The sequence below is a fragment of the Gracilibacillus sp. D59 genome (assembly GCF_052246695.1).
Taxonomy (GTDB): Bacteria; Bacillota; Bacilli; order Bacillales; family Amphibacillaceae; genus Gracilibacillus.
In genome coordinates this window covers 230,685-288,355 of the sequence record NZ_JBQQCK010000002.1, presented here as the reverse complement: position 1 = coordinate 288,355, position 57,671 = coordinate 230,685, and the positions used below count along the sequence as shown (strand labels likewise).

At 36.5% G+C, this 57,671-nt stretch carries 49 protein-coding genes (2 of these 49 cut by a window edge); 15 read left to right on the top strand and 34 right to left on the bottom strand.

The genetic code is table 11. The features are described 5' to 3' along the window. The 4 genes from ACTWP4_RS04615 to ACTWP4_RS04600 all read right to left on the bottom strand — a co-directional run. A protein-coding gene (locus ACTWP4_RS04615; protein WP_443127588.1) for a carbohydrate ABC transporter permease crosses the window boundary here: on the bottom strand, positions 1 to 241 show its beginning. The gene continues 659 nt to the left of window position 1, outside the view; the window shows 241 of its 900 coding nt (coding positions 1–241); its start codon is at positions 239 to 241; its stop codon lies beyond the left edge, outside the window. A gap of 31 nt (positions 242 to 272) precedes the next feature. Continuing rightward, the gene (locus ACTWP4_RS04610) at positions 273 to 1,238 is read right to left on the bottom strand and encodes an ABC transporter permease (protein WP_443127587.1); all 966 of its coding nucleotides are present in this window, start codon (positions 1,236 to 1,238) and stop codon (positions 273 to 275) included. A 69-nt stretch (positions 1,239 to 1,307) separates the two neighbouring features. Continuing rightward, entirely contained in the window at positions 1,308 to 2,915 is a 1,608-nt protein-coding gene (locus ACTWP4_RS04605; protein WP_443127586.1) for an extracellular solute-binding protein, read from the bottom strand. Positions 2,916 to 3,270: 355 nt separating this feature from the next. Beyond that, a complete protein-coding gene (locus ACTWP4_RS04600) occupies positions 3,271 to 6,948 on the bottom strand; it encodes a glycosyl hydrolase 115 family protein (protein WP_443127585.1) in 3,678 nt (1,225 codons plus the stop codon). Between the two features lie 205 nt (positions 6,949 to 7,153). On the opposite strand from ACTWP4_RS04600, the gene ACTWP4_RS04595 reads away from it, so the two are divergent. Continuing rightward, entirely contained in the window at positions 7,154 to 7,987 is an 834-nt protein-coding gene (locus tag ACTWP4_RS04595) for a helix-turn-helix domain-containing protein (RefSeq protein ID WP_443127584.1), read from the top strand. 514 nt (positions 7,988 to 8,501) lie between these two features. On the opposite strand, the gene ACTWP4_RS04590 is transcribed toward ACTWP4_RS04595, so the two are convergent. From ACTWP4_RS04590 to ACTWP4_RS04570, 5 genes are all read right to left on the bottom strand, one after another. Then, positions 8,502 to 9,647: an MFS transporter gene (locus tag ACTWP4_RS04590; RefSeq protein ID WP_443127583.1), complete on the bottom strand. Its 1,146-nt coding sequence runs from the start codon at positions 9,645 to 9,647 to the stop codon at positions 8,502 to 8,504. A gap of 235 nt (positions 9,648 to 9,882) precedes the next feature. Beyond that, the gene (locus ACTWP4_RS04585) at positions 9,883 to 10,224 is read right to left on the bottom strand and encodes a cyclic nucleotide-binding domain-containing protein (RefSeq protein WP_443127582.1); all 342 of its coding nucleotides are present in this window, start codon (positions 10,222 to 10,224) and stop codon (positions 9,883 to 9,885) included. Positions 10,225 to 10,498: 274 nt separating this feature from the next. Continuing rightward, positions 10,499 to 11,011 (bottom strand): acyl-CoA thioesterase, encoded by a 513-nt coding sequence (locus ACTWP4_RS04580; RefSeq protein WP_443127581.1) that lies wholly within the window; start codon positions 11,009 to 11,011, stop codon positions 10,499 to 10,501. A gap of 50 nt (positions 11,012 to 11,061) precedes the next feature. Then, positions 11,062 to 12,246: an aminotransferase-like domain-containing protein gene (locus tag ACTWP4_RS04575; protein ID WP_443127580.1), complete on the bottom strand. Its 1,185-nt coding sequence runs from the start codon at positions 12,244 to 12,246 to the stop codon at positions 11,062 to 11,064. Positions 12,247 to 12,454: 208 nt separating this feature from the next. Continuing rightward, entirely contained in the window at positions 12,455 to 13,813 is a 1,359-nt protein-coding gene (locus ACTWP4_RS04570) for a YjiH family protein (RefSeq protein WP_443127579.1), read from the bottom strand. A 283-nt stretch (positions 13,814 to 14,096) separates the two neighbouring features. Between ACTWP4_RS04570 and ACTWP4_RS04565 the strand changes: the two genes are divergently transcribed. Both ACTWP4_RS04565 and ACTWP4_RS04560 read left to right on the top strand, forming a co-directional pair. Continuing rightward, on the top strand, positions 14,097 to 14,372 hold the full coding sequence (locus ACTWP4_RS04565) for an ArsR/SmtB family transcription factor (RefSeq protein ID WP_443127578.1): 276 nt from the start codon (positions 14,097 to 14,099) through the stop codon (positions 14,370 to 14,372). A gap of 106 nt (positions 14,373 to 14,478) precedes the next feature. Further along, positions 14,479 to 14,862, top strand: a complete 384-nt coding sequence (locus tag ACTWP4_RS04560) for a VOC family protein (protein ID WP_443127577.1) — start codon at positions 14,479 to 14,481, stop codon at positions 14,860 to 14,862. Positions 14,863 to 15,231: 369 nt separating this feature from the next. Here the strand turns inward: ACTWP4_RS04560 and ACTWP4_RS04555 are convergent, their stop codons facing one another. The 6 genes from ACTWP4_RS04555 to ACTWP4_RS04530 form a co-directional block, all read right to left on the bottom strand. Further along, complete coding sequence (locus ACTWP4_RS04555) at positions 15,232 to 15,600, bottom strand: small nuclear ribonucleoprotein (RefSeq protein WP_443127576.1); 369 nt, start codon at positions 15,598 to 15,600, stop codon at positions 15,232 to 15,234. Between the two features lie 556 nt (positions 15,601 to 16,156). Next, the gene (locus ACTWP4_RS04550; protein WP_153792960.1) at positions 16,157 to 16,261 is read right to left on the bottom strand and encodes a YjcZ family sporulation protein; all 105 of its coding nucleotides are present in this window, start codon (positions 16,259 to 16,261) and stop codon (positions 16,157 to 16,159) included. An 839-nt stretch (positions 16,262 to 17,100) separates the two neighbouring features. After that, entirely contained in the window at positions 17,101 to 18,837 is a 1,737-nt protein-coding gene (locus ACTWP4_RS04545) for an ABC transporter ATP-binding protein (protein WP_443127575.1), read from the bottom strand. Continuing rightward, the gene (locus tag ACTWP4_RS04540; protein WP_443127574.1) at positions 18,838 to 20,583 is read right to left on the bottom strand and encodes an ABC transporter ATP-binding protein; all 1,746 of its coding nucleotides are present in this window, start codon (positions 20,581 to 20,583) and stop codon (positions 18,838 to 18,840) included. 148 nt (positions 20,584 to 20,731) lie between these two features. Then, entirely contained in the window at positions 20,732 to 21,757 is a 1,026-nt protein-coding gene (locus ACTWP4_RS04535; protein ID WP_443127573.1) for a sensor histidine kinase, read from the bottom strand. After that, positions 21,754 to 22,425 (bottom strand): response regulator transcription factor, encoded by a 672-nt coding sequence (locus tag ACTWP4_RS04530; RefSeq protein ID WP_443127572.1) that lies wholly within the window; start codon positions 22,423 to 22,425, stop codon positions 21,754 to 21,756. The genes ACTWP4_RS04535 and ACTWP4_RS04530 overlap by 4 nt, the downstream gene beginning before the upstream one ends. 227 nt (positions 22,426 to 22,652) lie before the next feature. Here ACTWP4_RS04530 and ACTWP4_RS04525 point away from each other — a divergent pair, with 227 nt between their 5' ends. Together ACTWP4_RS04525 and ACTWP4_RS04520 are read left to right on the top strand one after the other, a co-directional pair. Further along, complete coding sequence (locus ACTWP4_RS04525) at positions 22,653 to 23,420, top strand: ABC transporter ATP-binding protein (RefSeq protein ID WP_443127571.1); 768 nt, start codon at positions 22,653 to 22,655, stop codon at positions 23,418 to 23,420. Then, the gene (locus tag ACTWP4_RS04520; RefSeq protein ID WP_443127570.1) at positions 23,407 to 25,323 is read left to right on the top strand and encodes an ABC transporter permease; all 1,917 of its coding nucleotides are present in this window, start codon (positions 23,407 to 23,409) and stop codon (positions 25,321 to 25,323) included. The genes ACTWP4_RS04525 and ACTWP4_RS04520 overlap by 14 nt, the downstream gene beginning before the upstream one ends. Positions 25,324 to 25,420: 97 nt before the next feature. Here the strand turns inward: ACTWP4_RS04520 and ACTWP4_RS04515 are convergent, their stop codons facing one another. The 5 genes from ACTWP4_RS04515 to ACTWP4_RS04495 all read right to left on the bottom strand — a co-directional run bounded on the left by ACTWP4_RS04515 (position 25,421) and on the right by ACTWP4_RS04495 (position 33,349). Beyond that, the gene (locus ACTWP4_RS04515) at positions 25,421 to 26,014 is read right to left on the bottom strand and encodes a hypothetical protein (RefSeq protein WP_443127569.1); all 594 of its coding nucleotides are present in this window, start codon (positions 26,012 to 26,014) and stop codon (positions 25,421 to 25,423) included. Positions 26,015 to 26,023: 9 nt separating this feature from the next. Continuing rightward, a complete protein-coding gene (locus ACTWP4_RS04510; protein WP_443127568.1) occupies positions 26,024 to 27,187 on the bottom strand; it encodes an Alp7A family actin-like protein in 1,164 nt (387 codons plus the stop codon). Positions 27,188 to 27,221: 34 nt separating this feature from the next. Continuing rightward, positions 27,222 to 27,398, bottom strand: coding sequence for a hypothetical protein (locus tag ACTWP4_RS04505; protein WP_443127567.1), 177 nt, complete (start codon positions 27,396 to 27,398; stop codon positions 27,222 to 27,224). 396 nt (positions 27,399 to 27,794) lie between these two features. Next, positions 27,795 to 28,088: a hypothetical protein gene (locus ACTWP4_RS04500; RefSeq protein WP_443127566.1), complete on the bottom strand. Its 294-nt coding sequence runs from the start codon at positions 28,086 to 28,088 to the stop codon at positions 27,795 to 27,797. Positions 28,089 to 28,147: 59 nt separating this feature from the next. After that, complete coding sequence (locus ACTWP4_RS04495; protein ID WP_443127565.1) at positions 28,148 to 33,349, bottom strand: AAA family ATPase; 5,202 nt, start codon at positions 33,347 to 33,349, stop codon at positions 28,148 to 28,150. A 110-nt stretch (positions 33,350 to 33,459) separates the two neighbouring features. Here ACTWP4_RS04495 and ACTWP4_RS04490 point away from each other — a divergent pair, with 110 nt between their 5' ends. Then, a complete protein-coding gene (locus ACTWP4_RS04490; protein ID WP_443127564.1) occupies positions 33,460 to 33,603 on the top strand; it encodes a hypothetical protein in 144 nt (47 codons plus the stop codon). Here ACTWP4_RS04490 and ACTWP4_RS04485 read toward each other — a convergent pair. From ACTWP4_RS04485 to gvpQ, 11 genes are all read right to left on the bottom strand, one after another. Continuing rightward, on the bottom strand, positions 33,593 to 34,345 hold the full coding sequence (locus ACTWP4_RS04485; RefSeq protein WP_443127563.1) for a response regulator transcription factor: 753 nt from the start codon (positions 34,343 to 34,345) through the stop codon (positions 33,593 to 33,595). The two genes, ACTWP4_RS04490 and ACTWP4_RS04485, sit on opposite strands and share 11 nt — an antisense overlap. A gap of 413 nt (positions 34,346 to 34,758) precedes the next feature. Next, positions 34,759 to 35,070, bottom strand: coding sequence for a gas vesicle protein GvpJ (gene gvpJ / locus ACTWP4_RS04480; protein ID WP_443127562.1), 312 nt, complete (start codon positions 35,068 to 35,070; stop codon positions 34,759 to 34,761). Between the two features lie 26 nt (positions 35,071 to 35,096). After that, positions 35,097 to 35,420 carry a gas vesicle protein K gene (locus ACTWP4_RS04475; protein ID WP_443127561.1) on the bottom strand — a complete coding sequence of 108 codons (324 nt, stop codon included), beginning with the start codon at positions 35,418 to 35,420 and terminating at the stop codon, positions 35,097 to 35,099. After that, positions 35,401 to 35,661, bottom strand: coding sequence for a gas vesicle protein (locus tag ACTWP4_RS04470; RefSeq protein ID WP_443127560.1), 261 nt, complete (start codon positions 35,659 to 35,661; stop codon positions 35,401 to 35,403). The genes ACTWP4_RS04475 and ACTWP4_RS04470 overlap by 20 nt, the downstream gene beginning before the upstream one ends. Positions 35,662 to 35,674: 13 nt before the next feature. Continuing rightward, a complete protein-coding gene (locus tag ACTWP4_RS04465) occupies positions 35,675 to 36,478 on the bottom strand; it encodes a GvpL/GvpF family gas vesicle protein (RefSeq protein WP_443127559.1) in 804 nt (267 codons plus the stop codon). 16 nt (positions 36,479 to 36,494) lie between these two features. Continuing rightward, on the bottom strand, positions 36,495 to 36,752 hold the full coding sequence (locus ACTWP4_RS04460; protein WP_443127558.1) for a gas vesicle protein GvpG: 258 nt from the start codon (positions 36,750 to 36,752) through the stop codon (positions 36,495 to 36,497). Beyond that, the gene (locus ACTWP4_RS04455) at positions 36,749 to 37,525 is read right to left on the bottom strand and encodes a GvpL/GvpF family gas vesicle protein (RefSeq protein ID WP_443127927.1); all 777 of its coding nucleotides are present in this window, start codon (positions 37,523 to 37,525) and stop codon (positions 36,749 to 36,751) included. The genes ACTWP4_RS04460 and ACTWP4_RS04455 overlap by 4 nt, the downstream gene beginning before the upstream one ends. Next, positions 37,525 to 38,442 carry a gas vesicle protein GvpN gene (gene gvpN, locus ACTWP4_RS04450; RefSeq protein WP_443127557.1) on the bottom strand — a complete coding sequence of 306 codons (918 nt, stop codon included), beginning with the start codon at positions 38,440 to 38,442 and terminating at the stop codon, positions 37,525 to 37,527. The genes ACTWP4_RS04455 and gvpN overlap by 1 nt, the downstream gene beginning before the upstream one ends. 14 nt (positions 38,443 to 38,456) lie before the next feature. Further along, positions 38,457 to 38,723: a gas vesicle protein GvpO gene (gvpO, locus tag ACTWP4_RS04445; protein ID WP_443127556.1), complete on the bottom strand. Its 267-nt coding sequence runs from the start codon at positions 38,721 to 38,723 to the stop codon at positions 38,457 to 38,459. A 77-nt stretch (positions 38,724 to 38,800) separates the two neighbouring features. Next, positions 38,801 to 39,076 carry a gas vesicle structural protein GvpA gene (gene gvpA / locus ACTWP4_RS04440; protein WP_443127555.1) on the bottom strand — a complete coding sequence of 92 codons (276 nt, stop codon included), beginning with the start codon at positions 39,074 to 39,076 and terminating at the stop codon, positions 38,801 to 38,803. 38 nt (positions 39,077 to 39,114) lie between these two features. Then, on the bottom strand, positions 39,115 to 39,687 hold the full coding sequence (gvpQ, locus tag ACTWP4_RS04435) for a gas vesicle protein GvpQ (RefSeq protein WP_443127554.1): 573 nt from the start codon (positions 39,685 to 39,687) through the stop codon (positions 39,115 to 39,117). A gap of 484 nt (positions 39,688 to 40,171) precedes the next feature. Here gvpQ and ACTWP4_RS04430 point away from each other — a divergent pair, with 484 nt between their 5' ends. Further along, a complete protein-coding gene (locus ACTWP4_RS04430; RefSeq protein ID WP_443127553.1) occupies positions 40,172 to 44,326 on the top strand; it encodes an endo-1,4-beta-xylanase in 4,155 nt (1,384 codons plus the stop codon). A 369-nt stretch (positions 44,327 to 44,695) separates the two neighbouring features. Then, positions 44,696 to 46,297 (top strand): glycoside hydrolase, encoded by a 1,602-nt coding sequence (locus ACTWP4_RS04425; protein ID WP_443127552.1) that lies wholly within the window; start codon positions 44,696 to 44,698, stop codon positions 46,295 to 46,297. Positions 46,298 to 46,356: 59 nt separating this feature from the next. Here the strand turns inward: ACTWP4_RS04425 and ACTWP4_RS04420 are convergent, their stop codons facing one another. After that, positions 46,357 to 47,874: a malate:quinone oxidoreductase gene (locus ACTWP4_RS04420; protein WP_443127551.1), complete on the bottom strand. Its 1,518-nt coding sequence runs from the start codon at positions 47,872 to 47,874 to the stop codon at positions 46,357 to 46,359. Positions 47,875 to 48,323: 449 nt separating this feature from the next. On the opposite strand from ACTWP4_RS04420, the gene ACTWP4_RS04415 reads away from it, so the two are divergent. Further along, complete coding sequence (locus tag ACTWP4_RS04415) at positions 48,324 to 48,974, top strand: SDR family oxidoreductase (RefSeq protein WP_443127550.1); 651 nt, start codon at positions 48,324 to 48,326, stop codon at positions 48,972 to 48,974. Between the two features lie 96 nt (positions 48,975 to 49,070). Here the strand turns inward: ACTWP4_RS04415 and ACTWP4_RS04410 are convergent, their stop codons facing one another. Then, the gene (locus ACTWP4_RS04410) at positions 49,071 to 49,793 is read right to left on the bottom strand and encodes a sulfite exporter TauE/SafE family protein (protein ID WP_443127926.1); all 723 of its coding nucleotides are present in this window, start codon (positions 49,791 to 49,793) and stop codon (positions 49,071 to 49,073) included. A 512-nt stretch (positions 49,794 to 50,305) separates the two neighbouring features. On the opposite strand from ACTWP4_RS04410, the gene ACTWP4_RS04405 reads away from it, so the two are divergent. The 4 genes from ACTWP4_RS04405 to ACTWP4_RS04390 all read left to right on the top strand — a co-directional run bounded on the left by ACTWP4_RS04405 (position 50,306) and on the right by ACTWP4_RS04390 (position 53,767). Further along, positions 50,306 to 51,580, top strand: coding sequence for a phytoene desaturase family protein (locus ACTWP4_RS04405; RefSeq protein ID WP_443127549.1), 1,275 nt, complete (start codon positions 50,306 to 50,308; stop codon positions 51,578 to 51,580). Continuing rightward, positions 51,580 to 52,437 (top strand): RNA polymerase sigma-70 factor, encoded by an 858-nt coding sequence (locus ACTWP4_RS04400; protein WP_443127548.1) that lies wholly within the window; start codon positions 51,580 to 51,582, stop codon positions 52,435 to 52,437. The genes ACTWP4_RS04405 and ACTWP4_RS04400 overlap by 1 nt, the downstream gene beginning before the upstream one ends. Before the next feature lie 71 nt (positions 52,438 to 52,508). Further along, positions 52,509 to 52,865, top strand: a complete 357-nt coding sequence (locus ACTWP4_RS04395; protein WP_443127547.1) for a DoxX family protein — start codon at positions 52,509 to 52,511, stop codon at positions 52,863 to 52,865. Positions 52,866 to 53,296: 431 nt separating this feature from the next. After that, positions 53,297 to 53,767 (top strand): hypothetical protein, encoded by a 471-nt coding sequence (locus tag ACTWP4_RS04390; RefSeq protein WP_443127546.1) that lies wholly within the window; start codon positions 53,297 to 53,299, stop codon positions 53,765 to 53,767. A 190-nt stretch (positions 53,768 to 53,957) separates the two neighbouring features. On the opposite strand, the gene ACTWP4_RS04385 is transcribed toward ACTWP4_RS04390, so the two are convergent. Then, on the bottom strand, positions 53,958 to 54,902 hold the full coding sequence (locus ACTWP4_RS04385) for an NADP-dependent oxidoreductase (RefSeq protein WP_443127545.1): 945 nt from the start codon (positions 54,900 to 54,902) through the stop codon (positions 53,958 to 53,960). A gap of 297 nt (positions 54,903 to 55,199) precedes the next feature. Between ACTWP4_RS04385 and ACTWP4_RS04380 the strand changes: the two genes are divergently transcribed. Next, positions 55,200 to 56,597, top strand: coding sequence for a sodium:solute symporter family protein (locus ACTWP4_RS04380; RefSeq protein WP_443127544.1), 1,398 nt, complete (start codon positions 55,200 to 55,202; stop codon positions 56,595 to 56,597). A gap of 14 nt (positions 56,598 to 56,611) precedes the next feature. Next, positions 56,612 to 57,671 carry the 5' portion of a M24 family metallopeptidase gene (locus ACTWP4_RS04375; protein WP_443127543.1) on the top strand. 41 nt of this gene lie beyond the right edge of the window, so only the first 1,060 of its 1,101 coding nucleotides appear in the window; it begins with the start codon at positions 56,612 to 56,614; the stop codon falls past the right edge of the window.

Sequence of the window (57,671 nt, the reverse complement as noted above, 5' to 3'; positions counted from 1 at the left end):
TTTTGTATCCTGTCCATATTCTGCTATCTTGAAATATTTGCTCATATCCAAATAAACTAACCCCCTTTGGAAAGAATATTACTTCTCCGTTCGCTACAAGTGTAGAATCACTAACAGATGCGATAACAACAAAGTAAAGTGGATAAACTACTGCTAAAAAAACAAGTGCTAGTAATACATAGGTGAAAAGACTAAATAATCTGTCATTTAAACCTCTGTATTTTAAAGAATCAGTACTCATTTCCATCCCCCTAAATATTTATAATAATGAATCACCATAAGCTGATCCGAGCAACTTTCTTTGCAATCTGATTAACAATGACTAATAAAGCAAAATTAATTAATGTATTGAATAACCCAATTGCTGCAGCATAGCTAAATTGATTAGACTCTATACCAATCTTATAAACATAAGTCTCTATTACTTCGGATACAGGAATATTTAAGGTGTTTTGCATTAGGAAAATCTTCTCAAAACCTGTACTTATAATAGTACCCATATTTAATATGAAAAGGATAATAATTGTTGGTATAATGGCAGGAATCTCTATGTTACGAATTATCTGCCATTTACTTGCTCCATCAACCTTAGCAGAGTCGTAGAGCTGAGGATCTACGCTTGCCAATGCCGCTAAGTAAATAATACTGTTCCATCCGCAGTGCTGCCATACATCAGATAGTACATAGACTGGTACGAACGTTCTTGTATCCGCTAACAAATTAATATCTACATCAAAAACGCCAAGAAAATGCCCGATCATACCTGAGTTGGGTGATAACAGCACGTTTAGTAAACCAACTAATACAACTGTAGAAATAAAATGTGGTAGATAAACAGTTGTTTGAATAACTTTTTTAGTTCTCTTAAACGTCAATTGATTTATTAACAATGCTAAGATGATAGGTGCGGGAAAACCTACTAGAAGAGTAACTACACTAAGAACAAGTGTGTTTCTAATTAAATCAGTAAACAAGTTACTTTCTATAAATTGTATAAAATATTTTAACCCTACCCATTCGCCGCCAGTAATTCCGGCGGTGAAGCTGTATTCACGGAAGGCTAATTGTATCCCATACATTGGTATATAATTGAAAATCAGAACTGTGACAATAGCTGGTAATATTAAAAGCCATAGCTGATAGTCTCTTTTAAAAGTATTAAGAATAGTAGGCTTCTTTTTTAAATTTGTATTGGTTAGAGTGGTACTTTTATTAACCTGAGAATTAACAGATGCCATTTCATACTCTCCTTTATATTGTGTAAAGATGCCACCTAAAATTTAGGTAGCATCTTTTTTCTATAAGTTTTACTGATTACTTTTGTAATCATCATAATATTTTTGGTAAATACCAATAACTTCTTCGATACCCATTCCTTTCATGTCATCTACATATTCATCCCACTCTTGTTCAATTCCACCTTTAGTAACCCATGTTGAAAATTTAGACATTGCTAGATTCATATATTCTGTTCTATTCAGTGATATTGTACTAAGTGCTTCGTCGTCAAACTTTAAAAACACACGAGGTAATACTTCTGATTCTATATCAATGTTGTCATATGCTTCTTGCAAAGGTGCGGTTTGTTCGTCTATGGATTGCATATCTGTTCCTAATGTCACATCAAGTGAATCAGAAATATACATTGGTCCAAAGTCAGCCCATGTGGATGTCCACTTCCATGTACCTGGGTCCATTTCTTCATTCTTTGGTGGTAGTATTTCAAATGAACCATCATCATGTTTTGCAATATTTTCTCCTAAAGTACCATACAGCACTTGTAAGCTTACTTCAGGATTATATAATTCGTTAATAAATCGCATAGCAGCCTCTTTATTTTCTGTTGCTGCTGATAATTGAATCATATTAACGTTGTAGTTCATGGAATCATAGCTGTAAGACCACTTAACGTCTACATTTGAATTTGCAGATTCCTTTAGTACTCCCAAGGATTTATATTGTGGTGCTAATTCATTCCCAACTCGGTCAGTTATTTCCCAACCATAGGTATAACCAACAATGGCATTTTCTCCATCACTACGGGCAAGAGATTGGAATTTTGAGTAATCTTGAGTAAATACTTCTGGGTTTATTAATTCATCTTTCCATAGTTCGCGTAGGAACATGACTACTTTTTTATAACGTTCGTCAATTAAGAAATTCTTTACTTCCTTGTCTTCTAAAAACATTCCATCTCCACTTGTGTCAGTCAATGTCATTCCTAGACTACCTAATAATAGGGTAGGTTGGTATGACCCAAAACCTGTTGTAGCGATTGGTGACCAATCCATAGGAACTTCATCATTAGGATCCCCATTGCCATTTGCGTCTTGCTCTTTAAAAGCTAAAAGTACTTCATGTAATTCGTCCCAATTTGTCGGTGTTTCTAGACCAAGATTGTCTATCCACTCTTGATTAATATACTGTCTTCGTGTCCATGGGAAGAACCTTTTATATTGCGGTAATCCGTAAATTTCTCCAGATAACTGTGTAGCTAATACTTTTGTTTCCGGGCGTTCGTCAAACATCTTTTGAACATTTGGGGCATGTTCCTCTATAAGTGGACTTAGATCAGCAAATAAGCCCTTATATTTGTTAAATTCAGCATCCGTAATAGCATTTGCTCCTATAATTAAATCAGGAATATCACCAGCAGGAAGCATAGCTCCTTTTTTCTGATCCCAGTCTGCTGTCACTTCTTCCCATTCAATTTCAACACCTGCACGCTCTTCTACTTCCTCTAACCATTTGATTTCTTCGGTTGGTTTTGTAAGAGGGTGTTTTACAAGTAAGGCTGTTAATTTTACTTTTCCATCCTTACTTTCTTCTTCTTTACTTGCCTGATCCGAGCAACCAACTAACAGACACGTGACTAAAAAGGATAACGTTAAAATTAATAAAGATATTTTTCTCATTTAATTGAGCCTCCAGTTTTCTTATATATAACTTTTCTTATAATACAGTATCTTAAAAGGCTTGATGTAATCACCACGTCACATGATAACGGTTACATATAACTGACTATGAGTAAATTTTATTCCTATTTTTATAGTAAATATAAATGGTGAAGTGAGAACTTTGATGCTTACAAAGCTTTTAAAGATCATGTAATAACTAAGCTGAAGCAAAACAGTATTATGAAGACATGTCTGCTAAAAGGAGCCTCGCTGCACGTAAAAGTTGCCAATAAGGCTACTCCCAGACATGCACATCCATAGTATAATAATTCATTTTGTACATTGCTTTTCTGATTACAGTGGACCTATTAAACTAATAATTTTTAATTGACCTCTCTGAATCCACCCATGTTGCATCATCTGGTGCATTTTCATCACCTTTTGTCAGATACACTCGATCAATTCTTAGACCAGACTCACCACCATAGATGGCAAAATCATGTATTCCTTCATTAATATCAATTTCAGACAAAAGTGTCCAAAACCAGATTTGTTTTGTACTGTAGGTATATAAATTCCCCTTTGAAAACTGTTGGTCATAAGGTTGCACTTTCCCATCTAAGCCAATACTACAAGTGTCCGAAAAGCCATCATCAAATTTGATTAACATCCATACACGGTATGTTCCTGGGTTTTCAACCTTTATCTTATAGTGAAGGGAAGGAGCATCCAGAGGGTTCGACCAGCGTAATCCTCTAGTTCTTATATGCATAGCCATTCCACTAGCCCCATTTGTCTCAGCTTGTGTATGTGTCCATTCAACCTTTTCATTATCAGAGCTTTTTCGTGTATATGCATATTCAGACTGTTCAAGAGCATATTCTGTTTCCAATGCGATAACACCGTTATTTTCAACAAAATATCCAGAACCAAATTCTGCAATAACATCTTTATAACCAAATCGATCAGGATTATACCTAGAAGCACCCTTTTTAAACTGCGGGTATTCTTCGTTCAACATATATAACCTGTCATAATTCCAAAAGTCAATTCCTGCATATACAAGGTTTGGTAATGGTGCAGTACCAGCTTTCATACGATAGATATTCGTACATAGCTTTTCCATCTCTGTTAAGTCACAATCTGGAATCGTTTTCAAGTTAGACCTTCTTGCTATTAAGCTATTACCTATAAAATAACTTTCTTCCGGTCCAAGATTACATACCTTTGGCTGTATAAATGAGCTATTATCATCAAGTAACTGTGGAGATAAATTCGGCATATCCTTATCTGTATAAACAACAAGCTTGCTGATTGTTACATATCTGTCAATCATATAAACAGTTAAGTTATGAACACCACTATTCATATATGGTAATGACAGATAAAGCTTTTCACCATTATTTAATACAGCATCTCGCCAGTTGCCACGCCACTCATCATTCGTTTTCGTTTCAATGATTATAGGTTCCGAATCATCGATTGATACAGCAAAACGAATCTTACCTGTTGAATCCAAAGTCAAAAAGCGATGAATTTCCAGTAAAAAATGTCCCTCGTCCTTTAGTAGAAATTGATACGTTACAGAAGCATTATGCTGCACACTGTTCCCGTCAGGATAACCATCTCCTGCTGCTTCTATCACATTTCCATCCATTCTTCCCATATCCTCAATCAATTCCCACTGATTACCGCTTGAAGTACGATCAGAAATAAAACGGTCCGCCTTCATGGAAACAAAACCATCCGCTTCAATGTACCCTTTAAAATTCTTTGGAATATCCACACTACTTTGAGCAAATACACCAATCTGATATTCCTTTTCGTCAAGTGATGTTTTTATCACAATTTTGCCCTTTTTATCTTCGGTTGTTGACTTATCTTTCAATCCCACTAAAATTCTTTTTTCATCGATTACCGTTCCCGCAACCTCTGAAACTTCAATCCATTCCTTACATGAACTTATATCTACAGTAAAGTCAAAACTTTCTGCTCCTGTATTAAAAAGCTCAAACCATTTTTCATCTATACCATAGGAATCGAAAATAATCTTTTGGTTCTCTCCAGGTGTACGTTCCCCCCATATCACAATATTTGATCCGGGTTGTTTAATCTTTAATGCAGGAGTACCTGCTGGATACATTGCAGTTGGTGGTGGTGAAAAACTTTCTGGTGTAAGAATTCTATCCCACTTTCCGCCGGACATGATCTTATTATAGTAATGAAGCATAGATCTTCTATAATCCATCATTTTGCTGGATTTCGCTAAATAAGTGTCTGCTGACCGCATTTTGCCTTGTTCATAACTCAGATTGCTGCGGTCCGCAAAATAAAATTCTGCATTTGCATAATAAGACGCATGAATCTTCATCAGAAATAGTTGAAAGAAAGATTCTCGCTCAAATTGAGGTAACTGAAAGTAAATGTTATTCGCTTCGTCGTATATTTCTTTTAACTTATTTACTCTTTCTCCAGCTTCATCTCCATAAATAGTTTGGGAGAATTTATCTCCACTCAAATGTTCAACCTTACATACGTTTGTTATCTGGGTAAAACGGTTATATAAATCCGCCGCTTTTCTACCATGGTTACCTGAAAAATTGCGATTAATCCATTTTTCAGTAAATCGTAACGTATCTTTTGTTAGAGCATCTTCTCTTCCCGCTTCCCAAGCGTAGCTCAAAAAGTATTCCATATCCTGTTCAAGCGGCTTAAGCGCACCAACATTAAGAACCCATATTTTTCTAATCCCATTGTCATAGCATTTCTTCATTTCATTTCCGGTATGTGCCAATGGGATGGAGTTGATGTACAAGTAACTCATGCCAGGATGTGCCCAGTAGGAGTTGTGAAAATATACGCCATGTCCACCTTGACGTCTCTGTTCATTTGCATCAGGGTATCTTCGCATATAACCAAAATTATCATCCACCCACATAACCGTAATATCTTCCGGTAATTCTAAACCTGCGTCATATAAAGGAAGAACCTCCTTATAGGGAATAAACGTCTGTAACGCTTTTTCGCCATTCTCTTTCCCCAATACTTCCTTTAATATATTTCTTTGATCTTTTATGATATTACCTAAAAGGTTTACCTTTTCCTGTTTCTTCTCTTCCACACTGAGATTTGTATTTTGATCTATCTCATCCGTCTTGAAACCAAAATCGTGTACACCTCTCATTCCGACTGTATAACATACTTCATAATCTTGGTTCTGTTCCACACTTTCACGCCAGTATTCTTTTAATATCTCACGGTTTCTGCCTGGAATTGAATAATCGTAACTTACTCCTTCATAGCCTTTCTTCTTAAGCCATGGTTCCCATTCATTCTGATTACTGCGAAGAAGCATATCACAGTGGGATGTCCCGACAACAACCCCCATTTCTTCTGCTAAACGTCCATTTTCCGGATTCTCATTAAAATAATTTACATGCATTGCCGGCCATATATAATTTGCTTTTAATCTTAGTAGTAGTTCAAATACATGCACATATGTTTCAGGGCCGATAGTATCATCATTTGTATGCGCTTTCGCCCAAGCTTCAAGTTGCTCCTCATCGTTCAGGAATATTCCCCTGTATTGTACAGATGGATAGGATGATGTTTTGAAATCCTTCTCTATTACGATGGAATCACGCTTTTTAACAGGAACATCTGCAAAGAAGTACCAGGGTGAAACCCCTATCATTTTTGAGAATTCATATATACCAAATACTGTGCCTCTTCTATCTGTTCCTATAATGTATAAAATCTCATCCTTTTCCTGAAGCAGGTATCCTTCCCACCTGTAGTTTCCTTCAAGATCTCGTAAACATTCCGTATTTATTTCGTTATCTTCGATTATTCTTTCAATATCTTTATTATTTGTAAGTGTGCCTATAACAATTTTTCCTTCTCCATCTGTAACTTCTGCTTTACCACCACATACTTGATAGATATCTTTTGTAAGATTATTTGCAGCAGCTCTAACAGCTGGAAGTTCTTGTTGTGATAAAAATATGTTTATCTTTTGTTTGTGACTGCAGATAAATGTTTTGTCTTCCATACTTTTAAATCCTCCTAAAAAATAAACCTAACTATCTTTTTTGTTCACCTACCTTTACAACGAATTTAGAGATAATTTTTCTATACCAGGATTATATCCCAACACCAATCGCAATGAAATTGCAAATTATCTAAAATGTATTGCATTTAGATTCACATTGTCATAGACTAAATATAATAAATGACTTTATAAAAAGAGGGATTTTATGGATTTTCAAGATTATTATAAAGATCATCAACTATTTTTCACTAAAAGCTGTGACATGCCAACACACCCAGCAAAATATGGACCGCATGCTCATGAAATTTATGAGTTTTATTATCTAATATCGGGGAAAGGGAGTTTTTCAGTAGAAGGAAATGAATATAAACTGAAGCCTAATAGTATTATGATTTTACGTTCCAATGAGGCACATTTTGCAGAAATGAAAAGTGACCTTCCATATGAAAGAATAGTACTTCATTTTTTTCCGGAATTTTTAGATCAAATTGATCCTAATAGAATATTACTCGAACCTTTTGATAACCGAGCTTTAGGAGTTGATAACTATTATCCACCTGGATCATTTTCTGATCAATTAGTCCGTTCTTGCCTTGATAATATAATGGAAATTAAAGAAAATGATTATCAAAAAAGAGTAGCTATTATAACTAATCTTTTTACTATTTTAAATGAGCTGAATAAAAGTTTTCATAACGAAGATTTCAAATTATTATTTACTGCATATGATTCTCAACTGACTGAAGTAATTAGCTACATAAATGAACACCTTTATGAAAATATAAGCACCGAAAGCATTTGTAAGCAATTCTATATGAGCAAATCTAAATTAAATATCTTATTCAAAAAGGCGACTAATACAACTGTATGGAAATACATAACAACTAAACGTTTAATAAGTGCTAGACATATGCTTTACGCTGGGGTACCTGCTATTGAGGCAAGTTTACAATGTGGGTTTAAGGATTATTCGACATTTTACCGGAGATATAAAGATTTTTTTGGTACATCTCCGCAAGATGATATTCGGAAGGTATGATTGAACCTTTTATATTCTATAATTGTTTTTAAAACATACCAAAAAGTCAGTAATAGCAAGGCTGAAGCTATTACTGACCTATGACATTTTTATATTAGAATTCTATGACAAATTATGTTCGAAGTTGTGACATTTTATATTAGAATTCACACAATTTATGAATTTTAATATAATCTGTCACAAAACAACTATAAAAATACGGCTTTTTCTAACATAAAAATGTCCTATATTTTAATATATAATGTCATTTATCGTATTATATCTAACTTAATATGTCATATGTCGTGGTTTAGAATTTTAGTTAACCCTATTGCTAAATCATTATAAGAAAAGCAAATCTAATGAGAAAGGTTTGCTCTTCAAACTTTCTTATATAATAATCACAGTATGCAATACTAGTCCTATTGTTCAATATTCTTATCTATTGAATAGTATCGTTGTATTGTGCAGCAAATGACTTTTCTTTGTTAGTTGTTCTTCTTCAAAATAGTCCACCAGTTAGCGAAAAAAGGAATTAACTTTTGGTATCTTGTATCTTTTGGGTACTGAGTACAAAACTAACAATTGCTGCGACACTACTAACATAAGGGAGTAGTGAATATCCCCAATTAGATATGACATAACTTCCAATTAATGAACCAATCGTAATACCCATATATAAAGCCGTATTATTCCATGCCATAACAATTCCTCGATCATTTGGATATTCCAATGCTAATCTTGCTTGGTATGATGTAAACCCTGCATACCCAACTAAAGCCCATATAAACAATAAGAAATAAATCCAATCGCCTGATTTGAAAAATATCCCTAAACCAATCAGGGTTACTATCAAGAAAATTAGCGTAGCCTTCGAAATTTTCCTTTCTCCAAATTTATCAGTTAATTGACCGCTTGTTAAACTTCCTATTACAGCGCCGACACCATAAAAGGTAACAGCTAGAGCGATTTCTGAAGAGGAGAAATCATTTTCTAAATGAAGAGCAGCTCCCAAATAAACATAAAGAGCATACATCGAAATCGCCCAAATGGTGGTAACACTTACAGAGCCAAGTGTTCTTAGCAGATTTACTCCTAGTAGATTTCTGGTTGTATTGCTATCAGAAACTTTTTTCCATATTCTGAAATTTACTACCGCCAGTATAGCTCCTACAATTGCCATTACAACAAATACTGAACGCCATCCAAGAAAGTGCTCTAACACAGTTCCGACTGGTGCACCAGCCCAAAGAGCAGTTAAATGTCCTGAAACAACAATCGAAAGCCATGTTCCTCTTCGGTTTGATGGTGCAATATCACCAATGATTGCGTATATTAAAGGAGTTATGGAAGCAACGGACAAACCTGCTAAAATGCGGCTAACAATTAGCCATACAAATGATGGAGCAAATGCGGTAAGTGTATTAGAAATAGCGAATAGAATTAAGCCGAAAATAATAAACCTTCTCCGTCCTTTTCTATCTGAAACCCACCCAAGTAAAGGAGCCGAAAAAGCATATGTAACTGCAAAAACAGTTACCATCCATCCAGTGGTCGCTGAACTAACTTTATATTCTTCTGAAATGAACGGTAACAACGGTGACACCACAAATAAGTCAGTACCCATCAGAAACAAGGTTATCCAACCGACACTTAACCTTATCCTCCCTTGTAACTCCATTAAATCCCTCCCATTTGTTAACATGTATATTCTCAAAGGGACATAAAAAGAAATGTACATTGGAGGATCTTATATTGTTTCTTTATACTGTTTCGTTAGCTTTATTAGAATTCTTTCTCAAAGTCACCTGAGATTAAAGACATTTATTGCTCAGAAAGCGTCTACGATGTAATAAAAGAATTGCTCCACAATCTAGCCCAAAACTAAAGAAATGAAAAAGAAGCTTCCCAAAAATTCAGTGAACTGATGAGAACCCTCTGTTAAAATCCTCAATTGTCATTTTGCGTATCATCGATTCCAATTGTGAATATTGATCATACATGTTATTCTCCGTTTCTGCAGCACATACTACCAATACAGCGTTTTCTAAACACGAATAAGTATATCGTGATAAGTTTTCATGATGTGATTGATGGAACATGATAATCGCTTGTTCTTCTATATAAAAATTGGAGGTGACCTCTTTTCCATTCTCATTGACTGAGAATTGTCTAATGCATCCTTTTAACACAAAATAACACTTACTAGGAACATCACCTTGTCTAAGTAACAGTACCTTTTTTGTATTCTTTAACACATATATCTTCTAAAATAGCTTGTTGTTCTTCCTGTGTAAGGTTTGTAAACTTACTCATATACTTGAACAACACATCTTTCCCTTACGTCACTTCCTCCCTTATACTAGTTCCTACTTAAATTATATTACATGCCAGCTATTACCAAAATATATATCAAAAAAAGAAAAATGACCATTGGCTAACAAGTCGGTTATTAGCCAATGGTCTCAGGTTTTAGTTGAAAGGCGAAGTGTCCCTTCACTTATGGTTTAGAAAGTTCCCGCACAATTCTTGCTATTTCCACGGTTTGCCCTTTTGAATAACATTTGCTAATTCTTTGCTAGAGTGCCTTCGTTTCTTTCTTGCTTCCACTCGTTCTTTTGCTGTTTCATGCAAATATTTCTCTTCTTCTGTCTCAGGAATAACATTGGGAACGGGAACTGGTTTACCTTCTTCATTCACGGCAACAAATGTTAAAAAGGCAGTTGCGGCCATCTTTCGTTTCCCTGTAATCAAATTTTCTGCTAAAACTTTCACAAACACTTCCATTGAACTTGTTCCCGTATAAGTTACAATGGATTCTAAACAAACAGACTCACCTGTCTGAATAGGCGCCAAAAAGTCGACAGAGTCTGTTGAAGCAGTTACAACAGGACTCCTCGAATGCCTCATTGCAGAAATGGATGCAATATCATCAATGTAACTCATTAATTTCCCGCCAAAAAGTGTTCCGTGATTATTCGTATCAGGTGGAAATACATGACCGACTTTCACAGCAAGGGTTTCATTAATATAAGTATCTTTCATACTATCACCTTTTTCGTATTATTTATTGAGTATTGTTTCTCCACAGCAGGCTATTTATTAATAACTTCACCCAATTTCTCAACCCCTTTAATTATTTCCTTCTTATCACTAAAGCTAAAGGAAAGACGCAGCCACTCTTTGCCATTTTGTTCATTTAAGAAAAAATATTTTCCCGGTAAAAAGGACACACCTTGATCTAGTGCTTGTTGTAATAATGCCGAGGTGTCCGCCCCAGCCACTTTTATCCAAACAAAATAGCCTCCCTCCGGAACATACCAAGTGACGGACTTTGGCATATTTTTTGCTAAAGCATCAAGTAACGTAGCACACCTCTCTTGATAGGATATTCGTAACGTGTTAAGTCTATTATCAAAATTATTATTCCCCAGATATGTAGCCATAATCGCTTGTGCAAAAGGATGATCTAGATCTTTTTTAAACCAATATAGTGAAGTGATTATTTCCTCTGTTGCAGCTACCCAGCCAATTCGTAATCCAGGTGCTATCACCTTGGATAAAGAACCGACATGTAGGACACGATTTTCATGATCCTTTGCCTTTAACGTTACTGGCGGTTTATCGAAATATAATTCACCATATGCATCGTCTTCTAAAATAAGGAAGTCGTACTGAGAAGCTAGCTCCAAGATATGCTTCCGACGTTCTTCTGTCATCGTTGTTCCGGTTGGATTTTGAAAAGTTGGGATCGTATATACTATTTTCGGTAGTGGGAGACCTTGCTCTTTTCTTTCTGCCAATACTCTTGCTAATTCTTTTGTCTGGAGTCCCTGTTCATCGATTGGGATACTAATAAATTGACTCGTATAATTTTGGAATACTTCTAGTGCTTCCATATACGTTGGCGCCTCTACCGCCACAACGGTTTGTTCATCTACAAAAACTCGAGCAATTAAATCAATTGCCTGACATGCACCAGCTGTAACCAGAAGTGCTTCATCTGCAACTCGCATACCACGCTCGGACAACCTAGTTTGAATTTGCTCCTTTAGTGTATCCATTTTCGGCGTACCAAGATAATGCAGGGGCAAATCTTGTTCTTCATTGAGCAATTGAACAACCGCTTCTTTCACCTCGTCAACCGGTACAAGGTCAGGTGCCGGAAACCCTGAACTAAGACGAATACAATTGTCCGGCATGGTCGGCATCCATTCACCAGGGGGATCGTTTTTTAATGCATTCTTTATGTTTTCTGAATAAAAATTTTCTATACGCATGATAATTATTCACCTTTCCTTAAGATAAAGAAAATTCGGCGATTGCCGAGCCTTTAGACGAGAGTAGAGCCATAGTTGCCCTTACCTATACACCTAAAATGCTTGACTACTCTGACAGTTCTTCTACGCTAACCATTTATACTTTCCTATAGGCAATAAAAAGCATTGGTAAGCACCAATGCTTCTTGTTTATATTATGACCGATTATTTAAAAGAATAAAAGGTGTGCCATTAATGCAGCTACTGGCAACGTTATAATCGTTCTTTGTAAAAAGATAATAAACAGTTGTAAAAACGAAATCGGAATTTTTGATTTTAATAACAGAATACCAATTTCCGACATGTAAATTAATTGAGCCAGTGACATAACCCCTATCACAAAACGGGTTAATTCAGATTCAATGCCACTACCGACTACAGCAGGTAAAAACATGTCCGCAAAACCAACAATCATTGCGGGAGCCGCAGCTTGTGCCTCTGGAATCTGCAATAATTGCAAGAACGGGATAAATGGATAAGATAAATAATTAAAAATAGGCGTCTTCTCTGCAATAATAAGCGCGATCGTACCAAGTGCCATGACTAGTGGAATTAATGCAAACCAAATATCCATCACATTAAGTACACCACTCTTGATAACACCACGATAGCTTTTTACTTGGTCGGCTTTTTCTACTGCTTTTTGCACACCCCATTTAAAACTGGATACACCTTCTGGCACGTCTTCATTTATTTGTTTACCTGTAGCTTCATAGTAAGTATCCTTTTTTAAAGATAAAGGTGGAATTCGCGGTACAATAATCGCCGCAACAACACCTGCAACAACGACGGTAATATAAAATTGGACAAACATATGATCAATACTTAAAAATCGTGCAATTACCAAACTAAACGCGATTGATGCAATAGAGAAGTTAGTCGCTACTACCGCTGCTTCTCGTTTCGTATAATATCCAGATTGATATTGCTGTGTCGTTAATAATACGCCTACTGTCCCGCTTCCCATCCACGATGCTAAAGCATCAATCGAAGAACGGCCTGGGAGCTTAAATAATGGTTGCATGATTTTCCGTACGATGGTACCGATAAAATCCATTAAACCAAACTGTAACAACAGTGGCATAAAGAGACATGCAAAAAGGAACCATACCATTAAAACAGGAATGAGATCATATAATACCGTTCCACCTGTCGCCATAGACCAGATAAATTCAGGACCGATTTTAGTCAATGTCAAAATGGCAAATACCGCTCCGATCAATCGTAAGATTATCCATAGCGGTGGTATGTTAAATAAACTTTCTAAAAAAGGGCTATTTTTCACCATTTGCAAATCTATCAATTTCACTATTAAACTGCCAATCGCAGATAAACATAAAATGATTGTCATAATGAGCGGGATATAATCAGCTAAAATAGCTTGTAACCCATCTGCTAACAGACCTAACCCTATCGTAACCTTCCCACCTACTGATATTGGGACGAGGAATAACAATACTCCAATAAGAGATGGTAACCAAAATTTTGTATATTGATTTGCTGTAAATTTATTTTGTTCTGAGTTCATGATGTTCTCTCCAATTTTCTTTGTTGTTTCTATTATTTTTTGAGTAAGTATAATATATCATTTTTGTGTATATTTATGCAACAACTTTTTGTATTGATCAAGTCTTATATTCTATTCTCTATAAATGATCTTTTTCGTATATATACATATTTTTGAATCCACGCTGCTATTTTAACTATATCTAGCTTTTTATTGAATTAAGATTGCATAATACGACCTTTAATAAGCAACCAAAAAGTTACTTATAGTTGACAGCAACTTTTTGGTTGCTTATACTTGCTATATGAATTGGGACAAAGACGCTATATTCAAAGCACTTGGCGACTCGACTCGCCGCCTTATATTAGACGAACTATCCGAACGCAATGAGCTGACGTTGTATGAACTTACGGCACGTCTCATTATGAAGCACGACCTATCCATTTCGCGACAGGCAATTGCTAAACATCTTACTACATTGGAAGATGCAGGGCTCGTAAAATCAAAGCGAAAGGGAAAATATCGAGTACTTATGTTTAACAACGAACCACTTAAAAACTTATTGAAAGGATGGGTATAGTAATTTCATAAAATTGGAACAGGACTGTGTGGGTTGTTTTTGCTTGCAGCCAGATTATTAGCACAGCACCATGAATCACAACTATCGAAGGAGGAAAAATAACAGTATGAAAATCATTGTTACCAGTATATTTGTAGATAACCAAGATAAGGCACTAGAATTTTATTCAGAAACGCTTGGATTTGTAAAAAAACATGACGTTCCCACAGGAGAATTTAGATGGCTAACACTAGTTTCTCCTGAGGAGCAAAAAGGTACCGAGCTTTTACTTGAACCGAATAACCATCCTGCCGCTAAAGAGTATCAAGAGAAGTTATTTGCTGAAGGCATCCCAGTCACAATGTTTGGGGTTGAAGATATTCACGCAGAATACAAACGATTAATGGATAAAGGCGTGAAGTTTACTATGGAACCGACAAAAATGGGCGAAGTCACAATAGCTGTCTTCGACGATACATGTGGAAACCTTATTCAGATAATGCAACAGTAACTTCATGTTAACCCTGTCCTATTTTTAGGATGGGGTTATGCAATTATAAGATCAAAATTAATTCTGAGTGTAGTCACTCTACAAGCGAATTGCATCACTGAATATATTCATTTATAAAAATAAAGAATTCTTGTAATGGAATTCTCTATTATTGTTGTGTTCATGCTAAGAGCAACATTTACATATACTTAAATCAGCTAACTTTAAACACTTTCACATGTGGGTAAATATTTAATTTTGAATTTCTATTTCTGTAAACACCTCATTTTAAATTTCCCCATTCTATATTTTTCTTAATTATACATAAAAAACCCTATAGGTGGACTTTTTTTTGTCTACTTTATAGGGTTCTTTTTATTGGATAGCTCTTTAATAATAAGGATATGGTGGGTACGGATAGTATGGTGGAAATAGATACGGAAAAAGAGCTAAACTAGCAAGTGTACCTAATGGGTAACGATACGGGCGATAACGTCTATATCTTCGACGCGGGCGACCATATCCGCCACCGTAACCACCATAGTCACCATATCGATCATCCTCTTCTTCGCGATTCGTCATAATATCTTCACCGACTAATACGGTAACGTTATCTACATCAACATTCACGATAATCCCGTCAAAACTACTACCATCTGTTCTAGTAAGTAATACATGATGGTGCATGTAACGATGGCAGTGATCATGCAAATGTCTTGTTAAATCCTCTGCATTATGGAATTGATTATCTATACTCATATTCCTCTTCATCTCCTTTCTCAAAAATAGGTTATTCATCTAGGGATTATTCGTGACATGTCTATAGTGAAAATTATAAATTTTTAAATTTCTTATGAAGGAGAAGGGTTGGATAAAGAGAAACTTTGTCTAAGGGTATCGTTGAATTGGATTTAGATGGGTTTATTTCGGATAGACTTACGACAAATTCAATCATTTACTGCTATAAACAAGTAGTGTTTGAAGAAACCTATATTAGTTGGTCAGAAATATGTTAATATTACACAATAATCTAATTTCAACTAACAAGTGCAATACTTAAAGTTAAGGAATTGTTACAGCTCCTATACTTAATCAAGGAATTATGCAACTAATAAAAAATGGTAGGCGTGATCCTGGAGGATCAATCGCTGTTCTCGCTAAAGTAAAGGGCAGTAAAACTAGTACATTATATTTATTTAGTAGTAGACACCAACTGTATAGTAGAAATGAGTTTCAAATTTAAGTAGTAAAAAAAAGCGTCCGTTTTGGACGCTTTTAAAGAGATGGGTTATGAGTGCAAGTTCAGTTTTAAAGATTAGTACATTCCACCAACAAATGCTGCTCCAACAATAATTAGTAAAATAAATAGAACAACAATCAAGGCAAAGTTATTATCTCTTTTATGTCCATAATCACTCATAATGTGTCACCTCCCATTTTAAGATTCACTACATTTTATGCTTTGTTGGTTAGGATGTTTGGACGAACACCATTTGTTAAATACACATTCAAAGCTAAATATTATCATTCGTTTTATAAAAATATATTGAGCTATGGTACCAACTTTAATTTGTCGCCTGATATATTAAGTCGTATTACGATGAAAAAGCGCAATAAATATAACTTTTAATGAAAATCAATGTATCTGGTTATTATATATCTTCTTAACCAATAACTGGGACTATTAATTAATATTTTAAAGTATTATCTAAGAGGGATTAACGTTCTTTTTTTGGAGGTTATTTTGGAGTTTCTTGAACACCTTTTACAATGGTTATAAGATTTTCTGAAAAGTAAAATTATGTATAGCCAGGGAGAGATACCATGGCTGTAACGTTTAATAAATAATAATAGGACAGATGCCTTACCCTTTCGTCTTCCTTTTTAAAAACTTGGCTAGTTGATGGAGAAATCCGAGGGCAAATTAGCCCGGAGGTAGTCTACATTTACCAATGAAGAGGCAAAGTCATTTACTGCGTAGTACAAATATACTACGCATTCAAACGATAGTTTTGTTTGCTAACTTTGTGAAAGAATGTGCGTAAAGTAACGGGGGCGTTTCTTCAATAACGAAGAAGAGCTTTTTATTCTGAATATAATTAATTGTATTCATGTGAATTTGAACAGAACACTTGGATTTAATTTTTGAACTACACCCCAATTGTTGGAAAAATCAACAATTGAGGAGCAGTTTTTTATAAGTTAATTGTACTGTTATTTGTGGTGCTACCAGTCTTTTTATTAAATAATCCAACATTCTTATACCGAAACCTTTATCTTTTCCTGTTCCTCTGATTGCACTAACCCATTGTATACTTTTCCTTTTTCCAGTAGTTCTATGTGGGTCCCTTGCTCTACTAACTGTCCATGATCTAATACAAAAATACAATCGGCATTCTTAATCGTGGATAACCGATGTGCAATGATAATCGTTGATTTACCTTTCCGATATTGATCGATATTGTCTTGGATTTCTTTTTCAGTTATCAAGTCAAGCGCAGATGTTGCCTCATCGAGAATCAACATTTCTGGATCTCTAATTAAAGCTCTTGCTATGGCAATCCTTTGTCTTTGTCCACCAGATAAAGTGATCCCTCTTTCACCAATAACAGTCTCATATCCATCAGGAAGTGAGAGAATATAGTCATGAATAGAAGCAATTTGACATACTCGAAATACTTCTTCATCGCTAACATTTTCCATCCCCATTAAAATATTGCTCTTCACTGTATCAGGGTATAGATAAGGCTCTTGAAAAACAATAGCTACTCGGCTGTCCCAGTCTGCACGATCTATATCAGAAAGGGAGCTTCCATTGACCATAATATCTCCTGTTGACGAATCATTAAAGCGAATGAGAAGTTGCGCAATCGTAGACTTGCCACCGCCACTGGCACCTACTATCGCTACTTTATTACCAATTGGTATATCCATACTCAAATTGCGGAGAATATCGTTGCTCTCCCTGTCATATCTAAAATGTACGTTATGTAATCGAAGTGTTTCTATCTTTTCGCTGATCCTCTTTGTTCCATTTTTCCATGTTGGCCCGTCCATCACACCACGTACACGGTCAAGACTTGCCATTTTACCGGAAAACTCCATTACCATATTAAATAAATTTTGGAATGTAGACACAAGCTGATTACTAAACTGATACAAAATGACAAATACACCAATCGACATTTGACCTTGTAACACCAAATATCCTCCATAACCCAATATAAAAATCGTAATTCCCCATCTAATCGGTTCACTGCTTATTAATTGCAGATTGACGAGTTTGCCTTCCTTCATTACAGCATCAAAATATTTTTCGAAAAACTTCTCATATATACGAGTCTCCCACTGCATTCGATGATAAGCAATAACTTCTCTCGTTGATGAAATACCTTCTTCGATATGAACTATTAAGTCAGAGCGAGTTTCCTGTACCTGTTTAGCACCGAGCTTTAATTTATGAGAAAAATAACGTCCTAACCAGACATAAACACCACAGCAAAAGAGACTAAATAATAGAATAATAGGGCTATTCATACCGACTATTCCAAATAACACTAGAGCTGCTGCTAACTGCTGAAATCCTCTAGGTACATCATTTGCAACCATCCCTCCTACTTTATCAATATCATTAACGACATAATGTACATAGGAACCTGTACGTTCCTTTTGGAGGGATGCAGTAGGGATTTTATACATATAGCGCATAAAATCTTGCACAATATGCTCAGTGAGCGCTGCTTTCGTTTTATGTATCGTATGGGGGCCAAATGTAAACAAAAAGGAATAAGCAATAAAAGCTAAAATCATTAGCACTAACACATTGTATAACTCGTCATAATTATTTGCTATCAGCACATCATCAATTAAACGTTGTTGCAATCCAATTGTTGCTAAACTTGCATAGGATTCGGCAATCATCAAGATGGTTGCCATAACCAGTAATCCCTTGTTAGGTCGTATATAGGTTGTTAACCATTGTAGGTTATTTCTCATTTAAGCACCCTCTAACTTTTGTCCAAGTGATAAGTGATAAAAGGCTCCTTTTTGTGCGATTAATTCATCATAGTTGCCACTTTCCAGTACTCTACCTTTTTCGATTAACACGATATGGTCATAGTCTTGAATAGTCGATAAACGATGCGCTACTGTAATCGTTGTTCTACCATACATTAGTTGTTGAAGAGCTGCTTGCACTTCTTTTTCACTAATTGTATCTAAAGAAGCTGTTGCCTCATCTAGTAATATAATAGGCGGGTTTTTAATAAACATTCTGGCAATAGAAATTCGTTGCTTTTGACCACCAGATAACTTCACACCACGTTCTCCAAGCAATGTATCGTAACCGCTTGGTAATTCGAGAATAAAATCATGAGCAAAAGCGGCCTTTGCTGCTTCTACTACCTCCGCTTTAGAAGCATCAGGTTTTCCAAATAAAATATTATCTCGAACACTAGCACCAAAAAGATATGTTTCTTGGAAAACAAAGCCGAGGTTTTCTCTTAAATCTCGGAAGTTTAGTTTGTGAATTGGTTGACTATCTAATAGAATCCTTCCTTTTGTTGGATCATAGAATCGGCCTACTAGCTTTAATATCGTAGATTTTCCGTTACCGCTTGCTCCGACTAAAGCAACTTTTTGTCCAGGTCTTATAGACAAACTGAAATCGCTTAGCACACTTGGACCATCTGGATAGTGAAATGACACATCTTGAAATACAATATTACCCTGCACCTTATCAACGGTGGCTGTATGTTCTTCTTCTTGAACTACAGATGGAATGTTTATAAATTTGTATAGCTTCTCTGCTTGATCCATTAAAACTCTTTGCTCTGTAATCGTAGTCACAACCGAAGTAAGGATGTGCATGGTTTGAAAATAATAGAGAAGAAACGCCACAAAAGCTCCTGTAGACATTTCCCCAGTTAATGAAAGATGAGAACCAACAATAATAATGGCGACTCCACCTATATAGTAGGACATCCGGCGATTGGTACCTCTCCAAAAAGCAAACCAATATGTTTTGATCATCATTTTATTCAATTGTTTATATCTGCTTTTTATATTAGACAGATCCCATACCTCAGCTGCATTTGCACGGATGTCATTAATGGAAGCAATACTCTCATAAACTTTTTGATTAAAACGAACACGATCATTTGCCATTATTTTCCCGTACGTAGATGCTTTTTTCTCAAGGTAAGGACCAAATATGTAATATAGAAGTAAACTTGGGATCAGGATTAAGCTTAATTTCCAACTAATTGAAACCATCAAGGTGATAGAGATAATAGAAAAAATAAAATTATTAATCATCCATGGCAACAGTTGTCTGTAGAGATTTTGTAAGGAGGCAACCTCTGTATTCATGAGAGCCAGGCTTTCTCCTACTGGATGCTTCTCAAAATAAGCAAACCCTAGTTTTCTTAAGTGTGAATAGATGGAAAATTGCATATCTCGTGAGGCTTTTTCTTGTAGAGAACGTTGGGCGATGTTTCGTATTGCTGAAAAAGTAATAATTAGGACAACTAGCATAACGACTAAGCCGATCAACCAAAGAAACGGATTTGTCTGTTGGCTTTCAAGAATGGTATCAATGAAATATTGAATCAGTTTAGGGATAACTAATTGAGATCCGGTGATAACTAATCCACACAATATGAGTAAGATTAATTTCCACTTATAAGGCTTTAAAAAAGATAGTGTCCAGAAATAGACACGTAGTAAAGAATCTGATTTCATTTTGACCTCCTTACATCACTTTTAAAGATATCGCTTACAAAAATATACCAAGAAGATGGAACAATTACAATATATTTTATGTTGAAGATTAGTGTTAAAAAGACAAAAAAGCTTGGTACTCTCACCAAGCTCTACATTCTCTCCACTACTATAATCGATAATAATTTCTTATCTTAGGAAAATGAATGATAACCTTTGTATACTTGCCTTCTTCTGATTCAATCGTTATGTCATGTCCTAGTTTATTTGCTAATTGCTTGGCAAGATACAATCCCATTCCCGTAGATTGTGCATGACTTCTACCGATCGATCCGGTAAAACCTTTTTCAAAAACCCGATTGATATCCTCTTGTTTTATGCCAATCCCATCGTCCTCTACGATAACACGCTTTTCCTTCGTGTCTTCCTCCAGCAACACAGTTATATTACCACCATCACCGGTGTACTTTAACGCATTAACAATAATTTGATCAAAGACAAAACCCAGCCATTTACTATCCGTATGCACCAGTTTCTCTTCATTTTCGATTGTAAAGTTAATCTTTTTGGTAATAAATAATTTCGCGTATTTTTTGGCACTGTTTTTGGCAATCTGATTTATATTGATCTCTTTGATAAAATAGTCTTTCGAAAATGAATCCACCCGTGAATAATAAAGGGCCTGTTCAACATAATAATCGATTTTTTCGATTTCATCTTCAAATTTGTCAACAAGCATAGATACTGATTTATCTTCACTATTTTCAATCAAAAGACGACTTGCTGCGATAGGTAGCTTCACCTCATGAATCCATGACATAATGAACTCCTGTTGATCCCTTTTCTCCTCGAATAATTGATCAAGTTGCTCTTGATAATCAGTCAAAATGTTTTGAAAATGCTGGAGAAAAAGTTTCTGTTCATTAGTTTGTGCCTCAGCGACAATTGCCCTCAGGTCTTCATGCCTTCCTTTAATATATTCATTGTAATTTCGGTAAAACCTGATCCGATATAAATAACCGAAGAATATATAGATGCTAGTAAACACCGCACAACTAATATTAACATAAATAATAACACTCAAGATCCCTGATTGATCGGTGCTCACCGCCATAATCAATGATATAAACGTCATTAAACACAGGTAAAAAAGCAAGAAGAAACGTCTATCTTTTATGTATTCTAAAAAAGTCATTGGATCAGGTATCCCTCACCTTTTTTCGTTTTGATAAAATCAGTCTTACCAAGTGTGGCAAGTTTTTTTCTTAAACGAGTAATATTAACCGTCAACGTGTTATCATCAACAAAACTTTCATCTTGCCAGAGACTGCGCATAATTTTAGTTCGGCTAACTACCGCCCCCTTCTTCTCCATTAACAGTTTTAAAATAAGAAACTCCGTCTTAGTCAGCTCCATTGTGTCTTCTCCAGTAGACAAGTCCCATTCTTTATAGTTTAGGACAACTCCGTTATGCTCCATAACGTTTGTTTCAGTGTCTGTATAAGAATAAGACCTTCGCAATAAGGCGTTGATTTTAGCTAGGAGCACATCAGTATCGAATGGTTTTTGAATAAAGTCATCACCGCCCATATTCATCGCCATTACCATATCCATTGATGTATTGCGAGAGGATATAAAGATAATCGGTACTTGAGACACTTCTCTAATCTTACTGCACCAGTAAAAACCATCATAAACAGGAAGATTAATATCTAGCAAAATCAGTTCTGGTTTTTCCTGAATAAAATCCTGTAATATATCATCAAACTTCTCCGACCCAACTACCTCGAAATTCCACCTTTTGATGATTTCAGAAAGCATTTCTCGTATTGTTTGATCGTCCTCAATAATCATAATTTTCATCGTTTATATACTCCTCTATTCCTAAATATATCCAGAAGTAACCTATCATACTCTTAATGTATCACAAAAATCCTTACACAAGGGTTACAAAATTGTAAGGTTACCATTATCACCTGTAAGATTTTATAAAGGTAAGATCGTGTACAATATAAAGTGAGACTTCCATCAGCGGGGGCTAAACGATTACTACCGTGATAAATATCACGAGATAACAGGAGGAATAAGAAATGAACTCGATCGTTGATGCAAAACGAATGAAAAAAGTATATGGCTCAAAAGGAAATGTATTTCATGCATTGGATAACATAGATCTAACGATTAATGAAGGGGAATTTGTCGGCATTATGGGACCTTCAGGTGCGGGAAAATCGACATTGCTAAACTTGCTAGCAACCATCGACGAACCTACATCTGGTGACATTGTCATTGATGGGACAAGCTTAAAAGATATGAATGAAGAGAAATTATCTGCTTTCAGACGAGATAAACTCGGATTCATTTTTCAGGATTACAATTTACTGGATACATTAACAGTAAAGGATAATATTATCCTGCCATTGGCATTAGCAAAAATGGACGTCAAAGAATTGGAGAGAAGAGTGGATATTGTAGCCGAAAAGTTTGGTATACAACCTATTTTGAACAAATATCCATATCAAATTTCCGGCGGGCAAAAACAGCGTACGGCCGCTTCCCGTGCAATTATCGCAAAACCAAGTCTTATCCTGGCCGATGAACCAACCGGTGCGCTAGATTCAAAATCCGCAACTGATTTATTAGAAAGCCTCAGAGACCTGAGTGAACAAGACCGGGCTACGATTCTGATGGTAACACATGATGCATATGCAGCAAGTTATTGTCAGCGAGTTCTTTTTATTAATGATGGTAAATTATTCACAGAACTCGTCAAAGGTGACGAAAGCCGCAAAGACTACTTTAACAAGGTGTTAGATGTTTTATCTGCGCTCGGAGGTGGGACAGATGTCGTTATTTAGTCTGGCAAAGAAAAATATTAAGGGGAATTTTAGTAATTATTTCGTATATTTTATATCCCTGGTTTTCAGTATGGTGATATACTACACATTTACTTCCTTGCAGTACAGTCAGGAAATCCAGGACAGTATCCAGTTATCTGACACGATGAAATTTATGTTTATGGCTTCCTCCGTGGTCTTAATACTTTTTGTAGCCATATTTATTTTATATTCCAACTCCTTTTTTACGAGAAAACGAAAAAAAGAAGTTGGTTTGTATTCGATGCTCGGATTACGAAAAAAAACCATTGCTAAAATGCTGTTGTATGAAAACTTAATCATGGGAATCACTGCGTTAATCGTTGGGATTGTGCTGGGAACTTTATTATCACAACTTTTTTCTATGATTTTAATCAAATTAATGGGCACTAGTGTTGAAATCAATTTTGGTATTTCATTCATGGCAATTCTCCAAACCGCGATTGTTTTTATGGTGATAAATCTATTTACTTCGTTTCAAGGATACCGGTTAATATACCGTTTTAAACTTATTGATTTATTCCATGCGGAAAAACAAGGAGAAACAATCCCGAATGCATCTATCATTTCGACAGTTGTAGGAATCATCCTGCTTATCATTAGTTACTGGTTAATTTTAAGGCCATTCCCTGAAGAATTGAACATGGCTTATTTTTTAAAAAACTATGGTGTAGCTCTAATTCTGCTAGTAGTTGGTACCTATCTCTTTTTCCGTTCAGTTACGGTATATATTTTAAAACTTTTGCAGCGAAATAAGCGTCACTATTACCGAGGAACGAACCTTATACAAACCTCTCAATTACTGTACCGTATCAGAGGGAATTCACGCACATTTACAATGATTGCGCTACTCAGTGCAGCAACAATTAGCTTTCTATGTACAACATACAGCGGATACTATAGTAATGAAGTGAACTCACGTAAAGATGTGCCTTTCAGCTATACCCACCTGTCTCAGAATGAGGAATTCGATCAGAAAATTGAAACGATCATACAAAACGATCAAGAGCATCCCATTTTGGCAGAGCTTGAAATCCCTGTAATCGAGACAAATGGTGATTTTTCATTCGAAATGGATTATGATAGAAACCCAACCAAGTTCATTGCCGAGTCAACATTTAATCAAGCATCTGAAGCGCTAAACTATGGAGTTGAAGTTACATTAGAAGATAATCAAGCTACCGTTATTAAGCCGAGATTAACAAAATATACTTCGGAAGACTTTGTAGATGAACATGTTACAATTGACGACAACGCAGATTTGACATTTACGGGTATGGTGGAAGGTAGTGTGTTGCCTTTTGATTTTCCAGATTTCTTTGTGGTGATAAGTGATGACATGTTTCAGAGTCTTGCCAATGAGTTTTCTCCGCTAGTTTACAAGGCATATGAAGTGGAGGATGAATTAACAACAGAGGCAACCGCAGTACAGGTTAACGAGCTAATTAAAGGTGATTTCCAGGTTCACTCTTCATTTTACAGTGAGTACAAGATAGGAAAAGAGGGAAATGCATTGAACCTGTTTATATTCGGATTTTTAGGTCTAGTGTTTTTGGCAGCAACAGGCAGCATTATCTATTTCAAACAGTTAACGGAAGCGAATGAATCAAAAGATAATTATGACATTCTAAACAAAGTTGGCGTCAGCAAAAAAGATATCCGCAGATCAGTTAGTAAACAGATGCGTTTTGTGTTTGGTATTCCTTTGATCGTCGGGTTAATTCATAGTATTATTATGTTGAATTTCATTACTAACTTCATCTCAGGTTTAATCGGTGCAAATTTATTTACTCCAATTGTAACGGCGATGGCTGCTTTTATTGTGATTTATCTGGGTTACTATATTTTGACCGTTAAGACGTATAATAATATTGTGATGAAGTGATTTTACAAAAGGGTGACCAAAATGGTGTCACCCTTTTGTGGTTAATATGGTTTTGGGGTAGCCTCTAGATGATTCAGCTACAACTAATGTTACCGAATTATTTATTCATCTTACTTAAGAAATCTCCAAGTATGTCATCTAGATCTGCTTCTTCGGGATCTGTTTCCTCTTCTTCTTGACGATTCTCTTTTACGGCTTCTTCCCAGTTAAATGAATCTAGATCATCATCGAATGTATCGTTTTCGTTTTCTAATTCATTTGAATCCCTTAATTCTCCTTCAGAGTCTTCTTCATTGTTCGTTTCTTCCGGTAATTCTTCTTGTAAATATAGAGCTTCATCAATATCTGTAGAACTACTATTAAGTGAGGCTAATAAAGCCGTTGCTCTCACCGGATCATTTAAGAGCTGATAAACAATACTGCCTAACAGTGCTTCTGAATGTTCATGTTTAAGCCAATTTCGTTGCGCCTTGTTCAAACTGCTCGGAAGAGGAATTGTAATAGTTTCTCTTTCCTTGGAGCTTGTTTCATTGATACCTTTTAACACCAATTCAGCCATTTTACTTGAAAAATTGCGTCGTTCCGTTTCCTTCAGTTGTTGGATTTCCTTTAAAAGATAATCAGGTGTATCTGAGGGTATCCTAAACGAAATGGTCTGGCCTCTTTTGATTTGGTTTGCTGATTTTTTCATATCATCACCTTAAGACTTTTTCGCTGGCTTTTTCTCTTCCTTCGACTTCTCAGCTTTTTTTGTGAATTCAGAAATAAGCTTATAGTATGCATTGGCCATCATCCAGATACTTTCCTTCTCATCCTCAAAAAATTCAATATTGTATCCATCTAAATTATTGTTCAGTGTTTTGATATAATCTTTTAAAACATTGGAACCTCCGCCAACGAAATAACAAATTTCTGTTTGGGAATTTTTTTGCCAGACGTTTCTTAATAAACGATATTGTTTTTTCGCTAATTCCAATAAAATTCGGTCGGTAATATCGTGAACACTTGTCCGACTTCCTTTAACCATTATGTGATTGCGGTCATTGTTTCGCGTAATAATTTCGACAACGTCACGACGACTATCCAGTTCAACAGCATGATTACTAAATATTTCTTCTCGAATGTTTTCAAGTGATTCGGAGACTCCCAAATTAAAGCCTTGTGCCTTATCATCGTCAACGGTACGATTTTTAATCACTGCAATATCAGTAGACAAACCTCCGATATCTTGAATTAGAATTCGCTTATCGATTAAATCCTTATTAATAATTTTCAAATCATGATCCATTACTAAGTTAATATAAGCGGCAAAACCTTCTGGATATACTTTCACTTCATCAAATTTGATATTTACTTTAATTCCTTGATATTTCGGGGTCACTAAGAACTCTACCTGATGGACGGAACCGAGAAGCTTCGAACGGTAGCCCGCATCTTTTCCTTCCTTTACTTCACGAAGAGGTAATCCTGTTCCTAATGTGTAATTCGCGTCAATTACTTTATTGGAACCTGCTTTATTTCCTTTAGCCGCATCTAATGCTATAGAGGCAAAAAGCATGATCAACGTCTGATCCTCTTGTGATTTACTGCTTCCTGGATCAAGCTCTGTCGAATTGCTTGATTTTGATGCTAAGTGCCCCACTCGATAGATTGCATTATTTTCTTGCAAAGCGGGTGAGTGCACGCGGATATGTATGCCTTCCAAAGGATCTTTTTGATCTAATTCCTCAATGCCGATGACCGGACGATCTTCAATATCTTGGGCAATGATATTCGGTATGTTGAATTCCTGATCCAACTCACCAAATATCGCCTTCACTGAATCATTTCCTACATCAACTGCTGCAATTCTTGATTGGCTCATTTTTTATCATCCTTTTTTTAATAAATCTATTCTTTTAAAAAGGATATTGCAGATGATCGGCTTCATCAATGGGATGATGCAAAAAGATATATAACTGTAATTTCATCGAAATAAGCCGTAATGTGTATACAAAATTGTTTACAATGTTTACGATTACGTGTACACCCTTTGCCAACAACATGTGTACGTATTTGTATACAAGTAAACTCATTTGTAAACTCCATGTATGCATTTTGTAAACTTGTATACTGTAATGTTTATGTAAAAGAAAAATGATGAGGACATGCCACCACTTTTTTTAGTGGGCGGACATTTGATTCGTTATTTGTATTAATAAAGCTATTTTTCAGGGGGTAAGTGGACATCTAGTTCGTTATTTCCTTAATTTCTTAAAAAAACAGCTTTTATTTTGCTGAATAACGGAACAGATGTCCATGACCATCCCCATATCACTGTTTTCACTAGATATAGCGGAATAAATGTCCGCATTAAAGCTCTCTGTGCAATTAACTAAGATGAAGGCATCATGGGTGAGCTTTGCAAACCCATAAGGGCTGCCCAGTCTCAGGGCAATCCGAGTATGCTTTCTTTACCTACAAGAAAAAACTTAAGGCGAGACATTATCCTCCCAAGCATCGAGATTCGTAATGGCTCTCTTTAATTCGTGCTGACATTCCTCTACACGAAGCTGTGCATTAAATAGTGGTTCCGTCGAAGTACCACTGCCATTGATCGCTTTTCCACGAGCATCCTGTATTTGTTCTTGAACATCTCGCAGTTGCTGTTGCAGTTCTCGAATTACCTTGGGATCCGCAGAATTTCTAGCTTTGCGTGTTGCTTCCTCCAATTCATAAGAAGTAATGGAAAGTTGTTCAATTTCATGACCGTTTTGAATCGGCATTTTCAGTTCCTCCCTATTGTTAGTACACATCTTATCTTTTGCAAAAAGCTGAGAACTAGTCACAAGTTAGTGGGATTTACCTTTTTTGTCTCTTCCTTCTCTAAATGATCAGCAAAAATCGGTAAAGAAAAATAAAAGGTCGTACCAATCTGCTCTTTACTTTCCACCCATAACCGGCCTTTATGGCAGAGAATGATTTCTTCACTAATGGCAAGACCAAGACCATTTCCTTTCACCCTACTCTTCGTATAATGACGATCAAACACATAAGGGATATCTGATGTGGCAATACCGCTTCCTTCATCCTGAACAGAAAAAATAACTTGATCTGAAATGGTTAAAGCTATTTCAATCGAACCTTTATCTGTATTTTTGATGGCATTGGACACTAAATTCGTCATGACCTGTTCCAATCGCATCACATCTACTTCTACTAGAGGATATTCATTTATTGAATCACTCTCAAGCCGTTGCTTAAAATGAAGTCCAGCCTGCTTGATCTCTAATGCGAACATATTACATAAGTGCTCATACAACTGATTGACGGGGATGGCTTCCATCGAAAAATTCATGTTGCCTGATTCCAGTTTTGATAAGTCAAATAAATCCGTGATCAGCTTATTCAAACCGCCCAGTCTATTCTTAATAATGTTTAAATATTCCTCTTGTTTGATAGAATCGTCCACTAACCCATCTAGTAATGCACTGACATACCCCTGAACTACGGCAACTGGTGACTGAAGATCATGTGATACATTGGATAGCAAGTGTTTCATTTTCTCTTTGGAATTGGTTAGTTGTTGATTGACCTCAGATAATTGGTGATTCGTTTCATTTAATAACGCTGTACGTTTACTAACCTTTTCTTCCAAATCAGCATAAAGATAAGCATTTGCAATCGATACTGCTGCCTGTGACGCAATTAATGTTAAGAAATTTAAGCGCTCACGAGTAAAAACGTGTGTGGACTTATTGTTTTCCATATACAAAACTGCAACAAGCCTATCTTGGTTTACTATAGGTAGACACAAGATAGATTTTGCTTGTGTTTCTTGTATATAGCTATTTTCGGTAAATGGACCTTGTTCTGCTGCATGATCTAACACAACCGCTTCCCTGCTATTCACTACATAATGAACGATCGACGTAGATACACGAGAATGATTCTTTAATGATTGTGGGTGCTCATATATTTCAACATTCCGATCAACATGATTAAAGGATGCCAATTCAAGTGCATTTTCAGCGGGTAACAGGAAGGATGCATGCTCTGCACCAGCATAAGTTAAGCATATATCCATTAATCTGCTAATTAAATTTTTAAGTACTACTTCACTTGAAATAACTCGAGCCGCTTCAAAAATTGCTTTGGTATCTAAATTCTCTTTCAGATTAAAATCGTTACTTTGGTTAATTTCCAGCAATGAGTCTGGATATGTTTGCCTTACTTGTTCGGCGATATGAACTGCTCCCCAATTCATATAACCGTTATATGCTTCTGTCACATAGGATTTCGCTGTTTTAGAAAGCTGTTTTGATAAATAAAACCTAGCCGCACAATGATTGGCAATTGCAAAGTCTTGGAGAAATCCATTTTCTTCTGCATATTCTATCGCTTGATGATAATTGCTTACCGCCTTATTATCATCTCCAATCAGTTTTTGTTGCTCAGCACGAATCAGTAAATACTTATGAAGATAGTTAGTCGGAGCGTGTTTAGCCCACTTTTTAAGTTTTTTTAAGTTATTCTTTAACTTTCTCTTCCCGCTTTTTTCCGTTAACTCTCCCTCTTCTATTAATCTTACCAACCATAACGAATGGTAAAAAAAGTATTCAGGCGCAACGATTAGCACTAGTGTGTTATCCACTAATGGTTCCAGTTCCTCCATTAGTGACATTGCCATCGAACGATGATTAAACAAAAACGCCATTTGTAATCGAATAGTCTTATGCATAATTGCCGCGGACTTGTCATCGGTAAACTCGGAAAATTCCCATGTAGGTTGTTTGTCTGGTAAAGAAAGCGCAGCAATCCAATCTAACAACTCACTTAAAAAATCATTGGAAATGGCATATTCATTTTTCTTAGCAAAAGTTAACTGTCTTTCAATACCTTCTTTTACCTCTTCCAAGTTATCTCCCTTAATGAGCTGCGTCAAAGCAATAAATGCACCAGTGGCACCAGCTAAGTGTAAATTCCCTGTTTCGATACAGATCTGCTGGGATCGCTCTAAATATTCTAAACTATAGCGGATATGCTTCTTCCAATGGTTGACAAAACTTCCATATACGAAGTAAACACGTGCTTGTAATGCCGTATCTCCAGATTGCTTTACATGTTGAATGGCAAGCCTTCCAAATTGATAGCTACTTTGATAATCACCAAAGCCAGCACTAAGTGTCAATGCATAATTGTTATAAACGAGAGCAGATACATCCATATCACCAAACTTCAATATTAAACGTAGTGCTCTGAGCATCAGAATCGTTGCTAAATTTTGATCGACGTGATAGGTCGGAGCATTTGAATTAATGAGTGTTCGCATAATCAGTCTTTGATTTTCATCCGTTACCGGTGGAAGCTTTAATAAATCTTCTCCACGTTTGCTTCCTAATGCGAGCTTTGTTAAAAGATATTCTTTCGCTACCATCGATTTACTCGGATTATCTTTTATTTCGATACCAAATAACCGTAAGCCCGTGAGTCCCGAATAGGTTGCTTGCTTTACTTCATGAATATGGGTGTACAACGTTATTTTCAGATTGTAAATATAGAGCTTATCTTGCCTAGTTTTGGCACGTGTTAATGTTTCTTCAAAAATGCCCTCTGCTTCCTCGAAATGTTGGTTAAGGTATAATGATTCTCCATATCCTACCATCACTTTATATGTCTCCTCATAATCTGTTTGCCATTTATCCTGTGGTAACAATTGAAAGGCATTCTTATAAAATGTCAATCCAGACTTAAAGGCTGCTGCACTCTTGGCTTTCTCCCCTGCCATTCGATTCCATTTGATTAAATCCTGTTGTAGACCTTGTGTTAGCCGAGATTGACAGATATTCAAATGGTTCACAATCGAGAAAATGTGTTCTTCTATTTCATTCTTTGTATAATGACTAATTAATTGCTCTGCTATCGTTAAATGATTTTGCTCTCGTTCTTCTGTAGACATCGACGTATAAAATGCCTGTTGAATCTTATCATGTAAAAACCGATAGCTTGGAGGGTTTTCGTGTAAAAGCTGTTCATTCTCATTGGGATAGACCCATTTATATCGGGCATCCATTGGCAGAATAACCCCTTCTTCTAATCCATCCCATAGTCTATTTGCTGTTGTTACATAGTCTTCGCCAGCAATGGTTGCGATTAATTGAAGGTTAAACTGACTTCCAATACAAGCAGCTAATTGTAACAGTTTGATCGTTTCTGCTGATAGCTGATTGATCTGCTTCATAATAAAATCAATCATGGAATCCGTCATTGGTATTTGTTTCAGTGCAGTTAGACTTATTTTCCATGTCGCTGTATTTAAATCAAAGTCTATTATTTGTTCTTGATTTAATAATTGTAATAATTGAATAATGAAAAAAGGATTCCCTTTCGTAATTCGGTACATTAATTCTACTAGCGGTTCAGCAATCCCCGCTTCAATACCAAGAATTTCCTCCACCCATTGTTCGATATGCGCCTTGACTAAGGGGTGGATAGGAATTGTGGATATTTGTACATCATTATTTTTTATTTGGTTTAAAAATAACTCAAAAGGATGGCCAACCGATACCTCATTATCACGATAAGCACCGATAATTAATAAATTTCTTTTGTCTGGATTTGTAAGGAGATGTCTCATTAAATCAAGCGTGGCATTATCTGCCCACTGTAAATCGTCAATAAACATTACAAGTGGGTGATCCTCAGTAGCAAACACATCAACAAATTTTCTGACCGCTAACATGAAACGGTTATGTACACCTTGCGGCGGTATGTCAGGTCCCTCTTGCTGCTTGCCAATCAGCCATTCGATTTCAGGGATAAAATTAGCAATTATCCAAGCATTATTAGACAAATGTATGTTAAGTTTATCTTTCCACAGTTGAATACTGTCTGTATCTTCCGTTAAGATTTGTCTTATTAACGACCGAAATGCTGCAATAATGGGTGCATAAGGGCGATGTTTTTGATATTGCACAAACTTACCTGTAATGAAATATCCTTTTTTATTGAGTAATGGTTTATGGAGTTTATTAACAAGAGCGGTCTTACCAATTCCTGATGGTCCTGGGAGAAGCACAAGTGCGGGTTCACCGTCCTGTACAAGCTCAAACTTACTAATAAGCTGCTCCAGTTCAGCGTCTCTCCCATAAAGTTTATTTGGCTTTTCAAGCATAGGACTTACATCATATTCCCCTAAAGAAAATAATTCTAGGCTATTATTTGAATAAAAAGCATGGGAACATTTTTCTAAATCTTTCTTTAATCCGTAAGTACTTTGATACCTTTGCTCTGGCATTTTAGCAAGTAACTTCATAATGATGTTTGATATTATGTTAGGTACGGTTAGATTCACATGATGAGGGAGACTCGCCGTTTGAGCAAGGTGAGCATGAATAACTTCCGCCGGATCCTTCATTTCAAATGGAACACGACCTGTAGCCATTTGGTAAAACAGAACACCTAATGAATATAAATCGGTTCGATAATCGATTGGACGATTCATTCTCCCTGTTTGCTCAGGTGATACATAGGACACATCATCTATCTGATAAGGCGTTATATCTGCTTGTGGCATTTCTCTAGAGAGCATTGTTGATTGATGGAAACCTGTTAATTTTATTTGATCAGTACTTGGATCATACAAAATATGATCTGGCTGAATCGATTTATGAATAATATTTTTTTGATGAACAGAAGCAAGAATCGATGTTAACTTAATAGCGATTTTTAAAAATGTGCTAATATCAAAGACCTTATTATTGTTTAACGAGTCTGTTAAACGTTGACCCTGGAAAAATTCCATTTCTAAATAAGGTTGTTCCTTGTTTTTTTTCAAGTCCATCGGCTTCAGAACACCATCAAGTTCTACCTCGGATAACGTATAATACTCATGAATTAATTCAGCTTTTGATTGAGGATTTACTTTATTATGGATAGTTTTTATCAAAGCTTGTTCATTGTTAAGATTGGAAACAGCTTTATATAGTATCCATGAGTTGGAAGTAATAATCGTACTAGTTAGTTGATAATTCGACAATTTTTTCATCATCTATCATCCTAATTTTCAAAATTTTAAGATAAATTTAACCAAATTTAAGCTCATTTTTAAACTCGTTCCTTATACTGAACATACGAGCAAAAAGAGGGGGTTTACGTATGTTAGACTCAATGAAGGAAAAATACAGTGAAAAACAAGAACTAGACAGAGAATGGTTAATCTTACTTACTATCGCAAAACAAAAAGGGTTAAGTGTACAACAAGTGAGAACATTTCTAAAGCAAAAGGTGGTTATGGATTAAGACGACTATGTTCAGCGTTTTGTTCTTCGATTCGATTAAATTTATATCCAATACCGCGCACCGTTTCGATATACTTAAGTTGATCCGTATCCGTTTCTAGTTTTTTTCTTAAATTGCTGATATGTACCATGACAGTTCGATAATCTCCTAAACTATTTTCATCCCAGATTAACTCAAACAATTTCTCTACGCTAAAGATTTTTTCAGGATTTTGAGCTAACAAACATAAGATTTGAAACTCCTTTGCTGATAAATGCAATACTTTGTTATTCAGTTTTACAACAGCGCTGTCAAGGTTAATCACTAATCCAGGGTATTCAATCAAATTTGTTTTCTTTTCAGAGATTTCATTTCTTTTGGTTTGATGGGACAGTTTCCTATACCGGCGCAAATGTGCTTTTATTTTAGCCATTAATACTGGTGAGCTGGTCGTTTTTTCAATAAAATCATCTCCACCAACACCCAACCCTAAAATTTTATCCATATCATCTTGTTTGGAACTCAGGAAAATAACAGGAATATCTGTCATTTTTTTAATTTCCTGACAAAGCTCATAACCATCTAATCTTGGCATCATGACGTCTAAAATAATTAAATCCGGTGATTCCTGCTCCACCATTGTTAAGGCGTCTACTCCGTCTTCTGCCTCTAACACTTGATAGCCATTTTCTTTCATATATAATTCTAGTATTGTACGCATATCCGCATCATCATCGACAATTAAAATTTTTTCACTAGCCACTGAATCCCCCTCCCTTCAACTTCTATCAGAACGTACGATATATTCACTTCTTCAAATGGTCTGCTGTTTTTGTTTCTCTTTAACCTATAGGTATTAAAAACTACCAAAAAATAGTACTTTTCTATTAGTATACCAAAGGTTTTGAAGAGAACAACCAAAATGTTTGCCTAATATTTCGACACATTAACGTTTGGCGGCTATATTAATGTTTTAAAACCGAGTTCCCGCAAAAATCAATATCACTTATTTCCACAAGTGATAATGGGATCTTAAGAGAATCAGTGAGTGATAAAGAAACTAGTAAGAGACCATCTATATGGATGGTCTCCTTTACTTTTTTATTAGCATAGCTCATATAGTAAAGCACCTGCTTATTTGAATAAAGGTGGGAGTCATACTTTTCGCCCATTATCTTAATCATTCAGCAGTTTCCCTTCTATTTTTTCCAGCCGCTCCTTGAGCTCTTTATTTTCTTCTTTCAACTGATTCTGTTCCTGTTCGGCTGCTTTGGAATTGAGATAAGGATCGGTTTCCCACCAGTCCATGCCGATTTCCTTAGCCTTATCGACCGAAGCGACAATGAGTCTGATTTTAATTGAAAGTAATTCTACATCAGCAATTCCGACTCGAATATCTCCTGCTATTACAACACCTTTGTCCAATACCGTCTCTAGCACGTCGACCAAATTACTAGATTGTGTGGTTGATTGCGGTGTACTTTGCATAACCTTATAACGACCTCCTTTTCCTATTAAAGTAAATTCCCCAAAGGCCCGAGGTCAATATTTAAATCATTGTCATCCAAGTTAAAAATTTCTTTTAGTTCATCCATTTTCACGTCCAAGTTCATGAGAGCAACACCGAGCTCCTCCATCTCATCTTCCGTTAAATTTCCGCCTTCTACTCGGCGAATCGCTTGCCGTTCAACCAATTGTCTCAAAAGCTCTATGATGGTCAGCACCAACTGTGCTAGGCCTTCTTCGGCACCCTCAGAATCAAGTTCAATACGCCCACTTTTTTCCGGATGGTAATCGAGATTTGCAAACAAATCATTATTAAGATTGATTGATGACATGGTCAAGCTCCTCCTTTTCCTTTTCAAATTGATGGGAAGATAACTGTCGAGCGGTTTCTTTATTTGATTCAATTAGTGTTTCTACGGATGAAATTAAGATGCGTAAATCTAAATAAACCAAGTCGATGCCAGCGACGGAGAGAATCAAGTCACCTTTAATAGCCACACCTTTATCAAGTACGACATCTAGTATATCGATGAGACCTACTTCCTTGTTGGCAAATTCATTGCTTTCCGACATTTTATCCTCCAATCTAGCTGATCGCTGCAAAATGATAGGACGGCCATGGGCCTGTGACTTCCAATTGCCACCCAGCATCTGTCCACTTATTTTGTATTTCTTTAATCCGTGCTAAGTAGTCATCCACCTTATGCTTTTTCAACATGTAAACACTGTTCCAGGACATTTCTTCCTTCCGTCCCGTTACATCCTTGTTCCAGTTTCGTTTCACTTCCGTGTTGACGCTCATGTCAGCTAATTCTTCATGAATATTTTCTACAATTGCTTGTATTTCCTTATGAACCTCTTGGTCGATCAGCTGACCTAGTTTTTTCTTCTCAAGATATTGCCGTCCTGGAGACATTGCTCGAATTTCTTCTTTTTTTGCTTCGATTATTCCACTCTGGTCAGAAATGCTTTTCCTCACTTTTTCTTCATCACAATATATTTTCAGTATCCACTCCTCTTTGTCTGCAATGATTTCCAGCAGCTCTATCATTCGCTGTTTCTGCTTATTCATGGTTGAACGTAGATTATCCAACCCTGAGTAAATGGTGCAGAACTTCATTGGAACAACCGGATAGTTGGCATACAACGACATAAGCACTTCGTGATGATGAAAGGCTTTCTCATGCAACCACTTCGCATCCTTTGTTTTCTTTTCAAGCTCTTTTTCGCCATACTCGGTCTTATCCAGACTGCATACTACCGCATCAATTTGACCAAAGGAAATCGTATATACCTCCTGCTCCCCATCGAGTCCCTTGAATTTTGGGAATGTATGTTTTGCTTTTTCCATAGATGGAATCACGCCGTATAAGTAAATTAGACTGCCCATGTTTATTCCTCACCTTTCATTCTTTTTCTTTAGTCAGCGCTTGAATTTGTTCCATTTCTCGCTTTTTGGCAATCTCATAACGGGTAAGCAGTTCCATTTCAGATTGCTTATAGGAATCCTTATCGAGTTCCCCCATGTCATACATCATTTGCAGATGAATGAGTTTCTTCTGAATATGTTCAAGATCATAATATTCCTTATCCACTTCTTCTTGAAATTTTTTACCGATATTAACGACTATATCGATTGGAAAGGTGAATAGTTTGTGAATCATGAGGGTTCCTTCTCTTCCACTCTCAGTTTAATATTGATAAAGTTATAAGCTGGCCATGGCCCCGTGTATTTGAAATCGACTTTATCCTTCCAATTCTCATGCAGTTCATTAACTTTCTTATCAAAGGTTTCTTCCTGTTCTCGATTAATGAGATATGTTGCATTCAGTAACATTTTTTCGCCAATCGGATTATTTATTTGGAAAGCTTTTGCGAGTGGAAGTAATGGCTCATGAATGTCCGTTTTGATTTCATTTTGAACAGACTGGAAGAAATCTTTTGCCATTTCTCCCAACTGGATACGGTCAAAATAGCCAGCAGCCTCTGATTTTGACTGGACTACTTTTTTCTTCTCTCTAATTGATTCATTCTGATTGATATTAGTTTCTAGCCACTCCTTTTTCCCGATAACTTTTAAACCGACTTCGATCTTGCCCTGAATCTGTGGAAAAAGTTTTTCCAGTTGTGGGTAGAGTTTTTCGGTCAGGGTAATGACATCTGCTTCACTGTTAAAGACATTGCCGAAGCTGATAGGTACAACGGTATCCATTTGTTCCATCACGCTTGAAATCACATTCTGGTGCATCATCAAATTATCCTTGTTTGGATGGTAGATTTCCATCGGTACGACTGTAGCAACCATCGCTGCATCCTTATAATGGATGGTGAATACTTCCCTGACCTGTCCTTTAAAATGAACAGTACCAAACGTTTGCTTTTCATGTGTCTGTATTGCGCAAAATAGATAGATTCCTTGTTCTTCTCTCATTTGAATCACCTCTCTGATATTCGTTGGCACTCCTGTTCTAACTGCTTCCTTAGCCGATGTGTTTGTTTCCTTTCTCCATATGCTTTTATTGGGAACCAAGTTATATCAAAGCATAGCTGATAAAATTCCTTGTTATCCCCATCAATTGGTATATTATATCGATTTACCATGTCTGCAATCATGATTGAAGCACGGATACTTGGAATTTTGCCGCTCTGTTTAGATGGAGCCAATTGACGAACCTTTTCGATAAAGTTCACAATGGCTTCTGCCTTATCCCGTTCAATTGACGTTTTATTTACCACAGCAGCAATTTCTGCTTCTTTGTCCATGCTTTCCATAGCCATGGTAATCATTCGATCCAGCAAGGCATCCTGTGATTCGTATACACCGGCATATTCTGCAGGATTGCTTGTGAAAATCACGGTAAAATCCGGATGTACCTGTATAAATGACTTTTTCTGTTTTGTCCCATAGAGCGGTAGTATACCTTCACCTAAAACAGGAAGTAAAATGTTATTGGTTTCCGGCTTAGAACGTGTAAACTCATCGTATACTAACGTATGGCCTTTTCGCACAGCTTCAAGTAGTCGACCCTCTTTCCATGATTCGTTAACTCTTTCTTCGATTTTTTGGACTGTGCGGATGTAGTTGTCTTTCAGTTTGTACCGTTCGTAACCAGAGAACGATCCTATAAGTTCTTCTATGGAAAGATCTTTACTTCCATGCATCAGTGTTATCTGCCGTTTTCGTTTGTTTGCAATATGCATGGCTAACGCCGTTTTCCCTACTCCTGGTGGCCCGGTAAAATGAACAGGATATCCACTTCCTAAATAACGCAGCGAGCGTTTCACCAATTCCTGAAAGTGGGGGGTGTTTTCAAAAACACCTTTTGTCTGTTCCTCTATGTTTATCCCTGTCATATCAGGCCCTCCCTTCATGCCTGTTCTTCTATATCGCTACGGAACCTTAGACTAATTCGGGAAAAGCCAGTGACTTCTAAGTCTTTATCAAGGAACACTTCATAGAGTCCTATCATCTGATCATGCCCGTATTTTTTCATGTATTCTTTTTCCTCGATAATTTCAACCAGTGCTCTCCAGCCTTTTTCTTCGCCTTCTTTATGCTTTTTCACGGAAATAATTTTATAGGGTGGAGCAATATGTTCTATAAAGAAATCATTTACCACCTTCATTATTTTCATTTGCTTCACTTCCTTCAATTGAGGGATTCAATCAGCAAAAGACAGCCAGAGTCAGGAGACTCTGACCTTTTTGCCTATCAGTTAGACTGTTCTTTATATTCCATACTTTCACTACGTGCGGATAATCGGTCTGATAGTCCCTCTTCCTCAACTTCATCCTGCAATAGCCCAACTGCTTCCGCATATCTCAGCCATGTATCCACACTTGCGACCACTACCCGAGCTTCAACTGTAATTAATTCAATCCCAACGACCGATACACTGGCATAGGCATCGATGACAATCCCCTTATCGAGAATTCGATCAATAACCTCTGCCAATCCTGAACTGTCTGTTGACTTTTGAATTGCCATGTTTTATGCTCCTCTCGTGATTTTTTACATTACGCCTTTTAATGGTTTGTTAAATCTGAATGATACTTGATATGCTGAGTACTCTTGATTTTGGTCGAACTTTTAATGTCAGTGGAGCTTTTGATGTACCTTGCTCCTTTGATTTGATTGGTGCCCTTCATTGTACGATCCGATGGCCACCTGTCTTTCAAAATCATTTGCAGACTTTTACCGGATTCTTTGACACCAGCTACTCTATCTCTTACTTTTAGTAGTGTATCTTGCATTTTAGCTTCTGCTTTTTCGGCATTGGCTTGTACTTTTTCTTCGTTTTCCTTTTTCTTCTTTTGAAGGTGATTCTGCACATTCTTCAATTTTGTCTGAATGCCTTCCTTCAGATGATTTCGAAACTGGTCCGCCATCTCTTCTGTAATTTCACTTTTGACTTTGGCTTCTAATTCAGCTGGTCCATCAGCCTGTTTCAAGGCACGTCTTATTCTGCGGACAAATTTCCTAGCCAATCTCCGGACTTTTGGAATCAATAGCGGGGCCGTCGTCACAATGAATATGACACCGCTAACAGTTAGTGTAGCTGTTCTGCGATGAATCTTTATTATTTGAGGTGTTTCCATTTAAAACCTCCCTATCCTAGATGTTTTGACCAGCCTATGAATCGATTCCCTCTATCCATTTTTAAAAAACCGGTAAAAATATACTATTTTATGAAAGATGTCAATGCGCCATTTTTCTTGAGTTGGGAGTCAAAAGTTCATTGATTCCGCAATGGTATAAGATGATTATTCGATGTAATAGGTTATTAAAACCGGTTATAAATCACCAAAACAAAAGAGTAATTAATCGGATGAGAACAGGTGTTTCGAACAAATAAGGTAAAAGAAATCAGACTCGAGTAGAGCACAATCTTGGCATCCTTCTTCATTGTTAATTCGTTCAACTACTAGAAAAATATATTTAATTTCTAAAGTATTATCTTTAGGTTTTATGGTTAAAGGTTCTCTAATAACAAGCTACAATGATAGATGGAAAGGAGGTTATTAATATCTTTGTAAGCGTTTTATATTTTGAAAAAATAATATTTTTGGAGGAATACAAAATATGAGTAGGAATTTTAAAAGAATTATTTCATTATTTCTTATAACAATTTTAGTCTTTCCATCAGGTTGGATCACTCCGGTTACAAAAGCAGCTACAAGCAAAGATATTCCAGTTCTTCTGTATCACCGGGTTGTGGAAACTCCTACCAACGAATGGACAGATACCAGCATTGAAAAATTTGAAAAGACGATGAAGTATCTTCAAAACAATGGCTATAACACTTTATCCGCAGAACAATATGTAAATATCATGGAAGGAACAGAAACGGCTCCAGAAAACCCGATTCTATTAACCTTTGATGATGCTACTCCTGACTTTATCACCAATGTACTTCCTATCTTAGAAAAGTATGATCTGAAAGCTGTTCAATTCGTTATCACCAACTGGATCGGTGGTGATTACAGTATGTCCGAAGAACAGTTGAAAACTTTAGCAGACCATCCAAATGTCAGTCTACAAAATCATTCCAATACACATAATAGTGAAATTTGGGGTGATGATGGCAGTCAGAGAAGTAACATAACAATGGAGCAGGCTGAGGAAGAAATAGCTCAAGCTAATACGTACTTAAGTAATATGACAGGCGAAAATCCAATTCTCATGGCATATCCTTATGGAAGCTACAATGATGTGGCAAAACAGGTAAATGAAGAAAATGGCATCAAGTATGCTTTTAAGGTCGGCTACCCTGATGAAGACGAATATACTATGGGGCGTCATTATGTAGTTATGGATACGACACTAGAGGAAATCGCTGGTTGGATTGGCGGACCTGCCCCTGAAACGGGATCAGGAGATGATTCAGAGACTCGAACTGTTTATCACGAAGCATTTGACAATGGTTCGGGTGTTGTAACGCCAGCTGGTAACGCTCAAGTGAATCCAGTTTCTGATATCGTATTTGAAAACAATGATGATGGACATGCAATTCATGTTAGTGAGAGAAGCAACAATTGGGACGGTGTTGACATCCCATTCAGTGAAGTGGGTATGGAAAATGGCAAAACCTATACCATTACGGTTAGAGGTTATGTAGATGAAAATGTATCGGTTTCGGAAGGTGCCCAAGTATTGCTTCAGAATGTTGACAGTTATAGCGGATTGTATGTAGCTGCTGACTTTATATCGGGGCAAACTTTTACCTTATCTGGACAATATACGGTAGATACAAGTCAAGACAGAGCCTTACGCATCCAATCGAATGAAGCCGGAAATACAATACCGTTCTATATCGGTGATGTTCTTATTACCGAAGAAGTAACTCCAGAGGACGGTGAGGAGGAACAACCAGAAGAGGAGAGACCACCTGCTGAAGATTTCACTCCGATTACTTTTGAAGATCAAACAACTGGTGGCTTCGAAGCTAGAGGTGATACGGAAGTTCTAACTGTTACCGATGAAGCGAATCATACCGATGGAGGTTCCACTGCCCTCAAAGTAGAGAACAGAAATGAAAATTGGCATGGACCATCATTACATGTAGAACAATATGTAGACCAAGGTCAAGAATATAATATTTCTGCATGGGTTAAGCTGATCTCGCCGGAAAGTTCACAGCTTCAGCTATCAACACAGGTTGGTGAAGGTGACAGCGCTAGTTACAATAACCTGCAAGGAAAAACGATTAGTTCTGAAGATGGCTGGGTTCAACTTGAAGGAACTTACCGTTACAGCAGTGTAGGTGGCGAATATTTGACCATTTATGTAGAAAGCTCAAATAACAGTACAGCCTCATTCTATATTGATGATGTAACTTTTGAGCCTACTGGTTCGGGAGAAGTTGAAATCGAGAAAGATCTAACACCGATAAAAGATGTATATGGAGACTATTTTCTAATTGGCAATGCAGTCTCCAGCGGTGAATTTGAAGGTACCAGACTGGAACTTCTTAACATGCATCACAACCTTGTTACCGCAGAGAATGCGTTAAAACCAGGTTATGCATATAATGATCAGAGAGAATTTGATTTTACTGCCGAGGATGCACTTGTCAAACAAGCATCTGAGCAAGGATTACAAATGCATGGTCATGTACTCGTTTGGCACCAACAATCAGATGAATGGCTACACTCTGACGAAAATGGTGATCCTTTAAGTCGGGAACAAGCTCTTAAAAATTTGAGAAACCATGTTAAAACAACAGTTGAACATTTCGGACCAAACGTGATTTCCTGGGATGTAGTCAATGAAGCGATGATTGATAATCCGCCAAATCCGTCTGATTGGAAGGCCTCCTTACGTCAATCTGGTTGGTATAAAGCTATTGGACCAGATTATGTAGAGCAAGCTTTCCTTGCAGCAAAAGAAGTAATTGAAGAAAACGGCTGGGACATCAAGCTTTATTACAATGATTACAATGATGATAACCAAAACAAAGCAGAAGCCATTTACCAGATGGTAAAAGAAATCAATGAGAACTATGCTGCTGAAAACAACGGAGACCTCCTTGTTGACGGTATCGGTATGCAAGCTCACTACAATTTAAACACAAATCCAGAAAACGTAAGAAGCTCGCTAGAAAAATTTATTTCGCTTGGTGTGGAAGTTGGTGTGACAGAGCTGGACATTACAGCTGGTAGTGATGGTGAGCTTACAGATCAACAAGCTATCGCTCAAGGTTATTTATATGCACAATTGTTCCAGATCTACAAAGAACATGCTGAACATATCTCTCGTGTAACATTCTGGGGTCTTAATGATGCGACAAGCTGGAGAGCTGAGCAAAGTCCATTATTATTTGATAAAGACTTACAAGCGAAACCGGCATATTACGCTGTAGTTGATCCTGATACATTTATTGCAGAACACGACATTGAGGAGAAAGAAGCAAATCATTCTACCGCTTCATACGGTACCCCTGAAATCGATGGATCGATCGATGATGTTTGGAGCAATGCACCTGCTTTACCGATTAATCGTTATCAGATGGCGTGGCAGGGTGCAAATGGTACAGCTAAGATTCTGTGGGATGATAACAACCTCTATGTGATGTTTCAAGTAAGTGACTCCAATCTGGATAAAACAAACGAAAATGCATGGGAACAAGATTCCATCGAAGTCTTTGTCGATGAGAATAATGGAAAAACAGCATCCTACGAAGACGACGATGGACAATACAGAGTAAATTTTGATAATGAAACTTCCTTTAACCCAGAAAGTATTGCTGAAGGATTCGAATCAGCAACTCATGTTTCAGATAATGGTTACACTGTTGAAGTGAAAATACCTTTTAAAACTATTACTCCAACGGCTGACACAAAAATTGGTTTTGACGTGCAAATTAATGATGCGCAAGACGGTGCTCGCCAAAGTGCTGCTACATGGAACGATACGACTGGTGCTGGCTATCAGGATACATCTGTATTCGGTGTTTTAACACTGGAAGCATCAAGTGATCCAGAACCTGAACCAGAGTCAGATCAACCAGAGAAGCCAGGTTCAGATAAACCTAAACCTGAACAACCAAAACAAATCGTAACCAAACCAGTAGTAGAAGATAAAAAAGCAACAGTTAAAGATACCATTATCAATAAGGTGGAAAAAGAAGATGAACTTGTTATTAATCTAAGAAATTACGACTCTTCTATCACTGTTGCATTTACTAGTGATCAAGTGAAACAGTTAAAGCAGCAAAATGCTAACATTACCATTAACATGAAAGATGTAAGCATCCAGTTGCCAGCATCTGTATTGACAAATGGAGATCAAGCTGTCGATTTTGAAATTCTAAAAATGAAAGATATTGATGGAGCTTTAAGTCCTGTCTATGACTTTACAATTATGCAAGGTGGCAAAGAAATCAGTCAGTTTGATTCGGAAGTTACCCTTTCATTTAAAGTCAATAAAAACAAAGTAAAAAAACCTGATCATGTAAAAGTATTCTATTGGAATTCAGAAACTGAGGAGTGGGAACTAGTCGGTGGAGATTACAAAAACGGTGTTGTTACAGCACAAACAAGCCACTTTAGTACATTTACCGTATTTGAAACGGAAAATGCTGAGGAAGACCCTGTCAATCAAGATGAATCTGATATAGATGAGAAGAATAAATTGCCTGATACCGCTACAAGTACATTTAATTATTTCTTGGCCGGATTCATTATACTCCTTGTTGGTGCTGTCTTCTTACTAGTTAATAAAAGAAGAAAAGCGTAATGGAATCAAGTAAAGAAGAGACTGATGAAATGCGTCAGCCTCTTCTTTTTTATCAAACTTCATTTCGATTTACATTTGGAATTTATTATTAATTAGGTGCCTCACTATCAACTTTTCGGGGTTCTCTATCAACTTTGACCTCTCCTCTATCAACTCTTCGGCATTCTCTATCAACTTTGACTTCTGCTCTATCAACTTTCCGCGGTTCTCTATCAACTTCGACCTCCGCTCTATCAACTTTCCGCGGTTCTCTATCAACTTCGACCTCTGCTCTATCAACTTCATGAAAGTTGATATTACTTGCTAATTTTGATAACATTTATGAAAGCGAATTCACAACATTTTATTCGAAGGGAGATTTTAATGTCAATGAATAAGAAATTAAAACTATCCTTAGCATTATCACTTAGTGTACTACTGCTTGGGTCACCAGTTAGTTATGCAAAAGAAAACAACTTAGCAGTTCCCAAGAATAACACTGCCCAGGAAATTAACATCGACGTGGATAATAAGTTTCAAGAAATTGATGGATTTGGGGCTTCTGGTGCTTGGTCCATGGATCCAATTGGCAGTGAATGGTCTGAAGAAAATAAAAAACGTGTGGCTGATTTACTATTTTCACAGGATAAAGGAATTGGTTTATCGATGTGGCGTTTTAATATCGGCGCAGGTAGTGAAATGACAGATAAAGAAATCATTACAGACCGTTTTAGAAGAACAGAAAGTTTTAAAACAGGACAAAATGAGAATTATGATTGGTCTAAACAGGCTGGTCAGCAATGGTTTCTTCAAGCAGCTAAAGAACGCGGTGTTGAGGAATTTATTGCATTTGTAAATAGTCCACCGGTTTGGATGACAAAGAATGGACATGGACAGCCTGACCCTTCTGTAGGTAGTACAAATCTAAAAGAGGAACATATTGATGATTTTGCGGTATTTTTAGCTGATGTATTGGAGCACTTCAAACAAGAAAGGTTGCCTTTTAACTATATTAGTCCAATTAATGAGCCTACTTGGGATTGGAATTATGCCGGGCAAGAAGGAAATCGTTACAATATTGAGGATATGAAGGAGGTTATCACAGCATTACATCATGAGCTGAAAAGCCGAGGTCTTGAAACTGAGATTGATGCTCCAGAAGCAGTAGAATATACATCCCTCCTTGATGATGATATATATGCAGAATTTACAGGAAGTGATAGCAGGTATAGCAGTGGAAACGCTAGTGGAGCTTATCCTGGTAAATATCGAGAATATATTAAAGAATTTTTAGGAGATAGTGATATTAAAGAAATGATCGGTAATAAGATTAGTGCGCACGCCTATTGGTCTGATCATTATGCTGGTGAGGACCGTTTAATTCCATTAAGAGAGTCTGTACGGGAAAATATAGATCGATATGATGAGGACGCAAAAATATGGATGTCCGAATACTGTATTTTGGGAGATCATGGGCATGGAAGAGACCTATCCATGGATACTGCCCTAGATGTTGCCAGACTTATTCATTATGACATGGTTGAAACACAAGCTTCCGCATGGCAATGGTGGTTAGCACTCTCACCATATGATTACAAGGACGGCTTAATTTATACGAATTACTCTGAGCAGGGTGATGAAGAAACAATCATCGAATCTAAGTTATTATGGGCGTTAGGTAACTACAGCCGCTTCGTTAGACCAGGAGCTTATCGAGTTGACCTTCAGGGTGCAAACGATAAGGATGGCCTAATGGGATCTGCTTATTATCAAGAAGAAGATGACCAACTCTCTATTGTACTTGTCAATCATAGCGATGAAACAAAACCAGTCAATATCAATGTAGATGATCTACCTGGCAACAAGAAATCCATACAATTTAAACCATATGTAACTTCTGAAAACAGTGACCTGGAACAAAAAAACTTATTCCCAGCACATAAAACGTTTAATGTTCCGGCAAAATCAGTAGTTACATTAGTCGCTCAATAATGAAGAAAAGCCGGTTGACAATAAGAAAACCGGCTTTTTCTAATACTATACTGTTTTCATTAACTACTTTTTGATTCTGCACTATGGACCGGTCCATTGACGTTTAGACCAAGTGCTTCCTCTGTCGCAGTATGAATCTCACGGAACATTTCAGGATTTTCTGCCAGCGACACACCATAAGATGGAACCATTTCTTTTATCTTAGGTTCCCATTCTTTTATATGTTGAGGGAAACATCTTTCCAATAATTCCAGCATAACTTGTACCGCAGTAGAAGCACCCGGAGATGCACCGAGCAATGCGGCAATCGAGCCATCGGCAGCACTAACAACTTCTGTACCAAACTGAAGCGTTCCTTTGCCGGCTTCTGTATCTTTGATAACTTGTACACGTTGACCAGCTACGACTATATCCCAATCTTCACTTTTTGCATTAGGAATAAATTCACGTAATTCTTCCATGCGCTGTTCTTTCGATGACATAACCTGTTGGATCAGATATTTCGTCAATGCCATCTCTTTTGCCCCTGCCGCTAACATGGTTAAGACATTACTTGGTTTTACTGAACCAAGTAAATCAAAATTAGACCCTGTCTTTAAGAACTTTGGTGAGAAACCAGCATACGGTCCGAATAATAATGATTTTTTGTTATCGATAAATCTAGTATCGAGATGCGGGACAGACATTGGTGGAGCACCAACTTTAGCTTTACCATATACTTTTCCATGATGCTTCTCTACGACCTCAGGATTGTTACATACCATAAATAGCCCACTTACCGGGAATCCTCCAATATTTTTGGACTCAGGAATACCGGTTTTCTGTAATAAAGGCAGACTTCCGCCCCCACCACCGATAAAGATGAACTTTGCCGTATGATATTCTATTTTACCGTTATCAATATCATGCACTTTTACTTCCCATGAACCGTCACTGGTTCGCTTTATATCCTCGACACTATGCTTATAATTTAATTCAACATCTGTCTCCTCTAAGTGTTCGAATAATTTGCGTGTTAAAGCACCAAAATTCACATCTGTTCCAGAATCAATTTTCGTTGCCGCTATCTGTTCATCTGGTGTACGTTCCTCCATTATAAGCGGAATCCATTCCTTCAGTTTTTCCGGATCATCGGAATATTCCATATCTTGAAACAAAGGAATATTTGATAACGCTTCAAAACGTTTTTTCAAAAAGGCTACATTGCTTTCCCCCTGGACTAAGCTCATATGAGGGATTGGCATAATAAAGTCTTGTGGATTCTCAAGCAGGTTGCTTCTTACAAGATAAGACCAAAACTGTCTTGATACCTGAAACTGTTCATTTACTTTTACAGCTTTGGTAGTATCGATTGATCCATCAGCTTTTTCCGATGTATAGTTAAGCTCGCACAATGCGGCATGACCTGTCCCCGCGTTATTCCATTCGTTTGAGCTTTCTTCCCCTGCTTTATCAAGCTTCTCAAACACTGTAATGTCCCATTCTGGTGCTAACTCTTTCAGCATTGCCCCCAAAGTCGCGCTCATTACTCCGGCACCAATTAAGATAACATCTGATTTTTTCTGTATGTCACTCATGAAAACCTTCCTTTCTGATCCCTTCTCTGTAAAGAAAACACTTGGCTTTTCAGCAAGTTCTGGCGAAAGCTTTAGTTTTACTTATACTCCGCACTTTAAAATTTTACTAACGTGCAAAAAAAAGAGTAGGCTCTCCTGCTTTAAATTGCGTCACTCAGGAAAAAACCTTTCCTTCCCAATTATACCCATTTATAGTCTATTATAATTATTTAAATATCTACTATCATCTAATAATTATAAACTATTTAGAGTTGGAAAAAAAGTAAGAATAATGTCGTAAGCGTCATAGAAGTAGATATGGTTTATTTTGTTGAAACTACATATACTCTAAAGAGGCGATCCAATTGATTCGATCAACCCATGAGTATTCATGGGGAATCAATTATTTAACTTTTCTTCTTTTAACCTTTAAAATGGAAAATATAGAAAAGTTGGAAAGGGTGAAGTAAATGAAAGTATTAGTTGTAGGGGCAAATGGCCAAATAGGAAAACATCTTGTCAAATTCATTCAAGATGACGATAATCTAGAAGCAAAAGCAATGATCCGAAAAGAAGAGCAAGCTGCTTACTTTCAAGATTTAGGTGCTGAAGTTGCGATTGTAGATCTTGAAGATGAAATTGATGCAATCGCTAAGGCTGCAGAAGGAGTAGATGCTGTTGTATTCACAGCAGGATCTGGGCCACACACTGGTAAAGATAAAACCCTTATGATCGATCTGGATGGCGCTGTTAAAACGATTGAAGCAGCAAAACAAGCCAATGTGGAACGATATGTTATGATCAGTTCATTCGATACAAGTCGTGAAGCAATCCAATCTGCTCCAGAAGGTTTTGCGCCATATGTGGTTGCGAAGCATTATGCAGATGAATGGCTGACATCAACTGATTTAGATTATACAATCATTCACCCTGGTGGACTAACAAATGATCCGGGCAAAAACAAAGTGGAACTAGCTGAAAAAGTAGAAAGAGGTCAAGTTCCTCGAGAAGACATTGCAAGAGTGATTGTAGCTAGCTTGAACAATGATTCTACGATTGGAAAGAGATTTCAAGTTGTAACAGGGAATACGCCTGTTGAAGAAGCGGTTCAATCGATTTAAAACTTTGTGTTTCTTTAAAGGCAGATCCATTTCACCTGATTGGCGAAATGGATCAGTTTTATTTTACCCAGTTTATTCATAAAGTTTCTATTATGATTACAATTGACCAAAGCTCTCCATAAGCAAGTATATTCCTGTAAACAACAAGATGATATATGTAAATATACGAAAAACATTTTGGTTAATCCATTTAAAAAGTATTTGTCCCAAGTAAAGGCCTATTAATACTAGTGGTAAAGCAATTCCGCTAGAAAGCCAGACTGTTTTACTTGTTCCTGCAAAAATGACTTGGATTATTAAACTTACTAAATAGATAAATAAATAAAAAGACAGAGTTGTACCCCTTAGCTTTTCTTTTTGAGTATCTGTTCCAGAAAAGTATAACAATAATGGCGGTCCGGGCATGCCAATACTTGTTGTTAGAGAACCTGATAATCCACCCACAATCAAATCTCGTCTTTTATTTTGTTTGATTCTAAACCTTAGTATAAGCATTATCGTTAATATTAAGATAATAATGCTAATCCCTAATTTAAGTTTGATTATATCTATTAGTAAAAATGTAAAAATTCCTACCGGCAGACCTATAACACTCCCAAGCAACAATCTCCGTAAAATCTTGAAATCAATATCCTTTAAAATCTTGGTTATTAGGGCACCAGAAATAACTAGTGATAACAACAGATTTATTTGTATTGCTTCGCGAGGTTCAAATACCAAAAGAAGAAAAGGAGTAGCCAAAATTGAGAAACCAAACCCTGTGCTGGTTTGAAGAATGGAGGCTACTATAATAATTAAAAAGAATAGGATCGTGTCTATATAGAACCTGCTTTCTGTACTCAGTGCTATAATCCTTAATTACAACTATTAGTATATTGTATCACATTAGATAATGACCAATAGATGGCTTTAACGCGGACATTTATTCCGTTATATCTGGTGAAAACAGTGATATCGGGATGTTCGTGGACATCTGTTCCGTTATTCAGCAAAATAGAGGTTGTTTTCTTAGGAATTTAAGGAAATAACGAACTAGATGTCCACTTACGCCCCAAAAATAGCTATTTAAATACAAATAACGAATCAGATGTCCGCTTGACTTAGAAACATTGTATCCCCAGCGGTGTAACAAACTAGGCACGGGGCTAGATGTGTTTATCTCCAACAAATGTAAAACACCAATATTTCAAGTCCTTTCCTTCTAAGAAAATCATGTTTACTTTTGCAGTTTTTTACTTTTCTCTAAATCCTCCTAGATTCATAATAAAATCTGTCACAAATAATCTACATTCCTCGTCTTGAGTTATGAAATAACAAAAGGAGGCTATCATATGGCTAAAAAATGGGATGTAGTAATTATTGGTGCGGGGTTAGCAGGTTATGTTGCAGCTAATTATCTAGCTAAAAGCGATTTGTCGATATTAATATTAGAAAGAGGTAAGCATGTTGGCGGAAGGGCGAAAACAGATAAGATAAAACACCAATATTTCAATCTTGGACCCCACGCTATTTATAAAAAAGGAAAAGCGAAACCTATTCTCGAAGAATTACGTATTAATCTTAATGGTAAATCACCGAAATTAACTGGCTTTATAATCGAAAATAATACGGAATATGTTGCACCTTTGACTCCTTCAGGGCTATTTTCAACAAAATTTCTTAATTGGAAAGAACGTTTGGAATGGATGAGCGCTTTGATAAAAGTGAATAGAGTGGATACCGAAAATTTAGCAGACCTCACATTCCAACAATGGGTTAAGCAAATCACATCATCGCAAAAAGTAGCGTCATTACTTTATTTATTAGCGAGACTTACGACATATTGTCATGCACCTGAAAAGGTGAGCGCAAAATTAATAGTATCACATTTGAAAGTTGGCATGAGCGGCGTACTATATCTAGATGGCGGTTGGCAGACGATGATTGATCAACTCCACAATCAAGCGGTCATATCTGGTATTCAGGTTCAATCAAACTCTGTGGTAAAACATATCGCCCCATCAGTCGATCATCATACATTAATATTGTCTAATAACGAGGAAATACTCGCAAACAAGGTGATTTGTACAACTCATCCTCAAGAACTTAATGACATGCTAGGTGATCATCTTCAGAATCGTTTTTTTACCGAAATAACACCTGTAAAGGGAGCAACTTTAGATGTCGCTTTAACACAGCTTCCTAATCCAAAGCTATCATTCGCTATGGGAATCACTAACCCTTTCTATTATTCTGTACATTCAAATGTTGCCCAGCTCTCTGATGACGGAAAAAGTACTATTCTTCATGTGTTTAAATATCACTCTCCTAATGTGCATATAGATGGGAATGAGGTAAAAAACGAGCTTGAACAATTCTTAGAACAACTACAGACAGGGTGGCAACAATATGTGATAACAAAACGTATTCTCCCTAACATTACAGTAAACCAACGCTTACCTCGAATAGGTGATGAACAAAACCTGAAGCGTTCCGAAACAGATATCCCTGGATTTTATATAGCAGGTGATTGGGCTTCTGCTAACTCCATTTTGTCAGAAGGAGCAATCAGCAGTGGAAAACAAGCAGCTGATGAAATAATAAAAAAAGAAAATGGGATGATATAATGCAAATTAGTAATGAAGAGTATCAACAATTTAAACCATTATTATTTTCATTAGGATATAGGTTATTAGGTTCCGTATCAGAAACAGAAGATATTGTACAAGAAACTTTTTTAAGAGCGTTCGAAATAACGGAACAGGAAATAGAAAATAAGAAAGCATATCTCTGCAAAATGATGACGAACCGCTGTTTTGATGTGCTAAAGTCTGCTCGATACAAGCGAGAACAATACGTCGGGCCATGGAATCCTGAACCTCTATTGCTAGAGAAATCACTTGACTTTGATCCAACTGAGGTAGTGCTACAAAAAGAAGGATTAAGTATTGCTTATTTACGAATGATGGAGCATTTGACACCAGATGAAAGAGCTGTCCTCCTTTTAAAAGAAATATTTGGCTTCTCATACGTAGAAATTGCGAACATTATTGAAAAGAAGGAAGAAAACTGCAGAAAAATTTTCAGTCGAGCAAAGCAAAAAATCTCATTCATAGAAGGTGAAAGCCTAAACTATGAGAAAAACAAATCAGTTATTACTCACTTTATCCAGGCATTTCAAACACAAAATATGGATGCCTTATTAGAACTCATTTCTGAAAATGTTACACTATATTCTGATGGCGGAGGCAAAGTCCATGCTGCTGTTCGTCCCGTAGTATCACTATCCAGCGTATTGGCATTATTATACGGCATAACAAAAAAGGCTCCAGAAGACTTTTATCTTGATATTAAAAATGTCAATGGTCAGCCGGCAATTGTGATTTATATGAATAGAGCACTTCAGAGCATCATGAGTTTTTATATTAGTAACAACAAAGTTCATGAAATATATCTAACCGTGAATCCTGATAAATTGCCCTAAAAATATTTTTTTGCATAGCTCGTTTCCTTTATTGCATATATATAGAATATCAATTTCTAAGGAGGCTTTTTATGCCAAGGAATATTTCATCCGATCAACTTATCAGATATGTTGTTGGCTACGTATTTATAGCTTCTGCTCTAATGAAATTAGTAGTTGCTGATTTTACAGTTGCCTTTTCTAATTTTGGTATACCTTATCCTGAAATCGCAGTACTAATCGTAGGGGTTACAGAATTAATATGTGGTGTATTAATTATTTTTAATTACTATGTTAAGAAGGCGGCTATACCATTATTAGTCATTATAGTTGCTGCGATTCTTTTTACGAAATTGCCTGTATTACAAACGGGATTACTCGAATTTGCGTTTGAAGCAAGATTAGATTTTGTCATGCTTGTTCTTCTTTTTATTCTTTGGAAAAAATAACGTAAAACATAGAAGGTTTTGCTCTTTTGTTCAAATCAATCCGCTGTTATAAATTTATTTATAATAGCGGATTATACTTTTCTTTGTTTTACACTATATCTGAGAATATATTTTGAAGGGGAATGTGTCGCCATTTTTGTTCAAATAGTAACTTCGATATTGATTTTTTAACCGTAGCCTCATATATAAATTCTAAATCTTTTTCACTTCTTAATAATTCCTCAATCATTTATTTTCCAGTTCAAGATTTCAAAAAGAAAAGGAGCCACCTCTGTTCTCTCCTATAATCAAATTACTAAATCAAAAGGAATAAAAGACAATCAACGGTATATTTTACCCATAAATTAAGTTTTTCTTTAACTTATACAATTTTTATGGTAATATGATACTATTATTTTTTTACTATTATTTTTTTATAAGGAGAGACAAAAATGAAAGCTATTGAATTTTCAACTAGTTTGCTTTTCTTTTGGGTAAAAGGAAAAGTAGAGGTAGATAATAGGTTTGTAAAAACAAACTTATCAAACACATTGTTAGGATTTATTCCTGCAGGTAAAGATCAACAAAGTATCCCGCTAAAAAATATTTCCGGAGCGATGTTGTCTACCAAATATTTTTTGAAACCAATTATTATTGGAATTATTTTATTTTTCTTGGGTTTAGGATCTTTTGGCGATAGCTTTATCCTCGGTCTGATATTATTAATTTTAGGTGTAGGAATTGCTGGGAGTGGAATTCAAACAATTTTAAACATTGAAAAAGCAGGAACACCTTATTTGATAAGTGTCCCGTTTTTCGAAAAACAAAAAATGCAATTATTAAACGATACTATACAAGAAGCTTTAGCAGAGGATACAGATAAAACAGATTTAAACCAATTTTTTGAAAAAAAATCTCAGTAAAGTTAATATGTTTCTCTGTCAAAAAAATTCAAAACGCAGAAAAGGCTTGTTTAAATGCTTTCTGCGTTTATTTTTTACTACTATTAGTATGAAGAGCCTTGTTCAAAAACATTTTTAACGTTCATTATACTGTTTTGTTTAGTAGAGGCTCTACCATACTCGATAGACCTAAATCACACCTAGTTAATAGTCAGTTTATAGCAATCACGATCTTACCTGCAGCATGATGGGTTTCACTTAATGCATGTGCATCATAAATCCCTTTTTCCGATAAAGGAAATGTACTACCAACAATGCTCTTCATTTTTTTCTCTTCTAGCAATTTAGCTAAAATACTAAGTTGCTTACCATCTGGTTGAAGCCAAATACCTTTTGCTACAATATTTTTTTCTTTCGCTTTTTCCTGATTTGGTTCGCCTACAATGGATATTAATCGGCCGGTATTTTCTTTAAGGACAACAAAACTGTCATTTTGTGTGTCACCACCAATGGTGTCAAATACTAGGTCAATATCTTGTAATACATCTTTAAAATTAGTTGTGTGATAGTCAATCACTTCATCTGCGCCCAATGATTGAAGTAGTTCATGGTTTTTTTCGCTTGCTGTTGTGTACACATAGGCTCCTGCTTCTTTGGCTAATTGAATCGCATATGTACCAACTCCACCAGCCCCTGCATGAATTAATACTTTTTGTCCTTCTTCCAACTGGCCATGATCAAACAAACCTTGATAAGCGGTTAAACCGGCCAATGGCACTGCTGCAGCTTCCTCAAATGAAATATTGTTTGGCTTTCCTGCTAATAAATGATCGTCCACAATGGTATACTCCGCATAGGTTCCAAAGCGTGTTGTTTCTGGACGGGCAAATACTTCATCTCCCGCTTTCCAATCTGTTACTTCTGACCCTACAGCCTCAATAACTCCAGAAACATCCCAACCAAGAATAATCGGGAATTCCCAATCAAACATTTGCTTCAGGTATCCTTCACGAAGTTTCCAATCAATCGGATTTATCGAAGTTGCTTTCTCGCGAACTAACACTTGGTGTTCCCCAATTTCTGGTAACGTTACTTTCCCTTCTTCTAATACGTCTTTATTACCATATTTATTAATAATCACAGCTTTTGTTTCCATATCGATTCACTCCTTTTTCATTAATCACCTTTTATATTGTCCTACCTATAATATAACTTTGCACAACATTCTGATTCCCTTGTTGTTGAGTGATCATAACAACTGAAATTCAAAATGCCCAGAAAACCGCTCCTGATAGTTTTTCCGTTCGTGATGCTGTTTACCAAAACAGTTTAAGCAATATTTTTTTTATAATTGCTCAACAGTAAATAATTTGATAGGAATATATGCACCATATATAATGAGTTAGCACCTTCAGATAGTGACTATATTTAAAATACAGGAGTGAATGATGTAATGGAACTTGAAGCAAACCCCCAATTACTATGGTTTATTGGGATTTATGCTGTAGTAATGATCGGACTAGGAATTTATATGTCCAAGAATGTCTCAAACAGTACAGACTTTATCCTAGCAGGAAAGAGCTTAGGACCTTTCGTATTGATGGGTACCTTGCTGGCTACCTGGACAGGAAGTGGAAGTATATCAGGTGGAGAAACGTCTGTTGCTTATAGTTTTGGTATTCTCCCTTCCCTGATGTTAATGATACCAACTTTAATCGGTATTTTTACCCTTTATATAGCGGCACCTAAAATCAGAGCATTTGGAAAATATACGATTTCCGGTATTCTTGAAGAAAAATATGGTCCCTCTGCTCGCAATCTTGCCAGTATCATTGTTCTATTAGCTTATGTAGGGATCGTTTCTTATCAAATGAAGGGATTCGGATTTATTCTTAATCTTACAACAGGAATGAGTGTAGAGACCGGTACGATTATAGCAGCTGTTTTAATCATATTTCTTGCGATGATTGGAGGTCTTAAGTCTGTATCTCAAACAGATGCAATCAGCGGGTTTTTAATGGTTGGTGGCTTAGTGATTACCGTACCAACGATTTTCGCTGTTGCCGGTGGTTGGGATTCAATCATTGAAAATGTTCCCGATTCTCATCTGACGGCAACGGGAGGACTAACAAACATTCAGCTGATTGGCTATTTACTACCGTCCTTATTCCTTTTACTTGGTGACCAAAACATGTATCAACGTTTAGCGTCATCAAAAGGAGATGCTTCATCTAGAAAGGCTCAACTAGGTTGGCTCCTTATTATGCTGATTATTTCACCAGCCATTTCACTAATTGCCTTTGCATCTCGTTCTTTATTCCCCGATATTGATCCAGGGATGGCTTTAATGGCTACGACGCTCGCAATGCCTATAGCAATAGGAGGGATTTTACTAGCTGCAGCTGCTGCTTTTATCATTACAACCGGTAACTCTTATTTGCTTTCTGCAGCAACCAATATGACGTATGATATTTATGGAAAATATATTAATAAAGATGCGTCAGACCAAAAACAATTAAGGATGACAAAAGTTTTTATCGTAATCCTTGGTGTATTTGCTTATTTATTGATTAGCTTTTTCCCAACGGTGTTAGAAGTCCAAATGTATGCTTATACCGTTTATGGTGCAGGTATAACACCAGCGATTTTAGCTGTATTCTTCTGGAAACGCGTGAATGCAATCGGTGGTATTTCTTCCATGGTTGTAGGTGTTGTAACAACATTAGTATGGGAAATTATCTTTGGTAAACCATTTGACTTAAACAGTGTCGTTATTTCGGTTCCTGCTGCGGTTATTGTATTAATAGTTGTTTCATTAGCTACGCAAAAGAAAACGGCGAATAATTCCTGATAGGAGTGTCCAAAATGCAAGAACGATTAACAAAAGTAACGGAATGGATGAACGAGAAGAACATAGAAGTATCTTTCTTGAACTCAACCGAAAATGTCTTTTATTTATCAAATTTTTATACAGACCCCCACGAACGTTTGATGGGAATTCTCGTATTCAAGCAAGCACAACCAGTGTTTATCCTACCTGAAATGGAAGCAGGTCAATTAAAAGATGCAGGTTGGGAATACGACATTATTGGATATTCCGATCACGAAGATCCATGGAAACTTATTAAAACTACATTAGAAAATAAGAAACTAGAAAAAGTAGAAGCAGTTGCTATTGAAAAAGAAGTTCTCACTTATAAACGGAGTGAGGAGTTTCTATCTTTCTTTCCAGAGGCAACAGTAATATCTATGGAAGAAAAATTAAATGACATGCGTGTTGTGAAGGATGAGGTGGAAATCTCCATCATTCGTCGCGCTGCATATATGGCTGATTATGGAGTTCAAGTAGGTATTGATGCTCTTGAAGAAGGCATTAGCGAAATGGAAGTATTAGCAAAAATCGAATATGAATTGAAAAGAAAGGGAATACGAGAAATGTCCTTTTCGACTATGGTTTTATTTGGTGAAAAAACTGGTGACCCACATGGAAATCCAGGCAATCGCAAGTTAAAAGCCGGTGACATGGTTCTATTTGATTTAGGCGTTGTAATGGATGGCTATTGCTCTGATATCACACGAACCGTAGCATTTAAATCAGTCACAGACAAACAAAAAGAAATTTACCAAACCGTATTAAAAGCACAACAAGCTTCCTTAGAAGAAAGCAAACCAGGTAATCGCATCGGAGATTTAGACAAGGTTGCTCGAAATATTATCACTGATGCAGGATACGGAGACTACTTCCCACATCGAATCGGACATGGCATGGGAATCAACGTACATGAATTTCCTTCTATAAGTCATCTAAATGATGGCATTCTAACAAAAGGAATGGTCTATACGATTGAACCAGGGATATACATTCCCCGTATCGGTGGAGTAAGAATAGAAGATGATGTACTAGTTACAGCGGATGGTTATGAAA

Coding starts and splice junctions, on each gene's coding strand:
- ACTWP4_RS04545 (WP_443127575.1), bottom strand. CDS start 18,837: ATGAGAAATAACCTACAATGGTTAACAACCTATATACGACCTAACAAG.
- ACTWP4_RS04580 (WP_443127581.1), bottom strand. CDS start 11,011: ATGAAAGATACTTATATTAATGAAACCCTTGCTGTGAAAGTCGGTCAT.
- ACTWP4_RS04595 (WP_443127584.1), top strand. CDS start 7,154: ATGGATTTTCAAGATTATTATAAAGATCATCAACTATTTTTCACTAAA.
- ACTWP4_RS04470 (WP_443127560.1), bottom strand. CDS start 35,661: ATGTCGGAAAGCAATGAATTTGCCAACAAGGAAGTAGGTCTCATCGAT.
- ACTWP4_RS04385 (WP_443127545.1), bottom strand. CDS start 54,902: ATGGAAACAAAAGCTGTGATTATTAATAAATATGGTAATAAAGACGTA.
- ACTWP4_RS04405 (WP_443127549.1), top strand. CDS start 50,306: ATGGCTAAAAAATGGGATGTAGTAATTATTGGTGCGGGGTTAGCAGGT.
- ACTWP4_RS04555 (WP_443127576.1), bottom strand. CDS start 15,600: ATGAGTATAGATAATCAATTCCATAATGCAGAGGATTTAACAAGACAT.
- ACTWP4_RS04540 (WP_443127574.1), bottom strand. CDS start 20,583: ATGAAATCAGATTCTTTACTACGTGTCTATTTCTGGACACTATCTTTT.
- gvpN (WP_443127557.1), bottom strand. CDS start 38,442: ATGACAGGGATAAACATAGAGGAACAGACAAAAGGTGTTTTTGAAAAC.
- ACTWP4_RS04420 (WP_443127551.1), bottom strand. CDS start 47,874: ATGAGTGACATACAGAAAAAATCAGATGTTATCTTAATTGGTGCCGGA.
- ACTWP4_RS04475 (WP_443127561.1), bottom strand. CDS start 35,420: ATGTCATCAATCAATCTTAATAATGATTTGTTTGCAAATCTCGATTAC.
- ACTWP4_RS04575 (WP_443127580.1), bottom strand. CDS start 12,246: ATGCGTATAGAAAATTTTTATTCAGAAAACATAAAGAATGCATTAAAA.
- ACTWP4_RS04380 (WP_443127544.1), top strand. CDS start 55,200: ATGGAACTTGAAGCAAACCCCCAATTACTATGGTTTATTGGGATTTAT.
- ACTWP4_RS04505 (WP_443127567.1), bottom strand. CDS start 27,398: ATGAGTTTACTTGTATACAAATACGTACACATGTTGTTGGCAAAGGGT.
- ACTWP4_RS04495 (WP_443127565.1), bottom strand. CDS start 33,349: ATGAAAAAATTGTCGAATTATCAACTAACTAGTACGATTATTACTTCC.
- ACTWP4_RS04590 (WP_443127583.1), bottom strand. CDS start 9,647: ATGGAGTTACAAGGGAGGATAAGGTTAAGTGTCGGTTGGATAACCTTG.
- gvpA (WP_443127555.1), bottom strand. CDS start 39,076: ATGGCAATTCAAAAGTCAACAGACAGTTCAGGATTGGCAGAGGTTATT.
- ACTWP4_RS04415 (WP_443127550.1), top strand. CDS start 48,324: ATGAAAGTATTAGTTGTAGGGGCAAATGGCCAAATAGGAAAACATCTT.
- ACTWP4_RS04570 (WP_443127579.1), bottom strand. CDS start 13,813: ATGAACTCAGAACAAAATAAATTTACAGCAAATCAATATACAAAATTT.
- gvpQ (WP_443127554.1), bottom strand. CDS start 39,687: ATGGAAACACCTCAAATAATAAAGATTCATCGCAGAACAGCTACACTA.
- gvpO (WP_443127556.1), bottom strand. CDS start 38,723: ATGAAAATAATGAAGGTGGTAAATGATTTCTTTATAGAACATATTGCT.
- ACTWP4_RS04460 (WP_443127558.1), bottom strand. CDS start 36,752: ATGATTCACAAACTATTCACCTTTCCAATCGATATAGTCGTTAATATC.
- ACTWP4_RS04520 (WP_443127570.1), top strand. CDS start 23,407: ATGTCGTTATTTAGTCTGGCAAAGAAAAATATTAAGGGGAATTTTAGT.
- ACTWP4_RS04425 (WP_443127552.1), top strand. CDS start 44,696: ATGAATAAGAAATTAAAACTATCCTTAGCATTATCACTTAGTGTACTA.
- ACTWP4_RS04430 (WP_443127553.1), top strand. CDS start 40,172: ATGAGTAGGAATTTTAAAAGAATTATTTCATTATTTCTTATAACAATT.
- ACTWP4_RS04510 (WP_443127568.1), bottom strand. CDS start 27,187: ATGAGCCAATCAAGAATTGCAGCAGTTGATGTAGGAAATGATTCAGTG.
- ACTWP4_RS04535 (WP_443127573.1), bottom strand. CDS start 21,757: ATGACTTTTTTAGAATACATAAAAGATAGACGTTTCTTCTTGCTTTTT.
- ACTWP4_RS04465 (WP_443127559.1), bottom strand. CDS start 36,478: ATGGGCAGTCTAATTTACTTATACGGCGTGATTCCATCTATGGAAAAA.
- ACTWP4_RS04600 (WP_443127585.1), bottom strand. CDS start 6,948: ATGGAAGACAAAACATTTATCTGCAGTCACAAACAAAAGATAAACATA.
- gvpJ (WP_443127562.1), bottom strand. CDS start 35,070: ATGCAAAGTACACCGCAATCAACCACACAATCTAGTAATTTGGTCGAC.
- ACTWP4_RS04500 (WP_443127566.1), bottom strand. CDS start 28,088: ATGCCGATTCAAAACGGTCATGAAATTGAACAACTTTCCATTACTTCT.
- ACTWP4_RS04390 (WP_443127546.1), top strand. CDS start 53,297: ATGAAAGCTATTGAATTTTCAACTAGTTTGCTTTTCTTTTGGGTAAAA.
- ACTWP4_RS04560 (WP_443127577.1), top strand. CDS start 14,479: ATGAAAATCATTGTTACCAGTATATTTGTAGATAACCAAGATAAGGCA.
- ACTWP4_RS04515 (WP_443127569.1), bottom strand. CDS start 26,014: ATGAAAAAATCAGCAAACCAAATCAAAAGAGGCCAGACCATTTCGTTT.
- ACTWP4_RS04490 (WP_443127564.1), top strand. CDS start 33,460: ATGTTAGACTCAATGAAGGAAAAATACAGTGAAAAACAAGAACTAGAC.
- ACTWP4_RS04400 (WP_443127548.1), top strand. CDS start 51,580: ATGCAAATTAGTAATGAAGAGTATCAACAATTTAAACCATTATTATTT.
- ACTWP4_RS04610 (WP_443127587.1), bottom strand. CDS start 1,238: ATGGCATCTGTTAATTCTCAGGTTAATAAAAGTACCACTCTAACCAAT.
- ACTWP4_RS04550 (WP_153792960.1), bottom strand. CDS start 16,261: ATGAGTGATTATGGACATAAAAGAGATAATAACTTTGCCTTGATTGTT.
- ACTWP4_RS04605 (WP_443127586.1), bottom strand. CDS start 2,915: ATGAGAAAAATATCTTTATTAATTTTAACGTTATCCTTTTTAGTCACG.
- ACTWP4_RS04530 (WP_443127572.1), bottom strand. CDS start 22,425: ATGAAAATTATGATTATTGAGGACGATCAAACAATACGAGAAATGCTT.
- ACTWP4_RS04395 (WP_443127547.1), top strand. CDS start 52,509: ATGCCAAGGAATATTTCATCCGATCAACTTATCAGATATGTTGTTGGC.
- ACTWP4_RS04565 (WP_443127578.1), top strand. CDS start 14,097: ATGAATTGGGACAAAGACGCTATATTCAAAGCACTTGGCGACTCGACT.
- ACTWP4_RS04525 (WP_443127571.1), top strand. CDS start 22,653: ATGAACTCGATCGTTGATGCAAAACGAATGAAAAAAGTATATGGCTCA.